This is a genomic window from Acidiluteibacter ferrifornacis (assembly GCF_009909615.1).
Lineage (GTDB): Bacteria > Bacteroidota > Bacteroidia > Flavobacteriales_E > Vicingaceae > Acidiluteibacter > Acidiluteibacter ferrifornacis.
On the sequence record NZ_WWNE01000007.1, the window covers coordinates 1,052 to 58,722 of the forward strand.

The following is a 57,671-nucleotide window of genomic DNA, read 5'->3' on the forward strand; positions in this document are numbered from 1 at the left end:
CATTGGGGCAAACACCGTTACACTTACCGTTACAGATGGCAGTAGCAACACCGCAACTGCAGTGAGTTCTGTCACAGTAGCAGACACTACTGCTCCTTCTGCAATCGCTCAAAACATTACTGTTTATCTTGATGGAAGTGGGAATGCGAGTATAACTGCATCAGACATTGACAATGGAAGTACAGACAATTGTTCTTCTGTATCCTTAAGTGCGAGTAAAACGGCTTTTACTTGTTCAGATATTGGTACTAACTCAGTTTCACTTACCGTTACGGATGGAAGCAGCAATACGGCAACTGCTGTAAGCACAGTAACAGTGGCTGATACGACTACTCCTATAGCATCTGCTCAAAACATCACTGTTTACCTTGATGGAAGTGGGAATGCGAGCATAACTGCATCAGATATTGACAATGGAAGTACAGACAACTGTTCTTCAGTCTCCTTAAGTGCGAGTAAAACAGCTTTCACTTGTTCAGATATTGGTACTAACTCAGTTACACTTACAGTAATTGATGCAGGCAGTAATACTGCGACTGCTGTAAGCACAGTAACGGTATTAGACACAATTACTCCAAGCTGGGCGAATACATCTATTACTAATCCATTAAGTTGTTTTGGCGACTCCAATGGACAACTTAGTGCTTCTGCCACTGGAAGAACTGCACCTCTCTCCTATTCTTGGAGCAATAGTGCAACTTCAGCTTCAATTTCAAGTTTAGGAGCAGGAACCTATACCGTTACCATTACAGATGGCAATGGGTGTACAGATAGTGCAAGTGTCATTTTAAATGAACCATCTCAATTGGTCTCTTCAATTTCAGTAGATTCCAATGCCTCTTGCAATGCGGTGGCTGACGGTGGTGCTTCAATAGTAGCATCAGGTGGAACAACCCCTTATAGCTATGTTTGGTCCAATGCGGCTACCACATTATCAATAACAGGAATATCCTCAGGAACCTATACTGCTACAATTACAGATGCAAATGGATGTTCTACTTCCAGTTTTGCAACAATTACTGAACCTTCCACTTTAACAGCTACCTCAGTCGTTGACAGTAACGTCTCTTGTAGTGGATTCGCTGATGGTGGAGCGACTGCCTCTGCAACAGGAGGAACTACTCCTTATACGTATGTTTGGTCTAATGCAGCTAATACCGCATCCATCACAGGTGTTTCAGCAGGCACTTATACCATTACTATTACTGACTTAAATGGATGTACTGCGACAAGTTCAGCAACTATTACGCAACCTTCAAGCATAACCACTTCAATCGTTGTTGACAGTATTCCGGACTGTGTCACCTCTACTAATGGCCAAGCTACTGCTACAGCTACAGGAGGAGTAGCACCATATACCTATTTATGGAGCAATTCTTCGACTAATAATACAATTTCTGGAGTTGCATCAGGAACTTATACTATTACTGTGACTGACATGAATGGGTGTACATTAAGTTCATCGACAACAATAACCATTTTAGATACAATTAAACCTAATGCAGTTGCAAAGAACCTAACCATTTATTTAGACGCATCGGGTTCAGCAAGTATAACTGCAGCTGACATTGACAATGGTAGTTCAGATAACTGTTCGGCTATTACTTTAGCCATAGATTCATCTACTTTCGATTGTTCTGAAGTAGGAAACAACACCATTAACTTTTACGTGACAGATGGCAACTCGAATATAGACTCAACTACTGCCATCGTCAATGTTTTAGACACTATAAAGCCAATAGCCATTGCTAAAAACATTACCGTTTATTTGGATGCACTTGGTTCTGCGAGTATAACTGCAGCCGACATTGACAATGGAAGCAGCGATAACTGTTCGGCTATTACTTTAGTAGTTGATTCCTCTAATTTCGATTGCACAGATGTTGGCCAAAAAACGGTTAACCTTATAGTTATCGATGCAAACGCTAACTCTTCTTCTGCTACTGCTACAGTAACCGTTTTAGATACGCTTAACCCTACTGTGGTTGCTCAGAACATTACCGTTTATTTAGATGCCAATGGAACAGCTAGCGTTACTACAGCAGATATTGACAATGGAAGTAGTGACAACTGTTCTGCAATCACTCTAAGCCTTGACTCTACTAACTTCGATTGCTCGGAAGTAGGAACTAATCCTGTGAAACTATACGTGACAGATGCTAACGCCAATGTGGATTCAGCAGTTGCAACCGTAACCGTTTTAGATACTATCCACCCTACCGCTATTGCTCAAAACATAACGGTATACTTGGATGGAAGTGGTAGTGCCAGCATTACTGCAGCTGATATAGACAATGGAAGTGCTGATAATTGTTCTTCTATTTCTCTGGCCATCGATTCATCGAACTTCGACTGTACGAAAATTGGAGCCAACCCTGTTCTGTTAACTGTAACAGATGCTAGTGCAAATGTTTCTTCTGCTTCGGCCACAGTGACTGTTTTAGATACCCTAAACCCAACCATTATCACTCAAAATATCACTGTTTATTTAGATGTCAACGGAACCGCTTCCATTTCTACCTCTGATATTGATAATGGTAGCTCAGACAACTGTTCAACGATCACTCTAAGCCTTGACTCTACTAACTTCGATTGTTCTGAAGTAGGTGCTAATACCGTAAAACTGTATGCAGTGGATGCAAATGCAAATATTGACTCTGCTAATGCCACCGTAACAGTTCTTGATACCATCAATCCTACAGTAGTTGCACAAAACTTAACCGTTTATTTAGATGCTTCGGGTAACGCAACCATTACTGCAGCAGATATTGACAATGGAAGTAGTGACAACTGTTCTGCAATCACTCTAAGCCTTGACTCTACTAACTTCGATTGCTCGGAAGTCGGAACTAATCCTGTGAAACTATACGTGACAGATGCCAATGCCAATGTGGATTCAGCAGTTGCAACCGTAACCGTTTTAGATACTATCCACCCTACCGCTATTGCTCAAAACATAACGGTATACTTGGATGGAAGTGGAAGTGCCAGCATTACTGCAGCTGATATAGACAATGGAAGTGCTGATAATTGTTCTTCTATTTCTCTGGCCATCGATTCATCGAACTTCGATTGCTCTAATGTAGGTGCAAATCCAGTAAAACTAACGGTAACAGATGCTAGTTCTAATATAGCTTCCACTTCTGTAGTAGTAACTGTCTTGGATACTTTAAATCCTACAATAATCACTCAGAATATCACAGTATACCTAGATGTAAATGGAACTGCTAGTATTACGCCTGCGGACATCGACAACGGAAGTGCAGACAACTGTGCTGCAATTACATTGACAATCGATTCTGCAAACTTCGATTGTTCTGAAGTAGGTGCTAATACCGTAAAACTGTATGCAGTGGATGCAAATGCAAATATTGACTCTGCTACTGCTACAGTAACCGTTTTAGATACGCTTAACCCTACTGTGGTTGCTCAGAACATCACCGTTTATTTAGATGCCAATGGAACAGCTAGCATTACTGCAGCAGATATTGACAATGGAAGTAGTGACAACTGTTCTACAATCACTCTAAGCCTTGACTCTACTAACTTCGATTGCTCGGAAGTAGGAGCTAATCCTGTGAAACTATACGTGACAGATGCCAATTCCAATGTGGATTCAGCAATTGCAACCGTAACCGTTTTAGATACACTCAATCCAATAGTAATTGCTCAAAACATTACTGTTTATTTGGATGCGTCAGGTAGCGCAACCATTTCCACTACTGACATTGACAATGGTAGTTCCGACAATTGCTCAGCCATCACATTAACGTTGGATTCTACCCAATTTGATTGTGCAGAAACAGGAGCAAATACCATTAAACTATATGCTGTTGATGCATATTCAAACATAGATTCTGCAACCAGTATGGTCACTGTTTTAGATACACTAATACCAACCATAAGTGGATGTCCTGCAAATATTGCAGTAAATACCGATGCGAATAGCTGTGATGCAATGGTCTTCTGGACTGCGCCTACTGCTTCAGACAACTGTATGGTAGATTCATTGGTGAGCAATTTTACCCCAGGTAGCACCTTCCCTATCGGAGTAACCACTGTTACTTACATTTCGTATGATCCTTCCATGAATACCGATACTTGTCAGTTTACCATTACTGTAACTGATAACGAGGATCCTGTAATCGCTAACATCCCAGCTGCTATTTCGGTAAATAATGATGCTGCAAATTGTTCTGCCATCGTAAATTGGACTATACCCACAGCAACTGACAATTGTACCTTAGATTCTTTAGTCGGAAACTATACTCCAGGTGACGTATTCCCTGTTGGTACAACTACCGTAACCTATATTGCTTATGATCCTGAAATGAATACAGACACCATCAACTTTGACATTACAGTATCTGATAATGAAGCGCCAGTTATTTCCTGCCAAGCAGACACTAGCACTTGTGACCCGATAGTGAATTATACTACTCCAACTGCTTCGGACAACTGTCCTTCAGTAACCGTTACACAAATAAGTGGCTTGGCGAGTGGTACTGCATTCCCATTCGGGGTAACTACCAACACCTTCGTTGCAGAAGATGATGCAGGAAATAAAGACACTTGCTCATTTACAGTGACTGTCTTTGAAATCCCTAGTGTTGCAAACGCAGGAGTTGACATCAATATTTGTGAACCCACTTATGCTTTATCGGCAGATACCATTACGATTGGAAATGGAAGTTGGACTTCACCTGATGCAACTATTAACTTTGCAGATAACACTGCCCCATCGACCACTGTATCAAACCTGAAAAGAGGAGATAACCTTTTGATTTGGACGGTAACCAATGGTGTTTGTAATCCGCAAATTGACACCGTTATTGTTACTTTCGATAACGAACCAACTACAGCCGATGCCGGAGAAGACATTACGCTTTGTGAGGTCAATATTACCCCTCTTGATGCCAACACTCCGCTCATTGGAAATGGAGTATGGAGTGTACTTTCAGGAAATGGACAGTTTGCAAACATCAACGACCCAACAACTGAAGTGGAAATACCTGACAATAGTTTCAACTCTTTTATTTGGACGATTTCTAATGGAACCTGTGCTTCTAGCAGTGATACTATCCATGTGAAAGCGGCTTCTAATCCAACTGCGAATGCAGGAGATACCATTTCTATTTATAAAGATGATGGTGTTCAATTGAATGTTGAATCTGATTCTACTGAGCTGACTTATGTTTGGACCCCTTCTTTTAGTATTGAAGGAAGCAATACGATTCAATCACCTTTTGCTCGTCCGGCAGAAACCACAGCGTATACTGTAGTGGTAACCTCTGCAGATGGTTGTTTTGGAACCGATCGAGTAGTTGTAATTGTTTCTGATTTGTTGAAAATTCCTACTGCATTTACTCCTGATGGAGATGGAGTTAACGATACATGGGACATTAAAAACACTGAAGAGTTCGCAGCAGTGGAAGTAATAGTATACAATGGAAATGGAAATGAGGTATTCTCTTCTACCAATTATGAATCTTGGGATGGAAAGTATGAAGGCAAAGACCTCGAAGTCGGCTCCTACTATTTTGTGGTAAAAACCACAGACAAAGCCGGTAAAAATTCTGTAAAAACAGGAATTGTATCCATTTTAAGGTAATAATAAGACTCGATTTAAATCAAAATAAAGATGAAAAATACAATCGCAATTTTCGCCATAGGTTTATTCAGTTTAGTGTCCGTAAAAGCACAAATAACAGAGCAATACACCATGTGGAACTTGAATCACTTCCTTGTCAATCCTGCTGCTGCAGGAAACAGTGATTATTTAGATGTTTCACTAGGTTTTAGAAGACAATGGGCTGGCGTTAGTGACGCTCCAACTACTTTTTACGGAACTGGGCATACCGTTTTAAACGGCCCGAAGGGAGCAGAAAGGTCAGCACTTAGAATTAGTAACTCTTCTACTTCCAAAGCTAGACCTAGACTCAAACATGCGATGGGTGCTAAAATTGGCACCATTGAAAATGGAGCTTTCCGCAAAAGCGAAGGGATGCTGACTTATGCCCTACATTTACCAGTTCTAAATGATATGTATTTAGCATTTGGAGTATCAGCGGGATTAACCAACCTAGGTTTCACAGAGTCCAAAGCAGAAGTGTTAATCGCGGAAGACAGAACCTATGAGGCCTATGCTTCCGGACAAAATCAAAACATGTTCAACGTCAATGCGGGAGCCTACTTCTACTCTGACCAATTCTATGTAGGATATTCAGCGAGTGACCTCATGCAAAACAAGTTGGATTTAATTGAAACTACCGCAAACCTCAATGAGCGGTCTCAGTTAAAAATAAGACACCAGATTATGGGAGGTTATCATTTTGATTTGAACAATGATTTTCGACTTTCTCCCGCTGTTTTGGTTAAGCAGTCCGGGGTTGGCCCAATCAGCTACGACATTAATACTGTCCTAACCTACAAGCAGAGCCTTTCGATAGGCGCAGCTTATAGAAGTGAAGATGCCATCTCTGCTTTACTAGGATTTCAATTGAATCACTTATTAAAGGCTGGGTATGCTTATGACTTTACCCTTTCCGATATTCGTGATCAATCAAGTGGTAGCCACGAAATCTTTGTTGGAATCACCTTATTTTAATCCTATCCTCAACGCAATTATCATTCATTATGATTAGATATTTATTCCTTCTCAGTGCACTGTTTTTCTTAAGTGATTTAAATGCACAGTTCATTCTTCCGCAATTTGAAACACCAATAAAGCTAGAACCACTCAATAGCGCTGCTGAAGAAAGTCTACCTATTCCCTATCAAAATGGAGATAAAATGTATTTTGTTAGAACAGCAGTTTTAGGTAGTCTGAAGGAAAAAAGTAAAGGACAGGAAGTGTGGCAAGCTAAACGCGAAGATGGAGTTTGGCAAAGTCCCACTAACCAATTTGACGCTGTGAACGACAATGGAAATAATGCCATAATCGGAACTTCTAAAGATGGCAATCGCGTCTACGTATTCAACTCGGTTCAGACGAGAAGAAAGTTAGCCAAAGGAATTGCGATGACTGAAAAAAATGAAAATGGTGAGTGGAGCGAATTGGTAAAAATTGAAATCCCCGGGTTTGAAATCGGAGATGGACTCTATTCTTTTTACATTAACCCAGATGAAAACGTCATCCTCATTAGTATGCCAGTTGATACTGACACTTCCGATTATGAAGATTTATTCATCAGCACCAAAGGAGGCGATGGGAATTGGTTACCCATTGTTAGTCTAGGTTCAACTATCAACACTCCAAAAAGCGAATTGAGCCCTTATTTAGCAGATGATAATAAAACCCTTTATTTCTCTAGTACTGGTCATGGTGGACTAGGAGATGCTGATATATTCGTCACTTATCGATTGGATGATAGTTGGGTTAATTGGAGCAATCCGTTGAATATGGGTGCACCAATCAACTCTCCACTTTTTGATGCCTACTTCATCATCGGGAACAATGAAGAGGTTTATTTTACGAGTAACAGGGGGCAAATTTTTAGTGATATCTACTACACTAAACTCACCAAAGAAGTTCGATTTATTGGCGATGGTGAAGTCATCAATGGAAAATTCATTTACAAAGGCCTACCGGTAGAAGGGCTAACCTTAAATGTGTATGACGAAAACAATCAATTAATAGATCAAGTTGTTACTGATGAAAATGGTTTATTTTCTTATGTCAAGCTAAATCCGGAAGAAAGCTACATCATCCGACTTTCAGAAGAAGATGCTCAAAAATATGATGGAGCAAAAATTTACTTACTTGATGAAAGCGAAAACCTTAAAAAGCGACTGCATTACCTCAGTACAGAGAAAAGCTTCCTAGAAGAAGAACCTCTCGTTCAAAAAGACGAAATGATTGTTGGAGTATTTGAATACAACAACCTTCCGAGAGCCAATACAGGCTTAGTTCTTTTCAATGAAAAGGGAGAACCCTTGGATACAATTTACACCAATGAAAAGGGCCAATTCACCTACAATAAAATCAAATTTGATCAAGCTTATTCAATGCGCCCTATCGATATGACTGATGAAGAGATCGCAAGCTCATCCATTTATATAGATGGAAAAAAGAGACAAAAGATGAGCACCTTAAGTGCGGATAAAAATTCACTCTTATTGAAAGATGTTAGCGATGACACTGAAATTTTGAAAGGGGTATTTCAATATAAACAATTGCCACTCGCTAACGCTGGGTTAGTAATCTGGGATGAAAATGGATTTCCAGTTGATACTATTTATACGGATGATAAAGGAAACTTTACCTATGAAAAAATCAAAACAGATATTATATATTCTCTCCGACCGTTGGACATGACTCCTGAGGAAATGGATGATGCAGTGATTTATCTGCTCGACGATGAAGATAAAATTGTTGGAGTCTCGGACAAGGACAATGAAAATCCTTTCTTAATGGTTCCATATACCGAAGGAGATGAGGTAATTTATACTCCTGCAAAAGGAATCGAAAAAATGACGGAAAACCAACCAATTCCCGCCTCCAAAATAGCTCCAGAAAAAACAAACACACTAGCTCCAGCAACTGAAAAGTCAGTTGCTAAAAAAGTAGAACCGAAAGCAGAAAAGATCCTTCCTCCTATTAATCAGGAGAACAAAGGAAATTACACCTTGGATTACCCTTTCAATCAATTCTACTTAGGTAAGGATGACAAACAAATCCTATTAAAGGTAATTGCTCTTATGAAGAAAGACCCTTCGCTTAAAGTGAGATTAATTGGACACACCGACAATGTGGGCCGCGATGAAGTCAACCAAGAGGTTTCTGAACAACGTGCTGAAGTGGCTAAAAAATTCATGACCGATAGAAACATTAGCTCTGACCGAATTACCACAGAAGGTATGGCAGACAGACAGCCAGTGGCTACTAATGAGACTAAAATAGGTAGAGCAGAAAACAGAAGAGTAGAGATTAAGTTTTAAAATATCCCCTACTCTATATAACCATAAAGCAGCCCGATTTATTCGGGCTGCTTTTTTTAGGGTTGACCTATACTCCATACCTACTGCCTCACAGAAACCCAAAAACTCGACAATGATAACCGTACATTCTAACTTAACTCAACGTTCAATTTGACTTAAAAAAGGAATAATCGGATACAAAAGTGATTTTGGTTGTTTGGGCCTAGGGTTTAAATTAATTGATTAATCAATGGTTTCACGGAGGGCTCAAATCTGATGTATTGATTGAGGGGGAGGAGTAAAATCAATTTCAATTTAAAAAGAAAAGTTAGTCAAGATAAAAATTAATAACCTTCTAAAAACATCTGAGCATTCTGAGATTCTATTTTCTCAGCTATACTTTCAGATTCATCCGAGCTAATTAAGTTAAAAATTGACTCTGCATCTTTTAATTGTTTGTAGATTCTAAATTCTTCAGAAGTCTTTGAAGTAGGTTCATCAGAAATTAAAAAGAACTGGTTGTTATTATGATTTACAGCCTTTATCGTTTTTAGATGTGCAATTACACTTATGTAAGTATTAAGCTCTTTGTGTAAAGTAGCTGTGGTTTTAGTAAGTGGCAATGTTTTCGCACCTATAAAGGCTCCATTCTTTCCTATACAATCTATTTTGAAGGCACTCAAGAGCGTAGGGGCAAATCTCGAATCTAACTCAATATTAGTATGTACCTTGTTTGCTACTCGAGTAATTAACTTTGAATTTACCCTTTTGTAAAATTGTACTTCTTTCTCTGAGTTTTTTTCTTTTTGGATGGGTTCTATTTGATCTACCAATAAATGAAAAAGCTGATTAAATTTTGCAGCGTCAATACTATCATAGATTGCTTTAGAAGCAGTAAAACCTAATATACCATTACTATACTTCGACAAGTATTCAAAGTAGTTTTCAGATATAGGATTATTGATATCAAAAAAACTATGCTCTTGTTTTTGGCTTTGGTTATTTACTTTTTGAAGATTAGCAGCTATTTCTTTCACTAATAATTCTATTTGTTTAGAATCAGTTTTCATTAATGATTTTGCAATCCTCTTCTTTAAATCAGAAAATTGAAAATGAAATAACATGCCATCAAAAACGATTAATCCAATGATAATAGAATCTTGAGTATAAGAATTAGGCGATATTTTTACAAGGCTATAGAAAGAATTCATTTTTTTATGTCCTTAATAATGGAATAAAAAAGTTGGAAAACTAGTTTATTTCTGTTTTCGTTGAATAAAAAATGGCCTAAGGCTTCTTCATTGGTCTTGTCTATCTGAATTTCAGGAGGAAAAAATTGAGAAATTTCCGGAGATTTACTTTTGCATTGTGCTACGCAAAGATAACTTTTTCAGTAGTGATTACTAACGAATCAATTACAATTCCATCTTAATAGAACTATTAAGCTTAGCAACTGGCATTTTAAAAACATTCACCATTTTGGGAGCTATTTCTATTAAAAAAACAAGTATTTTAGGCCAATCTTGCCAATCCCTACTCTAATCCAATATGCATATGATTATAAGCGATAAATAAGGGTTTACTAAAATTTAATTAGTCCAAATCAAATACCTGATCTGTCTTTAGTTTTTCGCTAACGTTAATGGTTGGTAAAGGGTAGTGGTTGTATTCTGTTTTTTCTGTTTTAGCATGCAATATTCCACGTGTAGTGCCCACACTTATAATCGCTAAATGCTGCAGAAACCCTTTTGAAACTTTAAACTTTTTACCAGGCTTTATAAAACTAGCCCAAGCTTCTTGTTCAATTTGAAATTCGCACTTCACCTCTATTACCATAGCAACTTGACCATTTTGCAAATAATTAATATTTACAAAACAACCAATCATGTTGGTGTTAGCGTCTATTCCGAAATTGATGTCAATGTTCAAACTTAGTTCTGGAACATTCTCTAACTCTTTAATTAGAATTGCAAACTGCTCAGTATTAATATTGGCTAAATAAAAGCCAACTTTTTTATTAGTAGGCATATTTTTTATTTTTGTCCCAAACTCCTTGCTGATTCAATTGAATAACTTTTGGTTCGTTGTGAGTAATATGGGTGTAGTTCCCTACCGTATGAACCGCTCGAATGGCCTGATGAAAGCTAAATTTGATTTCTACTTTAATTTCTTGCGTCTCTTTTACGCCTACCTGAATTAGTTCAATACCAAGTGCTGCCTCAATTTTTGAAATGGTTTCAAAAGTGAAATTCTCTTTTCCTTTTACCCATTTATTTACTTGCTGAGGAGATACTTGCATCAATGCGGCTAACCCTTTTTGGGTCATCTTTTTTGACTTCAGGGTTTGTAGTATTTTTAGCGCAACAGCCTGAGCGTTTTTTAACCATCCCCGGTTTTCTGCTCTCCAAGTTATAGCGTCTAGCGACCGCTTGTCTTGATCGCTTACTAAAGCTAAAAATTTTTCTTTATTGGTCGGTTTCATATCTTAATACTCGTTATCTTCTAGTAAGAACTCATAGAACGAATCGGAATCAAATACGTCGTGTTCCTTTAAAAAACTGCGACATCTTTCTAATTTATTCAGCTCGTCTTGAGTGTGCGTTCGGTCTTTTATTAAATGAGTAAACTTTATCGTTCCTCCTGTAATAACAAAACACTCCGTATCTATTTTTAAGGCATATAATCGAAAATAGGTTTTTCTTCCCTTCTTCCTAGAAAGTTCACCTTCTTGATATTCTTGATTGTAGAGTGGTTTAAAAAACTCTCCGAGGGTTTCTTTTCCTTTACTGCTTTGGTATAGTATATCGTTGATTTCATCTGCACTTTGAATTAGTTTTTGAGGTAATTCATTGATATTTTCATTGTCAGGTACATCTGATTTATGTAATTCTACAAATTCTATGAGGTAGCTCGGATCTGTCCATTTTCCATCTTCTCCTAGAAGTTTTGCGAATTCGTTTTCTACCTCTTCATCGAAATGAAAGGCAAACAAATTCTCAGCAAATATAGACACTATCTTCATAAAATCAACCTACAGGTTTATTTTTAACTAAAACTTAACAAGATTAAGGACTGTGATGCCTTTACAATGCTTGTTTCACTAAACTCATAATATATTCCAAATTCTTCGTGTCAGAAACTTGAATTTGATAATCTCCATTGCCCCAATGCCCAACATTGGAAACGTCTCTAGCTATTTCTTTTGGGTCATCTAAAGATCCTTTCTTTAAGTTAATCCACATTTTTAATCCTTTGTTTTGAATATGAATATCACAAAATATTTTACCTTCCAATTCAAAACCAACTTCTTGCTTTTTAACCCGAATCTCTGCTTTATTAGACAACTCTAAAATCGCATCCTTAAATTCCTCGTAGAGCTCAATGGTTGATTCAGACTTCCCTGCTAAATGGTCTTCCTCTGTGTAGACCTTTATCTCATCTTGAACTGCTTTAAATTCTTGGTTCTTTTGGGTGAGTGGTTTGATACTTTCAGCCGACTTTGCTTTCTTAATGGAATTGATAGAAACCGTATTGTTTTCATATTGCTTTATTTCCCACAATTCGATTCCGAGGTCTTTAAAGTTGGTAGCCAAGCGTTGATTTTCGGTAAAACTTTGGGAAACAAAAACAACTCTACTTTGCGACCAATCTACATCGTTGCGTTTCAAAGTTTCCTTTTGAGTTTCGTTGTATTCTATGATGAAGTCAGCTTTATTTTCTAGCATTAAACCCAAATAGCTCAAACCTTGGTCTACCACAGAAATGTTCTTACCTCGTTTGTATTCAATAATGATAAAGGCTTTACTTTCTTTATCATAACCCAAGGTATCAATGCGTTTGTTTTTAATGGTAAACTCCGATTTTACCATTTGCAAACCCATAATGTTTTCCAAATTGGACTCAAACAGGTTTTGAATTTCCTTTTCTAATTTAAAAGGCTTTTCTTTAATGCTAGAAAGCGAGGATTTTACATTTTGGTAGATTGGCATAGGTTGTATTTAAGATTATCAAGTAGAACTTTAATTAGCAATAGTGGCTTGATTTTCTTTTAGGCTTATCATTACCTCTTTCACTCTTTCCCCAAACACAAAAAAAGTGTTCAAGCATATATGGTTTTAGTTTTCTCAATTCAGAAGAAAGAATGTAAAGGTCATCAACTTCAATACTTCGCCTACTAGGTGGCTTCATATTTTTATAAAGTTTTCTTATGCCGTCTTTAACTCCACTCTGTACATATACTTTTCTTGGATAATACTTTTCTCCTTTGCTAAAGGCAATGCGTAAAGTAGTATCATAAGTCCATAATGGGCCTAACTTTTTAATGCCCTGTTTGGCTTTTATTGTAGTATCATATAACTCTTTAAAATTTGAACATTGCTGAAACTCTTTTTCCCATTTAGATAAGGCAAGCGCACCTTCTTCACACTTTTTCAAGCCTACTCTCCGTTGATGGCTATTCATGAGTTGCTTGCCACCTTTTTCAGGATTTAAGCCTCTTGCTCCCTGATCAATTGCTTGTGAAAGGCTTAACTTCTTGTAATAATCCTTCATCCATTTTAAGTGTGGATAATGTTTTATTTTGTATAACTCTATTGCTTCTATTAGAGGTAGGGTTTCGATAGATGAATCAATCATAAATTCAGCAGTTAAATATTATTGTTTTTATCGGTTAGTAATGTCAGGTAATACTGGAACAAAGAAAACAGAGCGTCGGCACTTAAATCGTTTAACACGTTTTTGTCTGTAATAGCTTGTTCAGAATGCCGATACCGATGGTTGCCCGTTTTAATCAGTTGATAACCTTCATGGTTGGCTACCGCATTTACCCACTCCATCGGCTTTCCTTTGGTGCGGCTTGAGCAAATAATAATGTCACATTCTACTTTTACGAATTCTTTCAGGCTCTTTTCTAAATTACTTCCCGGGTCTCCGGTAGACTCTATGCCGATTTTTATGGTTCCGATGATAATGATGGTTTTAATATCATCTTTCTTTTCGGTGTTTGTGGTTCCTACCGATTTTTCAGTTACTGCCTCAGGGTATGCTTGTCTTATTCGCGATACTAAGAGCTTTACAACAGAAGATTTTCCTTGCTTTCCAGGACCATTCAACGAAATGATTACTTTTTCCATAGGTAGTAGTTATTTGTGTTTATTATAAAATTTATCATTAGACCATTTCTCAATGGTTTCTGTCATTTGTTGATATTCAAAAATTCCTTCATCTCTTAACTTCTTCCAATTTCCAAAACCTAACTCTTCTCCAAGCTTAAAAAAACCATCACCTTCATATCCATCTCCTTTTCTTACAACCAATGAGCTTAACATTGGCCTTTTATTTTCACATTCATATGCAGATATTTCACCTAAAATATTTCCTATTATTTTTCTATCATATGGCTGAGACATATCTAAGCCTAACTTACAATCATCACACAAAACTTGATAGGTAACTTTCTGATCGGTTCGCTTTCTAGCTAATTCAATTAAGTAACTTCTAACGGTTGTGTTCATCCTATTTTATTATTAATTGGAATTATATCTGACATTCTTTCTATCAATCCTTTTGATACTAAATCTGCTCCAATTTTTTCCCACAAATTATTGAATCTAGCATTATGTACAATTGAATTCTTTTCAGAGTAATATTTTCTAAACTCTCTTAGGTTGAAATTATTGAAACCTAAATCTATTTCATTTTTAGATAATTCTAACTGTTTTTTATTTTGTAAGTCGTAACAATAATTCTTAAATTCATTTATATCACCATTATAATTATCATTTAGAATAACTATGGTTCTAGTAAAATTGAAATATTCAATCATGCAATAGATAAGGTGTTTTTTTCCATCAACTCTTAAATGAATTAAATGCGAAATTTCATTTCCTTTAGGTACATAAACATCATGTTCAGGATGATATTCGAATACTCTAGGATTTTTACCATCCGTAACGATTTCTTTCTCTAAATTTCTGATACTACCTTCAATGTTATGAATTGGATATCCACAATATAAATAGAACTCAATGGCTACTTTTAGAAAATGTAATAAATAGTCTTTGTTAATTTGAAAAGTTAAGTATTCACCTTCAGAATATTTATTTGAAAATTGTCTAAGAAACTTGCTTTCTATTACAGGTCGTTCTTCTTTATATTTTCCTGAATTAATTAATTCTTTTCTTTTTTTATCAAATTCTTCATCATTTTTAAAAGATAAAGTTATTATTCCATTATCTTTAACAAGATCAATGGTATGCATTGGCTTATAGCTCCCAGCTTTAATTGGTCTCAATCTCCCCTCTAGGTCAACTAAATCAATAGATTTGATTTTAGTTCTAGTATTTATACCCATTATATCTTTAATCAACTTTAACTGATCAGAGACTTCTAGGTCATATTTTTTTCCAAACTCTTTATTTGATTTATCACAAAGTAACCGTTTGGATTTAAGCTTTCCTCCTAATGATTGAAGCAGAATATGTTCTTCAGAGCCTTTTCCATCTTCAAAAGAATGTTCACATTCCTCTGATTGATTTCTTAAAGGGCAGACAAAACATTTGTTTTTCATAATCTATCCTTTTATTTATACTCCCCTTCCCCCTCAGCAGCAACGCCCAACTCTACTTCCTCCATCTTTTCATAAGCCCCTTTTACCAAAACCTGCCCATTCATCAACATCGGCAACAACCAATCTCGAAGAGAGGAAAGCTGTTGGTTTTCTAGACCAATTTTATTTTGTTTCTCAAACATTGGATGAACGATTGAATTAAATTTCTTTAGCACATTGTCATGTGGTTTGATTACTGATAATGAGAACAAATCACCTTTTGTAATTGAACCAAAAGTTGTTCCGTCACTGTTTCTCCTATCAAATACCTGTTTTAAATATCGTAATACACCATCTAAAGATGAAATTGAACCAATTTTACTGTTTAAGGCGGCTAAACCTCGACCAATGCAACAATCTTCATTTGCAATGTTCATTGTTCCAACAGGAGCTCGCACACTTAACAAGATATCTCCCTCTAGAGCATGTCTAGAAGGTTGAGTAGTAAATTTTCTATTTGTTGGAAATCGAGAACCAAAGTCTGTGCAGCCTTGATAAAATACTTTTCCTATTCCCTCTTCATTGTAAGAATCTCCAGGAGGAGATTGACCCATCGTAATATTTGCAATGTCTTGTAATTCGACTACCTCCCAACCCTCAGGAATATCTCTTTTCAGCTCATCATTAAAAACCATTTTTCCGCCAGAAGATTTATAAGGTTTGCCATTTTTATCTGGATAATTGAATTGCACAAACCAATAATCATAAATCAATTTGGCCATGCCTTCCAACTCCGCATTAATTTTGTTGTTCAACTCTATTTTAGCATCTAAATCTGAAAGTACTTTGGCGATTTTTGACCATTCAGACTTATCAGGATATGGAACTTCAAAATCTTGAATAGACTTCAATGATAGATTCTTAATTGTTGAACCTGTTGCAACATTATAAAAATATTGTTGAACATCTTTCAGTTGAAAATAATAAAAGTAAAAACGATTAATCGGAGATTTAAAGTTTAAGTAAGCAGCACTTTTACCTAACATAACTTTTTCATTGTTGTAAAAAGCCATACTTCCAATTGAACCATTTATTCCCAATAATAAAGTATTTTGGTTAAGTTCAATATAATTCCTTTCAAAATCTTCGGTGGTTACAGTTTTCGTATTCTCATTTAATTCAATTTTTCCATGCTTTAAATTATTTCCATTAATAAAAAATATATTTGAATCTTCCTCATAGGTTGGTGTTCCATGTAAACCATCTCCAATTCTTGAACAGAGAGCTTTTAACGGTGTTTTTTGCCAAGATTTAATCCCCATAACTCAACCCCTCCAAATTCTTTTCAATCTCTTTTTCCAACTTTTTCCCTTCAGCAAACAATTCGCTCAGATTGCTTTTAAAGACGTTTAGCTTTTCTTCAAATTCTTCTGGCGTTATGTCAACGTATTCTATTTTTACTTCAAAATATTGGCCTGCACTTAGACTGTAGTTTTTGGCTTTTATATCTTCGTAGCTCACCACCACAGAAAAATCGTCTTCTGCGGTTTTGCTATTAAACACCTCTATAATTCGGTCTTCTTCAGCCTCAGAAAGTACCGTTTTTTGGTTCTTGCCTTCTTTTACTTTGGTTCCTAAATTAGAGGCATCTATCAATACCACATCGCATTTATTGCTTTTGTCTAAAAACAAAATGGAAACATTGGTGCCTGTAGTCGCAAAAATATTAGAGGGCATGCTTACCACACCTGCCAACATTTTACTTTCCACCATTTTCTCCCTTATCTTCTTGTCTATTCCGCTTTGGGCGGTTATAAAACCGGTGGGTACTACTATGGCGGCCTTTCCTTTTTCACTTAATGAGTACATGATGTGCTGCAAAAACAACAAATAAATGGCCATGCTCTCTTTCTTACTCTTAGGCACATTGGGTATGCCTGCAAAAAAACGTTCTTGGTTGGCTTTGCTATCTAACTCATCTCTATAATCAGAAAAATCCAACTTAAAAGGTGGGTTAGAAACAATGTAATCAAATTTTTGAAGCTTACCGTCTTCCGATCTGTGGTATGGGTCTTTTATGGTATTGCCTTTTACCACATTGGGTAAAGAATGCACCAAGTCGTTCAATATTAAATTCAACCGCAGTAAAGAAGAAGATTTTTGAGAAATATCTTGGGTGTAAATGGTGCTTTTGTTTTCGCCAATTTGATGGGCCAAATTCATCAACAAAGTTCCCGAGCCAGCACTTGGATCGTAACAAGTTACATTGCTTACCTCATTATTTACTAAACAACGCGCCATAATTTTAGAAACAGCATGCGGTGTAAAGTATTCGGCATATTTACCGCCACTATCCGAATTGTAATCCTTAATCAGGTATTCAAAAATAGCTGCAAAAAAGTCAAATTTTTCTTCAAATATTCCTTCAAAACTAAAGGTTATTAACTTATTAATAAGCGCCTTGCAAAAGGCATCTCTTTCGTCAGTTACGTATTTACTCACTTCTTCAAACAACACAATCTTTGTTTTTCCAGAAGTCAATACAGAGAATATTTCGCTGTTTTCTTTGGCAATGTCCAACAAGGTATTGTCGAACAATTTAGCAAAATTGGCTTCGTTTTGCAGGTCAAATAAGTTTTGTATAAAATGGTTCTTTCCTATTTTGGCCGTCTTTTCGCCCAATTCCATTTCTAACACTTCGTATTCATCATCACTGAATTTATTCAGTTCCAATTCCCAATCTTTCCCTGCCTTTTCTAATCGAGGGTCGAGTTTTTTTATTTGGTAAACAAACTTGTCGTTCAATAATTTGTATAGAAAAACCTGTGTAATAACCTTAAACTCGTTTCCATCATTCCCTAATCCATATTGAGCACAAACGCTTTTTAGGTCGTCAATTAAATCTTTAATCTGCTGCTCAAATTCCTTTGTTTTACTCATTTGTTATTTATGTGTGTTCTATTTTTAAAATGTAATTGTTCAATTGTCACACTGAGCGATAGTCGAAGTGGACAATTGAGAGTTAAGCAATATTCCCTCTATATTCATTTAAATATTCATTCACCAATAATTGGTTTACTCTTTTGTAATCAGCAGCTGCTAATGGCAACTTATTTTTAAACTGCTTTACTACGATGCGTTGCAGCATTTTTTCAACATAATTTTCATTGTCCATTTGTCGGTTGTTTTGATCAATTTCTTGGTCAACTTCTGCTTTTAATTCCATTAAAACTTCAGCCAATTTTCGGTCTTTATCTGTTATCGGATCTTTCTCCATCAATCGTTTATGCAAGCGAGCGTATTTTTTATCGTCTTCATATTTCTGAGCCAACAATTGGTTTTGTCTTTCCAACTCTACCGCTTTGTTGTAGATCACTTCTAGTTCTTGAATGTTGGAGTTCATTTCTTCTTTGCTTACTTCGTTTAAGTTCTTTTTCTTAAACAAGCGCTCCAATTCTTCTCGTAACGAGATAAACTCAGGGTCTCTAGGGTCAAAATTGCCACCCAAACTTTCTCGGGTTTTCTGCAATATATTTTTTAACTGATCAGCCAAAACCAATTCTTCTTCTTTCACTTTCGTGAAGGAGAAAATAATGTCTTCCAAGGCAATGTTGAGTAAATTGGTATTGTCCAAATCATTCTCCAATGCTTTTTTGGTATTGATTAAAGCCAATCGGTTGTTCGCTTCTCTAGAGAGTATCGCGAGTTTTCTAAAATCGAGTTCATTTAAAAAGTCATAATTGCCCGACAAACGAATCAGGTTGTACAAGCTTTTGGCATCACCTAACACCTTGGCAATCTTTAGCATTTCGCCATGGTCATTGATTTGTCTAATCTGCTGAGAAAACACTTCTGCATCTTGGGTATTAAATTGAAATAAAGTGTCTTTTATCATTTCAATTTCTTGGGCAATCTCTTCAGGTTTTTTAAACAAATCAGAATAGTGCTGCATTTCATCACCTAATTCACCTTGCAGCTCTTTAAAGTAATCTCGGTTTGTTTTATCAAACTCTTTTTCAATGTCAGCAAAATCTACAATGTAACCGTATTTGTGGTCTTTATAGGTTCTATTTACGCGGGTTAAGGCTTGAAGTAAATTGTGTGCCTTAATCACTCTAGTGAGGTAAAGTTTTTTTAATCGTTTGGCATCAAAACCAGTTAGCAGCATGTTGTAGACAAAAAGGATATCAATTTTTCCTTCTTTAAATTCCTCAACTAAATCCTTTCTAAAATCCTTATCACCAACATCATGAAGTATCACTTCAGAACGAGTTACCATCCTATTGGCTTTCTCTTGCTCTCCATAGCTTAATTTAGGTTCAGCAGCCATGTTGTGCTGCGGCTCTGAATGGCCATAATTGGTTTCAAATATTTCTTGAAGCGCTTTTGCTTGCTTCGAAGAATCACAGATAACCATTCCACCAACAGAAGCATCGCCAACCGTCATTCTAAATTGTTCTAAATCTTTTACAATATACTCCAACAGCGCTTCCACAAACTTTGGGTGTGCATAGGCATCTTCCTTTTTAAAAGAACCTCTCATGGTTTTAAACTGCTCCAAGAGTTCTTTCAGTTTTAGTTTGTAATTGGTTTCTATTTCTTCTCGAATTAGGCGCAGTGTATACCCATCTTTAATAGAGGCATTGTAATAATACTTGTGAATGTAATCGCCAAAAATCGATTTTGAATTGTAATCACTACCAAGTAGCGGAGTTCCTGTTAATCCAATTCGAATGGCGTATGGATCAGACTCATTTAAATTCGATAAAAAGCTACCCGTTGGGTTATAACTTCGATGAACTTCATCTAAAAAGTAAATCCGTTGAATGTTTACTTGGTAATCGGTGTTACGAACAACATCAGGGTCATCTTTAAATTTATGAATGTTTACAACGTAATTTCTGACTTCCCAGTATCGTTATGTATGACACTAGTCGATTTTATTTCTTTGGTAAAATCCTCTTTAGAATTAACATTGTGAACCACCAAACCACGGCTTCTGAACTCAAGGCTTGCTTGGGTTAATAAATCTAATCGGTCTACAATAAAGTAAAACTTAGGCACAATGCCTTTGTTGCGAAAATAGTTCGTGAGGTATTTTACATTATAAAACGCCAATGCTGTTTTACCACTGCCTTGAGTGTGCCATATAATGCCATTTTTTATTCCTTCATCTAGTTTTTGTTCAATAGCTTTGGTTGCAAACAGTTGCGGATATCGCATGATGTGCTTTTGCAAATCCTCAGATTCTATTGGTTTTACATAGGTTATGGCATATTCCAATAGAAAAGCCAAACGGTCTTTTTTAAATAGAGAGGTACAAATTCGATTGGTTGGTGTGTTTGATTTTTTATTTGTTTGATATTCAGCAGAACTTTTAATCCCCAACAAGTTATTGTCTTTTAAAACCCAATTTTCATCTGCATCACTTAATCCAGAAAAAATAGAATGATTAAAAGTATGTTCCTCTCTGAAGTAATTAAAATGAGGTTTTCCATAAGATGGCGTAGCGTAGAAGGCCCCTTGTAATGGTTGAATTGCGCCATTATCATACTCCATATTATTGGAGAATACCATCAGTTGCGTTATGTTCACAAAGTTTCTAAACTTCTTGTTTTGAAAACGAGAGATAATCCGTTTCCGTTCTGCTTGTACTCCATCTAAATTGTTAGGCTTTTTTACTTCTATGAATGCTAAAGGCATTCCATTTATAAGCAGAACAATATCAGGTCTAAAATTGTCATCATCCTTTTGGTAAGGCAATTCCGTTACGACATGAAAATCGTTGTTTTCAAAGTTCTCAAAATCAATCAAACGGTTACCTGATCGTTCTACTAACTTTTCATAAAAGGCTTTTCCTAAATCTTCATTCTCTAAACTTAGTGCTACTTCATCATAAAAACGTTTAATATCGTTGGCATCAAATTCAGGGTTTATTCGAGCAATGCTTTCGTTAAAAATAGAGGTAAAGATATTGGTGCTTTTGTCCCACGTAGTATTTTTCAACGAAAGGTATTTGTACCCCAATTGAATTAGATGAAGTATCGTAGGGATTTTTACTCTCGTGTCTTCGTTGAATTCCATTAATAATCTAGTTTAGTTCTTTTCAGTAGTTGAGTGCTAAGATAGTGAATTCTATCTATTTGTTATTGATTTCACCTCTAGCAAAAAAAGGTTAATTACAATAAGGAATAACACTCTATTTCCCACGAAATAATTCACATTACGCGAAGTACTCGATTTAACCACACAGAGTGCTTTCATTTAGTACCGAAATACACTATTTCCCTTTCACATTTTGTACAATTTAAGTGCGTTCACAAATTGCTTAACAAAAAACCTTCAATCTCTCGATAAAAGGTTTTTCTTAGTCGGGGTGGTCAAGCTCAAAGCTAGACGAGATGACCGGACTACCGCTTCATCCACCTTTCAATTCCTATATGTTTGATTTTTGATTCTAATTTTCTCGCCTCACTTCGATTTTCAATTTCTAATAATTGGACTAACTCCCAAGGACTTCCTGATTGGGTTGATTTTGAACGACCTGAATTATGCCTTTTTAAACGATCATCAATATCTTGTGTTTCCCCAAAATAATACCTACCCGTGGTTTGACTTTTTAAAATATATACGAAATGAGCCATCTAATTGAAATTGAAGGAACAATTTAGTAAAATCATCAACTAAGTTCCTAACAAATAAACTCAAACTTTGGACAAAAGAAAAGCCTTGTACAAATTGTACAAGGCTTTCCTTGGTCGGGGTGGTCAAGCTCAAAGCTAGACGACCTTCCAGTCCATGACTGGACGCGATGACCGGACTACCGCTTCATCCACCTTTTAATTCCTATACGTTTGATTTTTGATTCTAATTTTCTCGCCTCACTTCGATTTTCTATTTCTAATAATTGAACTAACTCCCAAGGACTTCCTGATTTGGTTGATTTTGAACGACCTGAATTATGCCGTTGTATACGATCTTCAACATCTTGCGTTTCACCACAATAATACCTACCCGTAGTTTGACTTTTTAAAATATATACGAAATGAGCCATCTAATTGAAATTGGGTCATGACCAAATGTTGTGTGTGAATTAAATTAATATTCCGATTTTCGTTTAAAAAAATTGGAACTTTCAAAAGATACTTTAAGTTTAATACTTCCTGAATTACTCATTTCTCATTTTGATTTAATTTCTTCTCGAACTGAGGGAGAAGTAGTTCATTTGAATTTTGAAGAAAAGAAGGCTGTTCCCGAAGAAGAAAAAGAGCGGATTTTAATTGGTCATGGATTTCATAAAGTCATTACAATTCAAGACTTTCCTTTGCGAGGAAAGACGGTATTATTGCACATTAAGCGGCGTAGGTCGTTAGATAAATCAACAAATCAAATTGTTCAGAGAGATTGGAATTTAGTAGCAAAAGGCAGTAGAATGACGAATGATTTCGCCGCTTTTTTAAAAGAAATTAATCAATACTAAAGATTTAGACTGTAATTCTTTAGGCGATATTTATGGTGTCAACGGAAAGAAATTACAGCGCCAGTATCGGGATTATTTAAGTGACTTTAAAAAATGGGATCAATTAACTCATGCCAGAGATTGGTTAATTTTTCCGCAGAATATTGGCAAACGACTATCAATAGACGAAGTAGCACTTTCACAAGGAGAACTTTATACCATTATTACAAATAAAAAAGCAAAAGGTAGAGCCGGCTCTATTGTAGCTATAGTTAAAGGAACAACTTCTTCAGAGGTGATCCAAAGGGTTAATAAAATAGCCACATCTAAGCGAAGAAAAGTAGAGGAAATTACCTTGGATATGGCAGGTTCTATGAAACAAATTGTAAAGGTCTGTTTTCCTTTAGCTAAACAAGTTACAGATAGATTTCATGTTCAAAAATTAGCATCAGAAGCGGTACAAGAGGTAAGAATAAAATACAGGTGGAAATCAATTGATAAAGAGAATAGAGCTATTGCAGAGGCTAAAACATTAGGCAAAACCTACAAAGAAGAAATGTTATCCAATTCTGACACTGTTAGACAGCTCTTAGCACGAAGTAGGTATTTACTTTTCAAAAGCCCTGATAAATGGACAGTAAAACAGAAAGAAAGGTCAAAAATATTATTTGATTTATATCCAAAAATCAAAACTGCTTATCAACTAAGTAACCAACTTAGAATAATTTATAACTCTTCAATAGAAAAAGGGGTGGCAATGACAAAATTGGCACAATGGTACAATGAGGTCGAAAACTCAAATTTTAAAAGTTTTAAGTCAATAATGAACACCATATCATTGAACTACAAAACCATTCTAAATTATTTTGATGATAGAAGCACAAATGCAGCAGCAGAATCTTTCAATGCAAAGATTAAAGCATTTAGATCTAGGTTTAGAGGAGTGAAAAACGTAGAATTTTTTCTTTTTAGACTGACTAATATTTATGCTTAAACACAACATTTAGTCATGATCCTAATTTTCTCGCCTCACTTCGATTTTCAATTTCTAATAATTGGACTAACTCCCAAGGACTTCCTGATTTGGTTGATTTTGAACGACCTGAATTATGCCTTTCTAAACGATCTTCAATATCTTGTGTTTCCCCACAATAATACCTACCCGTGGTTTGACTTTTTAAAATATATACGAAATGAGCCATCTAATTGAAATTGAAGGAACAATTTAGTAAAATCATCAACTAAGATCCTAACAAATAAACTCAAACTTTGGACAAAAGAAATGCTTCAATTCCAATTCTTGGAAACAAAAAAGCCTTCTATCTTTCAATAGAAGGCTTTTCTTGGTCGGGGTGGCAGGATTCGAACCTGCGACCTCCTGCTCCCAAAGCAGGCGCGATGACCGGACTACGCTACACCCCGATTTAATTTTAAAACAGTTTTCTCTGTTATTTTTTTTTCAAGCTTAGACCGAACCTACAATCTTCCAGTCTAAAACTGGACGCGATGACCGGACTACGCTACACCCCGATTTAATTTTAAAACAGTTTTCTCTGTTTCTTCAGTCTTTTCAATTCCTTGCGGAGGGAGGGGGATTCGAACCCCCGGATCCCTTACGAGATCGGCAGTTTAGCAAACTGCTGGTTTCAGCCACTCACCCATCCCTCCTAGCTTTCCGTCTCTTTTCTACTTCACTAAACACAACCGAAATTGTGTCCATCCCTCAAACGGGAGAGCAAAAGTAATAATCTATTTTAAATCTAAAAGCATAAATGAATATTTTTTTACTTTTTTTATTTTCTCTCCAATAGAACCAGAAAAAATTCGCTTTTATCCGTTGTAAATAAACCTATCAATTATCTTTGTCTTGCATCAAATGCCAAACAAATGTTCCATCTCATCCGTATTCCCTTCTTCGCTGTTGTTGTCTGCTTACTGCTTTTTGCTTGCAACACACCACCCGCTAATCAACCCAAAGAGGTAACACTACATATTCGTGAAACTGCAGGTGCTAGCTCCATCCACCCTGTTTTGTATAGTGATGAGTTATCCGGAAATCTCAGCACTTATATTTTTCAAACGTTAACGGTAATCGATTTCAATACACTAGAACTCTCTCCACTATTGGCCGACTCTCTTCCTCGAGTATATAAAGGAGAAAATGGTCAGATGACTTATTTCTACACAATTAGAAAAGAAGCAAAATGGGATAATGGGCAACCCATCACAGCGAAGGATGCAGAATTTGCGGTAAAATTGAATATCATTCCCAATCCTGAAGGATACCTATTGAATTCATTCAATAAAACCATTGTTGATTTTGAGTACCACCCGACGGATTCCACTGCCTTTTATATTCATACTTCAGGAGAATATAATTCTGGTGAATTTCTTTGTGGCGACATTAGTTTTGTTCCTCAATACCTTTATGACAGCACCAATTACCTGAACCAATTTACGGTTCAACAAATTGCAGCACACCACGACTCTTTAGCTAAAGACAGCGGAATGATTGCCTTTTTAAATCAAGTTAATGATTTCGAATATAAAATCAATCCAAAATACATCAGTGGATCAGGTCCATATAAGTTGACTAAATTCAACAGTGAAAGTAGAATTGAGCTAACTAAGAAAAAAGATTGGTGGGGCAATCAAGTTAAAAATGCTGGAGTTGAATTTGAAGCGAATGTTGATAAAATCGTGATTCACATCATTCCTGATGAAACTACTGCACTTGCCGCCTTAAAGAATGGTGACATCGATCTCATCAGAGGAGTGACTCCTAAGGAATTTTCTGAAATTCAAAAGAATGAAACTTTCAAAGACCAATTTAATTTCGTGACTAGTGAGATATTGGCCTACTATGCTATTGGCATGAATCTCAATCACCCCATTTTAAAAATCAAGAATAATAGAAAGGCATTGGCTCACTTGTTAGATGTAGATAAAATTATAGACATCGTTGCCTACGGTTATGGAGAACGCATAATAGGTCCATTGCCGCTAAAATATGAAAAACAATACAATAAAAACATCACCCCCTATCCTTTTGACCCAGAAAAAGCAAAACACTACCTGTCTATAGAAGGGTGGAAAGACCTCGATGGAGATGGGGTATTAAACAATACTTTGAATGGAGTAAAATCAAAGTTTGAATTGGATTATTTATTCAATTCAGGGAATGAAAGCCGCAAAATGATAGGCTTAATCCTTAAAGAGGAAGCCGCTAAGGTTGGGGTTCAAATAAATCTCAAAGAAGTGGAATGGTCCATCTTTTTGGAAAATACCCGAAATAGCAACTTCGACTTATGTTTTACAGGAAAAATGTTTGCTCCTTTACCCAGAAATCATGAAAGCATTTTCCATTCCCGTGCCATTGACAATGGCTCCAATTACATAGGTTTTCGTTCGGAGGAGGCGGATCAACTGATTGATTCCCTCAACAAAACTACAGATCCTAGTGTGCGTTTAGCCTTAAATTATCGTTTTCAGGAAATACTCCATGAGGAATTGCCTTATCTCTTTTTATATGCTCCCTTAGAGCGAATGATTATTTCTAAAAGGTTCACCAATTATTCTTTGTCCTCAATGCGTCCAGGATTCTGGGCACCAGGATTTAAACTCAGCGAATAAATGCTTCATTATACCCTTAAACGTATTCTGTTAGCCATTCCCACCTTTGTAGGAATTTCTTTGGTGGTATTTTTCATTAGTATCAATACGCCTGGAGACCCTATTCAAATGATTATTGGCGAGCGAACTTTTGACCTTGAAAATGATGTATCTAGAGCAAATATTGAAACCAAAATCAGTGAGGTGAGAACCTATTTCCACTTAGATCTTCCCCCCTTTTATTTTACCATTACCGATCAAACACAATCCGACACCCTCCATCGTATCCCTGACCATCAAATGAAAAAACACCTTTCAAAACTCGCTTTTGAAAATGGTAATTGGAAGAATGTCAACGAGTATCACAAATCTATAAACCGATTAACCAGTGAAGCTTATGCGGATCAAACTTCTTCAAAAAACAAAGTTCTTCACCTTATTGAAGAACTAAAAAAACAACAGACTACGGAGGAGTTGATGCACCTTTTGGCGAGTTTCAAGCTTGTTTCTTCTAATGAAAACTTAATCTTTGCCTATAAAATATTGGAATATAGTATTCTTCAATTAAATGCCCACACAGATATTTCTGCTAGATACGTTCCACAATTCATCTGGAATGGGGCAGAAAATCAATATCGTTATTGGATGGCTGATTTTTTTTCAGGCGATTTTGGAACCTCATACAAGGACCGAAAACCTGTCGGCCATAAAATTGGCACCGCCCTAAAATGGACCGTATTGATTAGTATTCTATCCATAATTCTTAGTTATTCGATTGGAATACCGCTAGGAGTATATAGCGCCAAACATCAAAACTCGCCTATGGAACGCCTACTTTCAACATTCTTGTTTAGCATCCATTCTATTCCTTCGTTCTGGTTGGCTAGTTTGCTCATTATTTTCTTTGCCAGCTATGAATATTTTCCCATTTTTCCCAGTTATGGATTGGGAGATTGGAATGAGAATAGTTCCGGACTGGTTTCCTTTCTGGATTTAATTTATCACCTATTCTTACCCATTGTTTGTTGGTCTTATTCTAGCATTGCCTACATCAGTGAGCAAACTAAAAGAAGCATGTTAAATGAATTGTCTGCGGACTATATTCGAACAGGAAGAGCTAAAGGGCTAACAGAAAATCAATTGTATTGGAAACACGCTTTAAAAAACGCCTCATTTCCACTGATTACTCAAATTGGAAATTTGTTCCCCGCACTAATATCAGGCTCTTTTATCATTGAATACATTTTCGCAATCCCTGGAGTCGGAAAATTATTGTTGGATTCCATCGCTTTGAGAGATTATCCTGTAGTGTTTAGTATCCTAATGATTAGCGCGGTTTTAATTTTAATTGGAACACTAATTTCAGATTTACTGTACCTTAAGATGGATCAAAGAGTTTCTTATTCAAAACAATGGGCTTCATGAAATTAATCCTCTATATCCAACAGAAGTCACCAGTAGTTTTTTGGTCTTTAATTGTAATTATCTTTATCGGAGTTTTTGCAGAGCTCATTGCCAATGATCGCCCTTTAGTGGCTTCTCAAAATGGTAAAATTGTATTCCCTTTTTATAATTCATCCAATCTAAAATCTACCGATATAGACTACGAGTGGCAACTCATGCCATTGATTCCTTATTCTCCCAATTCATTGGATTATAAAAATGTGAAGTCAGCTAGTCCCTTTAAAAGTCAACAAGTAGATAGTTGGAGGTATCGTCATTGGCTAGGAACTGATGAGATCGGTAGAGATATTTTTTCCGGGATCATTCACGGTACTCAACTTGCTTTGATTATCGGGCTAGGCTCTATGTTGATTGCTTCGATTATTGGAATTTTCTGGGGAGCCATCGCTGGCTTTTATGGCGACAACACCCTAAAAATTAGTTGGCTTAACTTAATCCTACTTCCCCTATTTATTTTTATAGGTTATTTTTATGGCTTTCACCAAACTGTTTGGACGACAGAAACTCCAACCATATCCCTTATACAGATTGTTGTCCTTAATTTAGCCTATATTCTTGCTTCCGTGATTGTTTGCTTTTCATTCAGCCAGTTTCTCAACAAATTATTGAAGATAAAAAAGCTAATCACTTTCCCCGTCGATATTATCATCAGTCGAATGATAGAAATAGTCAAATCCGTCCCCATATTATTCTTAGTGATTAGCTTAGCAGCGATTGTTAACCCTTCAGCATGGAATATCATATGGATTATCGGTCTGTTAGCTTGGACGAATATTGCGAGGTATACCCGTGCCGAAGTTTTAAAAGTAAAGAATAAACCATTCATTGAATCGGCTGAGGCTTTGGGATTTTCAAATGCACGGATTCTATTCCAACACATACTCCCTCTTTCGCTTCAATCGGCAAGTGTATTTATTGTGTTTGGTATAGCTGGTGCAATTCTTATGGAATCTACCCTATCTTTTATCGGAGTGGGTATCTCAGCGGAAGAAGTTAGCTGGGGTAGTATTCTTTCCGAAGCCAGAAAAAATCCTACCTCTTGGTGGTTAGCGGTTTTTCCAGGGTTCGCCATATTCTTTACCTTATTTCTATTCAACAAATTGGCAACCATTATTGAGGATAGGAATCGATACTAATCGTGATCAGGGTAAGCGATCCTTACATGGTAAATGTTCATCAACTTCTTCTTAAACATCTTTTTAATGGTGCTGATGTCTTTAAAAGTGATGTCTGCATTGGCGTATTGCCCCTCATCAATCTGATTTTGAATAATTCCATCGACTAACTTTTCTATACTTTCTGTGTCATAAGTTTTCAAACTTCTAGAGGCTGCCTCCACTGAATCCGCCATCATTAACACGGATGTTTCTTTCGAATAAGGAATGGGTCCAGGATACCTGAATTCATCTTCATCAATTTCAATATCAGGATTCTGTTCCTTATAGTTTAATAGAAAAAAGCGCACTTTACTGGTTCCATGATGCGTCCGAATGAAATCGATGATTATATCCGGTAATTTATGCTTCTTGGCTATTTTAATCCCATCTTTCACATGTTTAATGATAATCTGAACCGACTCTTCAGGACTCAGCTCATCATGTGGATTGATATGAGTGGCTTGATTTTCGATGAAATACATGGGAGCATTCATTTTTCCAATGTCATGATACAAGGCGCCTACCCTAACTAAGAGAGAATTCCCGCCAATAGCTCTAATGGCCTCTTCCGCCAAATTCGCTACTTGCAAAGAATGCTGGAAGGTTCCTGGAGCTTTTAAATTAAGCTGCCTCAATAACTTATTATTAGTATCAGCAATTTCTAATAAAGTAACTTCAGAGACAAAACCAAATAGTTTCTCAAAGGCATAAATAAGCGGATAGGCAAATAGTGTTAGCATTGCACTTCCAAAAAACCAAGCGATGGCATTGTAATTAATTGTCGATATATCTCCTTCCTGCACTATACTAATTCCAAAAAAACAAACGCTATAAACCCCAAAAATGATTGCGGAAGAAATAAAAAGTTGACTTCTGTTCCTTAAGCTCAACACACTAAAAATGGTCACGATTCCTGTTAACATTTCAATGAGAATGAACTCATATGGGTTAGGAGCAATAAAACCCACGATTAAGATCGTTACTAAATGAGTGAATAAAGCCGTTCGAGTATCAAAAAAAGTTCGAACAATAATCGGTAACATGCAAAAAGGAACCAAATAAATACTAAAAACATCAATACTTAAGGAAACCTCTGCAGCCAACACGAACAAAACGATTAACAATAGCAAGAAACTCAATTGCAGATCGCTAGAAATAATTTGCTTCCTAAACAATAGCAGAAAAAGCGCTAAAAGCAACAAAACTAAAGCCACCAACAAAACTTGGCCCACTAGAATATAATAAAACTGATGACCTCCCCCTACTTGATTCTCAAATTCCTTTTTCAAAGATTGAATCATCAACAATTTCTTACCATCTACTATTTCTCCTTTGGATATGATGCTTTCACCTCTAACGACCAATCCTTCAGTTAAAGATATTTTCTGAATACTCTCTTTGTAAATCTGATTAGTGGTTTCTTCATCGAAAAATATATTCTGCTCCAATAATTCTTCAAAATAGAGCAGCGCTGTAGATTTAAAGCTTTTTTCCGTGGAATTTAATCGTTGTTCGAATGCAGCAAAGGCGCTCCTAGCAGTGTACAACTGTCCCAATTCTTTCGATGTAACCACCTTGCCATAAATCAATTCTATAGAATATTCCTCCGATTTGTTTTCTATAGAAGGGATTAACTGAACAATACCCTTTTCATAAATTGCTCTAATTTGATTCTGAACAGATTGAAGTTGTTCCTGAAACATTTCCTTGGAAGAGAATGCAAACTCTCCTTTTTCAAATTCTTGAGAAAGATACGCTGATAATTTTTGAGTCACTTGATCTACTACATTCGTATCTACCTTGAAATACAACTTTTTATTTTGTTCTAGCTCTTCTTTTTCTTTGGCGAGTTTTTCAGCAGGTTTATAAATTGGAAAATCGAAAGTTGCAATTAGATCGTTGTGCCCCCAAGGTTTCCCCTTTTGAAACTCATACTTAAACTTGGCTTCCTTGGGAAATATAAATACAATAACAACAATTGCAGCAATGAAGATGAATAACTTAAAAAATCCATCGTATTGATCTCTAAAAAAATTGAACAATCGTTTCATGCACCTCTATTTTTGATACTACGAAAGTAATACAATTCAATTAAACCAACTGCAATCATTCAATTAGAAAAGGTTTCTCTAATAGAACTTAAATAATTAATTTCGCATTGAATTTATTGAATAGAATCTTAAAACAATAAGGATGATTAAAGACGTATATATTGTATCGGCAGTAAGAACTCCAATGGGAAGTTATGGTGGTGTATTGGCTTCAGTACCCGCAACAAAATTGGGAGCTGCCGCTATAAAAGGAGCAATAGAAAAAGCTGGAATTTCTGCATCTGAAGTTCAAGAAGTTTTTATGGGAAATGTGTTGCAAGCTAATTTAGGTCAAGCTCCTGCTAGACAAGCGGCTATTTTCGCAGGTTTGGATCAAAATGTACCTTGTACAACGGTTAATAAAGTATGTGCTTCTGGTATGAAATCGGTAATGTTAGCTGCTCAAAGCATTATGTGTGGTGACAACGATGTGGTTATCGCAGGTGGAATGGAGAATATGTCTTCAGTTCCTTATTACATGGAAGATACCAGATGGGGTGCTCGATTGGGAAACAAAACGGTAGTAGATGGTTTGGTTAAAGATGGTTTAACTGATGTTTACAACAATTACCACATGGGGAATGCAGCAGAACTTTGTGCTGCGGAATGCAATATCTCAAGAGAGGAACAGGATGACTTTGCCATTTCTTCTTATGAGCGATCTGCAAAAGCTTGGTCTGAAGGTAAATTTAAAGATGAAATTGTTCCTGTTGAAGTTCCACAACGAAGAGGAGATGCTGTCATTGTTTCTGAAGATGAAGAGTACAAGAATGTAAAAATGGACAAAATCAGAGGTTTACGTCCAGTATTTCAAAAAGAAGGATCTGTAACTGCAGCGAATGCTTCCACCTTAAACGATGGTGCTTCTGCGCTTTTATTAATGAGCAAAGAAAAAATGGAGGCTTTAGGGTTAACTCCTATCGCAAAAATTAGAGGCTATGCCGATGCTGCTCAAGCTCCTGAATGGTTTACAACTGCACCATCTTTAGCATTACCAAAAGCAATTAAAAAAGCAGGTTTAACAACTGCAGATGTTGACTTTTTTGAATTAAACGAAGCATTCGCCGTTGTAGGAATAGCGAACAATCAAAAAATGGGATTAAACCCTGAAAAAGTTAACGTAAATGGAGGTGCTGTTGCATTAGGTCATCCACTAGGTAGCTCAGGTTCTAGAATTATCGTGACTTTGATCAACGTATTGAAACAAAATAACGGAAAACTAGGTGCTGCCGGAATTTGCAACGGTGGTGGCGGTGCTTCTGCTATTGTGATTGAAAATATTTAATTTTTTCTACAGTCGGATGGAGGTTTCTCTTTCCGACTGTATTTTTCTCTAGCCTTTAATTGATGAAATACGGTATTTGTAATTTAAGTGTTGTCCCCGGACGTGCAGAGGCATCTGACAAAAGTGAAATCGTGACCCAAGTTTTATTTGGCGAACTTTTAAAAGTATATGAGTCCAAACAATCTTGGTTTCGTTGCAAAACAGTACCTGACAATTACGAATGTTACATAGACTCCAAGCAATTCGATTGGATAGAAGAAGAAGAGTTCAATCAACTCAAAAAAATTCAACCGGCTTTGTCCGCTGACTTGGTGCAAGTCTCACAACGAAGTAGCGACGATCAAATTATTCCAATTGTTATGGGGAGCAATCTTTATAACTATCAAGACAATAAATTCATCAATGGAAATGCGGAGTACAATTTCGAAGGAAATGTATACCCTCTAGAAAGTAAACCCTCCAAATCCAGATTGAAGGAAAATGCATTCATGTATTTGAATGCGCCATACCTATGGGGTGGCCGATCTCCTTTCGGGATTGATTGCTCAGGTTTTGTTCAATTGGTCTATAAATTAAATGGTGTTCAGCTTCCTAGAGATGCATCCGAGCAAGCCAAAATTGGACAAACATTGTCATTCATTGAGGAAGCCGAAGAAGGGGATTTAGCATTTTTTGATAATGATGAAGGAAACATCATTCACGTAGGATTGATGCTTGAAAATAATCGAATCATACATGCCTCAGGAAAAGTCAGAATTGATAGAATCGACCATCAGGGCATCTATAATGTAGATACAAAACGTTATTCACATCGACTTCGTTTAATTAAATCAATTGTGTAGACCAATGAATAAGAAAGCATGTAGTATTTTAATTTGTTGCCTTCTTGTTTTTATCACTTCGTGTCAAATCAACAAGAAGACATCATCAACTTCTTCTAACTCTAGCCAACAACTGACGGAGCAAAAACACTCTGTAAAAACGACTAGAAAAAAAGAGTCCTCGAATGATAATTCGAAGAAATCGAATAAAAAAATAATCCAGCAAAAAGCCGAAGTAAAACAAGTTGACACTTTAGCCTACCTCAGAAAAAAATATGCCCCTTTACTGAGTACTGTGCAAGACAGTATTCAAAATCTTCAATTATACAAGTTAATTGATGAATGGATGGGGACGCCTTATCGTTTTGGTGGTCAAAGTAAAAATGGAACAGATTGCTCAGGTTTCGCAGGAATTTTATATGCTCATACTTTTTCAATAGCCTTGGCAAGAAGAGTTTCAGACATTCATCAGGCTACGCCTTTACTTTTAAAACAAGAGGAATTAAAAGAAGGAGATTTAGTTTTTTTTGACATTGGAAAAAGAAAGCTATCTCATGTAGGTGTATATTTAACCAATGGGAAATTTGTGCACGCATCTACTTCTCAAGGAGTAGTTATTAGCGATCTGAATATGGCCTATTATAAAAAATACTTTCGTTGTGGAGGTAGAATCATTAAATCTTAAAAACAACATTTATTATGAAGACAAAAAACATTTCATTTTCTATTTTAACTGCTTTAATCATAATAGCTACAGTTGCATGTGGAGCTAAATCATCGGAAGAAAAAACCAACAATAATGACCAAGTAGGTATGGAGGTTATTACTCCTGCTCCAGAAAAAGAAGAAGCTAAAAAAGAGGAAGGTATTTTTGCTGAAATCAATACTACAAAGGGAACCATAATCGTTCGACTAGAGTATGCAAAAACACCACTTACAGTAGCCAATTTTGTAGGTTTAGCAGAAGGTACAATAGAAAATACCTTTAAAGCAAAAGGAACTCCTTTCTTTGATGGTATTGTATTTCATAGAGTAATTCCTAACTTCATGATTCAAGGTGGTGACCCTACAGGATCAGGAATGGGTGGACCTGGATATAAGTTCAGAGATGAATTTGATGCTACTTTAAGACACGACAGAGCAGGCGTTTTATCAATGGCTAACTCCGGACCGGGGACTAACGGCAGCCAATTCTTTATTACGCATAACGAAACTCCATGGTTAGACGGAAAGCATTCTGTATTTGGCTATGTGGTAGAAGGCCAAAGCGTCGTGAATGCTATTGAACAAGGAGATGCAATTGAAACTATTAAAATAGTTAGAGTTGGAAAAGAAGCAAAGAATTTTGATGCAGCAAAAGTTTTTGCTGAAATGAGATAACCTATTTATAATTAGAAAACTTAAAAGTCCATTTAGCTCGAGAATCGACCTAAATGGACTTTTTTATTTGACCTGAATTTTAGATTCCATCAATTTAGCCGCCTCAAGGCATTCGCCTTCCGCATTCTTTAGCTCTACAATGAGTTTAATGGCATTTTTTTCAAATGCTTTATAGGAATGCCTCATTTGTTCTGTGAAGGCAGGAAGTACATTTAAACCAGTCTGCACCCCTATAACTTTATTTTTAAATTTTCGCATTAAAGCTTCCAAAAATAATACTGTCTTTCGTGCCTTTATCAAAGCAGATAACTCTGATTTTTCTTGTTTATAATATTGTAATGAAGTCGTATAAAAATTTAATGACTCTGAAATGCATTTCTTAAAAAGTTCGAGATTCTCGTTAATGCTACTATTGAAAGTATCTAATTCCTCCAAAATAGATTGCGCGACTTGTTGAATACTATTCTCCTCCAAATTAGAATCTAACCCCTCTTCTATCTCCGAAATATTATTCATTTGTTTGCGCACTCGGGTGTTCAAATTATTAATTTGAATAACCATTTGGCCATAAGTGCTCGCTAAATTCTTATAAGCATTCTTGCCATTTTCAAGTTGTTCCAAAAAGAGTTTACTATTATAATCTTCCATATCCCGTAAGTTTAGTAAATTAAATAATACTTAATCAACCAATTAAAATACTATTAAACACTAAGCTAATAAAAAGCAACGGAAAATAAAACCTCTCAATTCTTAGAAAAGGTTAAAAAGAGCCATGGCATAAATGTAATATCGAGCAAATCGAGTCAGTCCAAATAGAGCCAACAATGGAAATGGATATCGTACCATCCCCGCAGTCATGCAGACAGGAGAGAATGGCAATGGAAATAATGCTGCAAATACGACCACAAATCCACCCCACTTCCTGATTAAATCAAAATGAGAGAGAAACTTATGTTGAATGTATTTTTGAACCCTATGAATTTTTCCAATATATCTACCGATAAAATAGGCAATCATACCTCCACTATAGGACAAAAATGCCAATAAAAGCAACATCGTATAAGGCGATTCTTTACCTCCAGCCCAAACTATAAACAAATCAGGTGGAATAAGACCCAAAATTATTTCAGACAAAGTAAAAAAGGTTAAAATAGCAGTATCACTGAAGCTCGAAAACATATAGTCCATTGCGCTATCAACATCAATTACATATTTATTCAATGCAATTAAGCCAACAACCAATAACCCGATTCCTACTAGGAATCGAAGAGTATGTTTCAATAGAAATGGATAAAGCCCTGTTCGTCTGTAATATATATGATACAGATGCATCTTATATTTAAAACTTCTATGATTTACTGTAGACTCCTTTTTCATGTTTATTTCTGGGAAGTGTTGATTATGAATTTGCAAAAATAGGGTTAATCTTCTATTTATGGGAAGTTTATTTATACTTAACTGACTGCAAATTGATTAGTTGACTAAAACTGATTGGTAGACATCATCACCAACGTGCAGGCTTCAAAGGCGTCTATTCCTTTCGCAATGGCTTTATCTTTCAACTCCTTATTCTCTGTTCCAGGGTTAAAAATAAGACGCTTCGGCTTTAATACATTCAAAATGTAATCGTAGTACTCCGGTTGATTAGAGGGTCCAACATACAAAGTAACGGTATCAACATCTTCGATGGGTTTCAACTCTTTTATAATTTCAACACCATTTACTTCTCCATTTTTAATACCTATAGGAATTACCTCATGACCGTTAGCCATTAATTGATGGATACACCGAAAAGAATATCTAGCTGGATTAGTTGATGCTCCTATAACTACTGTTTTTTTACTTTCACTCATCACGATGTACTTTTCAATTGAATTAACATTCTAAATTAGAAAATCAACCTCATAAAACACCTATTTTTATTCAGATTTGAGCTAACTTTAACAAAATTTAAATTTCATGGAGAAGATACTATTGTTGGGTTCTGGAGAACTTGGAAAAGAATTTACAATTGCTGCAAAGCGCTATGGACAAACTGTAATTGCAGTAGATAGTTATGCCAATGCGCCTGCTATGCAAGTAGCAGATGACTTTGAAATAATTAATATGCTAGATGGTGAAGCACTAAACAGAATCGTTGAGCAGCATAAACCTAGTATCATTGTCCCAGAAATTGAGGCCATAAGAACTTCATTATTTTACGACTTTGAAGCGAAAGGAATTCAGGTGGTGCCATCCGCAAAAGCAGCCAATTTCACAATGGACCGCAAGAAAATTAGAGACCTAGCTGCTAAAGACCTAGGGCTAAAAACAGCAAATTATAGATACGCTACAAATCTAGAGGAACTGAAGAAAGCAGTAGCAGAAGTTGGAATTCCATGCGTGGTCAAACCATTAATGTCCTCTTCAGGGAAAGGACAATCAACGATTAAATCCGAGTCTGAAATAGAAATTGCATGGGAAAACGCTAACACCAAAGGTAGGGGCGATCAATTAGAAGTTATCGTAGAAGCTTTTATTCAATTTGATTCAGAAATAACGTTGCTCACTGTGACCCAAAAAAGTGGACCCACCCTATTTTGTCCTCCTATAGGTCATCGTCAGGAACGCGGAGATTATCAAGAAAGTTGGCAACCCGCTCACATTTCTGAAGAACAGTTAAAAATAGCTCAAGATATGGCCGCTAAGGTAACCGCCGAATTGAAAGGGGCTGGAATATGGGGCGTAGAGTTCTTTTTAGGGGAAGAAGTATATTTCAGTGAATTGTCTCCTCGCCCTCATGATACAGGGATGGTCACATTAGGTGGATCTCAAAATTTTAATGAATTTGAATTACACGCTAGAGCTGTATTAGGATTGCCAATACCAGAAATTACTTTAGAACGGCATGCTGCAAATGCTGTAGTTCTTTTCCAGAAAAATGAAGTAAAAACACCAACCTACTCAGGCACTGAAAAAGCTGCAAACTACCCCAAATCTGATTTTAGAATTTTTGGGAAACCAACCACGCGTCAGTATAGAAGAATGGGAATAGGAATAGCTTATGATGCAGTAGGAACCGATGTGGATACCTTAAGAAAGAAAGCCAAAGAAGTTGCCGATCAAATCACTGTGGATTAAAAATATTCGATGCTAGCAATTTGTATCCCGATATATAATCAAGACGTTACTCTATTGATTGCTGAGTTAGAAAAGCAAATAAAAGGAGTCAATCATCCCATTGAAATCGTATTGATCGATGATGCTTCTCAAGCGAATTATAAATCGCTCAATGAACCTCTTTCCAATCGACATACATACATAGAATTGAAGGAAAATATTGGCCGTTCAAGAATTAGGAATCTTTTTCTAAAATATACCTCGGCCACTTATTTGTTGTTTTTAGATTGTGATGCATTGATTCATCAACCCAATTTTTTAAAAGAATACTTTCAATCCATTGAAAACAAAAAACTGGTAGTTTGTGGTGGTAGAGTAAACCAAAAAGAGCCTCCAAATCGATCACATTATTTGAATTGGAAGTACAGTACGCTCAGAGAAAGCGTATCAGTTGAAAAACGACTTCAAAAGCCTAATCTTTCCTTTATGACCAACAACTTTCTAATAGAACGTAAGACTTTCGAGACTGTCTTGTTTGATGAACGTTTGATTAATTATGGACACGAGGATACTTTATTTGGATTTGAACTCATGAAACGTGGTATATCCATAGCTCATATTGATAACCCCATTTTCAACGGAGACATTGAAGACAACACGACTTACCTTTTCAAAACTGAACTAGGACTAAAAAACCTTTCGACTATTTGCAAGAGCATTGATAACGATCCTCAATTTATATCCTCGGTAAGGTTATTAGAGTATTACTTTACGATACAAAATAGTTTTACATTATTGGTCATTAGGAACATCTACCGTATTGGTAAACCAATCATTAGAAAAAGATTGGAATCAGGATATGGGAGCCTAAAGCTATTTGATTTTTATAAATTAGGGTATTTTGATGAACTATTTAGAAAGAAAAATGAAGATTAACTCCTGTTGTCAATGCTTCGTATGTTATATTAGAGCTTGACTTGAATACAATCGTTTCTCCAGGAAATCTAAAATTCCCTTGTTCATAACGCCCAAACAACCCAATACCAAAGTGATCGGAAAGTAAAAAATGAGCTCCTAATTTTAATCCATATATAGTAGATATCTCACTCCTACTTGTAACCTTATTACTAACTGTAGTATATGTACTATTAAATATTTCGAAGGTCTGATAAGTTATTTCAGGTGTCGTCAACTTTCCTAAGCCGAAATAGGGATTGACATAGAAATAGTGCTTTCCGCTTGTTCGAGCCTCTGCTCCAATTATGAATGAGGTCATCTTGTATTTTCCACTCGAACCGTCGACCCCAAAAGAATTGTTAATTCCCCCTTCTTTGACTGTATTAATGGCTTCTTCATCCAATTGAATCATTCCCCTATTAAAGCCAAATACAATTGCCATATTATTAGATGCAGCAATTGCATAATCTATATTAAAACTAATCCCACCTCCAGCAAAACCGTTACTATCAGACACCAAATCCCCAAGTGGACTCACTGACCCTACTCCAACTGAAACTCTACTTCTATCAAAGTTTTTATCTTCCTGAGAAGCTGCGTTTAGAGTTATAAAAGCTAAACTTAAGCTAAGTATTAGGTATTTCATCTTTTTAAAGGTTTAGTCAATCACTTTAATACAAAGCCACTCACATTAAAGTGAGTTCAAAAATAAACCTCGACATCCCATTTAACATTATCTAAATGTTACTTTTACATCACTTGGTTTAAAAAGAACTTCCAAGACGATATGGTTATAAACAGAAAAACAATACAAATTGATTGGATAAGTAATGGGTTAATAATAAAAAGAAACCCTCCCAGCTGGCTATTCAACTAAGAGGGCTCATAAATATTCTATATTGCAGCTTATCTTTCACTAAATAAACTGCCTACAAACTCTTTTCGATTAAACACTTGCAAATGTTCGATACCCTCTCCTACACCAATATACTTCACTGGAATTTTAAATTGATCGGAAATTCCAATAACTACACCACCTTTAGCAGTACCATCTAATTTTGTTAGAGCTAGGGCATTTACTTCCGTCGCTAGTGTAAATTGTTTGGCTTGCTCAAAGGCATTCTGTCCTGTAGAAGCATCTAATACCAATAGTATTTCATGAGGCGCATCCGGAATCAACTTTTGCATCACGCGCTTAATCTTACTCAGCTCGTTCATTAAGTTGATTTTATTGTGCAAACGACCTGCGGTATCAATAATGACAACATCGGCATCTTGTCCAATAGCTGATTGTAAAGCATCAAATGCAACTGAGGCAGGGTCAGCACCCATTCCTTGAGTCACAACTGGTACATCTACTCGTTCTCCCCAAATCTTAAGCTGATCTACTGCAGCAGCTCTAAAAGTATCTGCTGCTCCTAAAATAACTTTATGTCCTGATTGTTTTAATTGATAAGCAAGTTTTCCAATTGTCGTTGTTTTTCCAACACCATTGACTCCTACTACCATAATTACATATGGCTTTTTGTCTTTAGGAATAGAAAATTGAGTGTAATCTTCAGTATTGTTTTCCGCCAGTAATGCAACAATTTCCTCGTTCAAGATGGCATTCAGTTCTGAAGTATTGACAAACTTGTCCCGCGCAACACGCTCTTCAATTCTGCCAATAATTTTCAAAGTGGTGTCTACTCCGACATCTGAGGTTACCAAAATCTCTTCTAGATTATCTAAAACCTCATCGTCTACTTTGGATTTTCCAACTATAGCACGACTAAGCTTTCCAAAGAAACTTTCTTTTGTTTTGGATAAGCCCTCATCAAGGTGCTCTTTTTTCTTTTTGGAGAAAATATCAAATAATCCCATAGGTATATATAAAAAAAGCTTCCCCCAGTACGAAAGAAGCTATTAATTTTTTATGTAAAGAACGATTACTTCTTAAAGAAGTCGTTCACATTATCATTAGGTATAATCTCTTGCTTAAAAGCATAAGATCCAGTCTTATCAGACTTCACCATTTTAATAACTTTTGTGAAACTTTTTGCTCCTTGTTTCTGTAACGATGCTACTACTTTCTTAGCCATAACGAATAACTTTTACTTAATTTCTTTGTGAACCGTCACCTTCTTCATGATCGGATTGTATTTCTTAAGCTCCATTCTCTCAGGAGTATTTTTTCTATTCTTAGTAGAAATATAACGAGATGTTCCCGCTAATCCACTCTCTTTATGCTCCGTGCACTCCATTATTATCTGGACTCTGTTTCCTTTACCTTTTTTTGCCATTGTTCTATTTATTTTATAGAGGGGGCAAATTTAAGTAATTATCTCTTAAACTACCAACCTTTATGTAAAATTATTTTCACCTAAAATTGAGCTTCCATTTTCATCATTTCTTCGATTTCTTCTATGGTACGGGGTGCTCCCTCAGACAAATTTATTGGCTCACTATCAGTAATTAATATATCATCCTCAATTCTGACACCTATGTTCCACCACTTCGGATCACAATCCGAACCCTCAGCAATGTATATTCCAGGTTCTACTGTAATCACATTTCCACTTTCTAGATTGCCATAAGTCCCCCAGTCATGCACATCCAATCCCAAATAATGAGAAGTCCCATGCATAAAATATTTACGGACTTGTCGTTTGTCTTTTAAAATTCCTAACTGATACAATCCTTCTGCAATAATCTCTGTACTAGCTTCATGAGTACTTCTAAAGGAATTTCCAGGTTTACAGGCTCTTATGCCCGCATTTTGTGCCTTCAAAACCAAATTATAAATGGCTTTCTCTTCAACCGAAAAAACTCCATCTACAGGTAGGGTTCTAGTTACGTCAGCTGTATAACCCCGATATTCTGCCCCCACATCACTTACTAACAAATGATTATTAGCCAATTTTTTACGATTGCTTGTATAATGTAGCACACAACTATTCTCTCCTCCACCCTGAATGGAAGGGAATCCAGGGTACTCTGCTCCTTCTCTTTTAAAAACATACTCTATAATCGCTTCCGTTTGATATTCAGTCATCTCTTCCTTTAAAGATTTCATCAGCTCTATTTGAGCAAGCAAGGTAATATCAATCGCTTTTTGCATTAAAACCAATTCTTCAGGCTGTTTGATTTGTCGAAGCTCAGCCATCCATATCTTAAGTTGCTTTTCATTCTTTTTTACACGTTTGGGTTGGATGGCTTGCTGAAAACCCAACTTCATTTCAGCAAGCAATTGATTCGAAAGATTAATATCACTTTTATACAAATTTTCTGCAATGAAGTTCACTGAAGAATATTGTTTCCAGTTAAAAATAGTTGCATCAAATTTAGTATTGGGCTTCACTGTTGAAAATCCTAAAAACTCAGGAGCTAATTCAGGCCCTAACCTTCTTCCATCCCATACTTCTTTTGTCGGATTTCGCTCAGGTATCCATAAGACTTCTGAAGTCCACTTGGAGTCAATAAAAATAGAATCTTTCAGTATAACCAAAGCCGCATTTGGTTCAGTAAATCCTGTTAAATAATAAAAATTAGGATCCTGATGATACTCATAATCCACATCATTTGAACGATTCTTTATGGGATTCGCAAAAAATACGGATATAGAGTTTGGCTCCATTTTTTCTCTCAAAGCAGCTCTTCTTTCTTGATGAAAAGAAACAGTTAAGCCATCGGAATCATAACGATATCGAGTGAGATGCTTCTCCGAATCTTGCTGTGCAACTAACATTGCGATTTGAAAAAGTAAATAAAAGAATAGGGTGTACTTCATAATTTTTGGAGCAAAAAAAAACGTTGCTACTAAGGTAACAACGTTTTTATAATTATTATTCTTTAGACTACATGTAGCCTTTCAATTTCGCTTCTTTGATGCAAGCATCTAATCCATTTTTGTTAATGTTTCTGATTGCTGATGCAGAAACTTTCAAAGTAACCCATTCACCAGTTACTTCATTATAAAATTTACGTGTAAATAAGTTTGGATAAAACTTTCTCTTTGTTCTAGTTTTAGAGTGAGAAACATTATTCCCTACCATCACTTTTTTTCCTGTTAATTGACAAACTCTTGACATCGTATATATCTTTAATAAATTCTATTATTTTCGGACGGCAAAGATATGTAATAATTCTTTATGAAATCAATCCTTCAAGCAAAAAAAAATTGTATTTTAATCTACCTTTTTACAAGCTCTTATCATTAATAAGTATTTTTGCATAAAAATAAACGGAGTCACCAAATGAAAAAAATACTAACCCTTTCAGCAATTCTATTTCTAACCATTACGAGTTTTGCTCAATGCAAATATAACGAAGGTGTTTCTAATGACGATATCCAACTTTTCTATCAATGGAAAAGAGCAAAGTTATTTGACAAAAACAGCGATATTGAATTAAGGATAAAAATAAAAAATTTAAAAAAAACAGCTATATTAGTTGACTTTAATGCAGACTACTATTTAGATGGAGTGCTGCAAGAGACTTCTGTAATTGAAGATTTTTGCATTAAATCAAAGCGAACAGCTCGTGGAAAAGTTAATGGTATAATCATAAAACCAACCCCCGAGATTGTAGAAATTAGAGAAAAGGAAAACTTTAAACTCGAATTTAGTGGCCTTAAGTCAGAACAAACAGAAGCCTGTGCTGAAAAATAAAAATCAAATATTAACTGTTGCAAAAATTATTGGGGCGGTTGTCTTTATTTGCGTTTGTGCGCAGATTAGTTTTGGATTGCCCGGTGGAGTGCCGTTTTCAGGGCAGTCCCTAGCCGTTTTAGCAGTGGCCATTGCTATGGGGTTTTACCAAAGTATAATTGTAGTCGCCGCATATTTACTTTTGGGAGCTTTGGGTCTACCTGTTTTTGCAGGCGGCTCCTACGGGATAGAGCATTTTAGTAATCCTTTTGCAGGATATTTATTTGGGTTCTTGGTAGCAGCTGCGGTGGTAGGTTGGCTAAAAGAAAAAGGGTTTGACACCACTTACTGGAAAAATTTTGTGGCTTTTCTAATTGGGCATGCCATTATCTTGGCTCTTGGAACAATTGTAATTTATTTTCAACGGGACTGGCCCACAGCGTGGGTTTATGGTTTAAAACCTTTTTTAATTGCAGCAGTCATCAAATCCTTATTGGGGGCCTTAATAATGCCTATTTATTATCAAACAAAAGAAGACTGGTAGTTCTATTCAAACAATACAACAACTTTTTTTAAGTTATACGGACTTTAAGCGGATAAGAACCTGAATATAGCAAAATGCTAAAAAAAACTCTTGGAACTTTCGGAGCAAAATTAATTGGAGCTATACTCAACTTCTTTATAATTATACTTTTGTCTCAATTTCTAGGCCCAGAAGGCAAAGGTGAAGCTAGCCTTATTCTTACCTCAATTGCCATGGTCTTAATAGTTGGGAATTTGGTTGGTGGTGCCCCTTTAGTATACCTTACCCCAAGAAAATCAATATTCCAGCTAATTCAAATAGCATACTCCTGGATTGTTATCATTGCTATACTTTGCTACTTTTTAGTATTCAATTTTAATTTAGGAATTGAACCATCATGGGCCAAGCACATTGCATTACTATCTCTTATTGAAGGGTTAACGGCTGTCAATTTAGCAATACTAATCGGTAAAGAAAAAATAAGCTGGAATAATTTCACTAGTATTCTTAAATCTCTTTTCTTATTCGGGTTTCTAATTTATGGTTTCTGGATTGCCCAAATCAACGATCTTTCTACCTATTTAAATGGACTATATGTTTCATTCAGTTTCGGCCTGCTATTAAGTAGTTATTTTGCTTTCCAATTTATAGAATTTAAAACTCCTGATAAATTGGGTGAACTGTTTAAGACTCTTTTCAAAAATGGTTTGCTAAACCAAACCTCCTATATTCTTCAATTTTTGAGCTTTAGAATTAGTTACTATATAATTAGCACCAAACTTGGTGATTCAGAACTTGGCATCTACTCGAATGCCATATCTATTGCAGAATCGATTTGGTTAATCAGCAGAAGCATCGCCTTGGTTCAGTTTTCAAGAATAGTCAACTCAGACAACCTTGAAAGTAACCAAAAGTTAACTATACAATTATTTAAATTCACTTTTATTCTTACTTTATTCGCGCTTATCCCACTTAATTTATTGCCAGCTTCATTCTATGCACTTTTATTTGGTGAAGAATTCTCTTCTATAAAACCGATTATACTTTTTGTTTCTCCAGGTATCTTGGCTTTTAATTTGTTTCTAATTTTCGGTCACTACTTCTCTGGAATCGAAAAATTTAAGGCGCTAACTTTTGTTTCACTAATTGGTTTCATTATTACTTTACTCACAACATTGTATTTAGTAGAATTAAGTGGAACCAAAGGAGTGGCATTAGCGACTTCCATTTCACTTATTGCTACCACTATTATCATAGGCTATAAATTCAAAGTATCCACCCATACACCATGGCGTAATTTTTTAATTGATCAAAAAGATTTTAAATCTATTAAATTAATGATCAAACAATTGACCATTAAGTAATACTATTTATAATCCACATTGGTTTAGCTCTAACCTTTCAAACAATGAAAAAATAATGTGCTGTTCAATTCTGTGATAACAACTCATAAACTAGTTTTACCGAATAAAACCAACTATTTTTGGCATTTGACTAAATTTGTAAGTGATGATTATTTATAAATTCTTCAATTGTCTATTTGGCATCATTTAAAACGCAAGTATTTGAGAGTTTTATTTATTTCATCTTGGTATCCCAACAAAACTGAACCTACAAATGGAAACTTTGTAGAACAGCACGCCATTTCTATTCAACCATACTGTGATCTTACAATTCTTCACGTAAGAGCAGCTGAAGTTTCCAAAGTAGAAATAGAGCCTATTTCAAATCACGGATTGAAAGGTTTTATCATATACTTCCCCCAAAAAAAGCTCAATTTTTTCTCCTATCTAAAGTATTATCGAAGGGGATTCAAACTCATAGAAGAATCAGTTGGTAACATTGATTTAATTCATCTCAATGTTATACTCCCTGTGGGTATAATCGCCTATTTAGCAAAGGTTTTTAAGGACATTCCCTACCTTATAACGGAGCATGCCACTATCTATAAAAAAGAAAGAAGAAATGAATTAAGCGCTCTCCGAAAGGTGGCTAGTCAAATAATCGCTAGAAAAGCAGCCTATATCTGTCCAGTCTCTCACAATTTGGCTGCAGAAATGCAGTCACTTGGTATTAAAGGAAATTATAAAGTAATCCCCAATGCAGTAAACACTTCGCTTTTCAAGGCCGTTGAAAAAAACAACTCTAAATTTAATCTCTTACACATTAGCACACTGGTGGAAGAACATAAAAATGGGAAAGGAATAATAAGGACGATAAAGAAATTAAGTCAAAAACGAAACGACTTTAAATTTAAAGTAATTAGCGATTTAAATATCAATCAGTTTGAAAAGAATGCCATTAATCTAGGTGTTAATATGAATCTTTTTGAATTAGAAGGCGCTAAAAATGCCTTTGAGATTTCGGAAGCCTTCAATACTGCAGATGTTTTTATTTTATTTAGCAATTACGAAAATTTACCCTGTGTTATCATAGAAGCGCATGCATCGGGAGTACCTGTAATTTCAACAGATGTAGGTGGAATCAATGAAATGATCACAACAGACAATGGGATTCTTATTCCTCCAAAAGATGAAGATGCTTTGCTTACAGCAATTGAAGCAGTAATGGATAAAAAAATTACCTTTGACCATAAAGCAATCGAAAGAAAAGCAAAAGCAATATATAGTTATCAATCAGTTGGTCAGCAATACTTTGAACTCTATCAACAAATACTTGGATTAAAATGATTTCTAAAGTCTGTAACAATTACCGTTTAAAAGTGATTCACTAATAATGACCCTGCTAAAATTGAGCAACTTTCCTAAATTGTAATGATGAATAAAATCTCGAAACTATTTAAAGCACTATCCCTTCTTTTATCTAATCCCTCGCTTCTTAACGAGGTTTTAGACTCTCCTTTGAATAGAAAAAAGGAGTTTTTGAAACAATACGCATTAAGCTGTGGGCTTGATTATGTTCATTTGACAGATTTAATTAACGAAAACTCTTTACACCTGAACAACTATTCCTACCAAGGGGGAAATAGTTTCCCTACAGATTTAATATTATTAAAGAAATTGTGTGAACAAAAAAGCGATTGTAATTACTTTGAAATTGGAACATGGAGAGGAGAAAGTGCGATTGCTGTTGCTGATAGCTGTAGACATTGCTATACGCTTAACTTGTCCAACCAGGAAATGGAAGCTATTGGTTTAGAAAAAGACTATATCAATCAACATGAGATTTTTTCAAGAAGCAACCCAAAAATCACCCATCTGAAAGGAGATTCTACAAAGTTTGACTTCTCTCCGTATTACGGAAAAATGGATGTAGTTTTTGTAGATGGTAACCATCATTATGATTTTGTGCTAAACGACACAAAGGCTGCTTTCAAACTTTTGAAAGATGAAAATTCTGTTATTGTATGGCACGATTACACGAAGAATGGAGAGGATATTCGATGGGACATTCTAAAAGCGATTTTAGATGGAAGTGATGAAAGAAACAGGAAATATATTTATCAAGTCAAGGACACAATGAGCGCAATTTACACCAAAAAAAACATCCCTACACATCCCAATTCATTTTGGAAGGCCCCAAAATACTCCTTTGATATTCAACTAAATATTAGACCTCTGCAATAGCCTTAGCGGCAATATATGCTGTTGTCCACGCAGCCTGAAAGTTAAACCCGCCAGTCACCGCATCAATATTCAAGACTTCTCCAGCAAAATATAAGTTCGGATATTTTCTACACTCCATTCGTTTGAAGTTTATCTCCTTATTGTCCACCCCTCCACAACTTACAAATTCTTCTTTAAAGGTTGTTTTTCCATTCGCTATAAAAGATTGTTCAGTCAAGTTAGTAGCTAATTGTTCTAAATCTTTTTTACTGCAGTCTCCCCAATTGCAATCAGGATTACTAATAGAAACTTTCACTAAATACTCCCACAATCTACTAGGAATATTTATCGTTTTATGCTTCATTATACTTCGCTTAGGATAATCATTTTTATATTGATTTAAAATAATTTCCATAGAGTCATGATCTTCTACCCCACTCCAATTCACTTGATAGGAAAACTGATAATTCCGTTTATTTAATTCAATAGCAGCATAAGAGGACAACTTTAGGACAGCAGGACCACTCATTCCCCAGTGGGTGATTAATAAAGGACCTTCACTTTCATAATTGGAATGACTTAATGAAACTACTGCATGGTCTACAGATAGTCCCATCAATTGAGTAATGGGATGTTTTGGTAAATTAAATGTAAATAGAGAAGGACGAGGGGTTATAATTTGTAAATCCATTTCATTGATCCAATGATAAGCGCTTAACTTGGCATTTCCCCCCGATGCAATTAGAACCACATCAAAAAATAATTCTTGTCCATTGGTAAAGCTCAATCGATATCCCTTTTCTTGAGGCATGATTTGGTTCAACTCCGATTTCAATTTAATAGCAATATTGTTTTCCTCACAGGATTTCAAAAAGCAATCAATAATATCTCGAGATTGGTTATTGACAGGAAACATACGGCCATCCTCTTCTGTCTTTAATTCTACCCCTCTTTTACCAAACCATTCAATGGTATCATAGGTCATAAATTGATGAAAAGGTCCTCTAAGCTCTTTCTCTCCTCTAGGATAATACTGTGTAAGCTCCTGTGGATCAAAGCAAGCGTGCGTCACATTGCACCTTCCCCCTCCACTCACTTTAACTTTGGTCAACACTTGATTGGTTTTTTCAAAAATAGTCACCTCTGAATCAGGCATCAATTCTTTAGTATTTATTGCTCCAAAAAAGCCTGAAGCTCCACCACCAATTACAGCAATTCTCTTTCCTTTTTTCACATTACAAAACTAGGAGATTTTATCTCTAAATGAATTTGGTTTTTAGATGTGTCAATGCTTTTTATATATTTACGTTTCATTCTACGTTTTTATGAAATATACTTTCTCACACTTTTTATTATTCATTTTCCTAACCATACTCTCCTTTAATACCTCTGCCAAGACTGAATTAACTCCTGAGGTCATTTTTCCTCATTATACGGTTAAAGGCGTGGAGAGTAAAGTGGAAATCAATTTAAATATAGATAGTAGTGGAGTCTATCACCTCTTTTTTAATGGTTCTCCCTACGATTTAACAATCGAAGAAGGTGTGGGGAACATCCCATTAAATCTAAAGAAATCAACCATATTAACCGTAGAAATCAATAACCTAATATTTGAAAAAAACTTAAACCCTATACCACTTTGGTGGTCCATATTCCCTCCTTTAATGGCTATCTTAATTGCGCTAATTTTCAAAGAAGTTATTAGTGCATTGGTATTAGGAATTCTATTTGGTGCAGTGATTTTAAATGTATACAGTGACGGGTTGTGGGGAATACTTTTTGGGTTTATGCGCACTATCGACACTTATTTATTAGGAGCAATCAATGATAGCGGTCATGTTTCTATAATTCTGTTTTCAATGATTATTGGCGCCATTGTAGCAATTATCTCTAAAAATGGAGGAATGCAAGGTGTAGTAGATAAGATATCTCCTTTTGCCAAGTCATCTCGTACAGCACAATTAAGCACTTGGGTACTAGGTGTAGCTATCTTTTTTGACGATTATGCCAATACACTGGTGGTTGGAAATACGATGCGCCCGGTTACTGATAGAATGCGAGTTTCCAGAGAAAAATTAGCTTACATTGTTGATTCTACTGCAGCACCAATTGCTGCGATTGCATTTGTCACAACTTGGATAGGTGCAGAATTAAGTTATATCGAAAGTGGAATTGCCAAAATACAAGGTTTGGATGAGGGAGTTTATGCTACATTTATCAGCTCTTTACAATATTCGTTCTATCCTATTTTGACCCTTATATTCATTTTCATGCTCATTTTAATGAACAAAGATTTTGGACCGATGCTCAAGGCTGAAAATCGTGCGAGAGCAACAGGAGACGTTTCATCTGTTTCTACACAACAAAAAAATATGGGCTCAGAAGACACCGAAGAGTTTTCAATGGCTAAAAATGCCAAAAGCAGATGGTACAATGCTGCAATACCAATCTTTATTATTATTGTTGGCACAATAGCGGGATTGTTGTATACCGGATGGGACTCTTCCATTTGGCATGATGGCAGCATTTCTTTAAGCCGAAAATTATCCACTATTATAGGCAACGCAGATTCCTATAAAGCCCTTCTTTGGTCATCATTACTATCATTAGTTGTTTCGATAATTATGACAGTTTCTCAACGATTAATGGATTTAGAAGAAACCATGCAAGCGACCTTAAATGGTTTTAAAACAATGCTTTCTGCTATTGTTATACTCGTTTTAGCGTGGGGTTTAGCAGAAATTACAGATGATATGCACACAGCTGATTTTTTAACCCAATTGTTATCCAATAACGTCGCTCCATGGATTTTACCTGCAATTACATTTATTGTAGCTGCTTTAGTTGCTTTCTCTACTGGCTCTTCATGGGGTACAATGGCTATCCTTTATCCATTGATGATGCCAGCAGCTTGGAGTATCTGTCAAGAAGCAGGATTGGATTATGAATCATCATTAAATATTTTTCATAATGTAGTTGCAAGTGTTTTAGCAGGTTCGGTACTTGGTGACCACTGCTCTCCTATTTCAGACACTACTATACTGAGCTCACTGGCAAGTTCTTGCCATCATATAGATCATGTTAAAACACAAATGCCCTATGCTTTAACCGTGGGAGGTGTCGCTATATTTATTGGAATAATTCCATCTGCTTTGGGCGTCTCTTCTTGGATTTGTCTACCCTTTGCTATCATGGCTTTATGGCTCATTCTCAAATTATTTGGAAAAGATGTAAAAAATTTAACTGTAGAGGATAAATTTTAATTTTTGTATCTCTTTTACTATTACTTTTGCGCAAAATTTAAATTAAAAATGAGAAAAATTTTAACACTAGTAGCAATTCTTGCAGTTGCTTTTCAATTTGTAGCATGTAACAATGTTGCTGAAGAACAAAACAAAGAAATCGAAGCGATTAAAGCAGAAGTGATGAAAGTTCATGACGATGCAATGGCATTGATGGGAGATTTAGGTTCTGAAGAAGTACGTATTTCAGAGAAAGTAACAGCTTTAAAAGCTGATACAACTCTTGCTTCAGACTCATTAACCGCAGTTTCTATTGCTTCTTATGAAGTGGCAATCGCAAACATTGGTTCTGCTAAAGCTGAAATGATGAATTGGATGAACAATTATGCTGAGCCAGCAGAAGATGCAACATTCGAAGAGAAAAAAGCTTTTTATTTAGCGGAGCAAGAAAAAGTGAATGCAGTAATGAATGACATTAATGCAACTATTGCTGCTTCTAAAGAAGTAAAATAGTTTTAAAACACACTAAGTAAGCCGTTGTGATTCTCACAACGGCTTTTTTTGTGCTTGTTTTTACCGAAAATTGATTACAAATAAGCAGATACTTAATCATTTGAGAATCAACCATTAAAAACCAATTTTCTACTTATTCATCAATCTAAAAATATTCCTATTTTAGTATTCTTAAAACCACTACAATGAAAAAACAGCTACATACTCTTTTAACCCTACTCTCTTTAATGACCAACTCCCTCTTTGCACAAACCCAAATTGGGTTGGATCTCAAAGGAGATGGCAATTACGATAAATTTGGTTATTCGGTTAACATGCCTGACCCATACACATTAGCAGCAGGGTCTCACCATAACGGTAAAGGATATGTCAAAGTATACCGTTGGAGTGGGAATAGCTGGGCTCAAAAAGGGAATGATGTTATTCGCACATTATCAACAGACAAAACAGGCTATTCAATAAGTATGCCTGATTCTAATACAATAGCAGTAGGATCTCCTGAGAAAGATGGTATTAGCCAAAATTCTGGACTTGTGCGTATCTTCAGGTGGAATGGAACTGCCTGGGTTCAAAAAGGATTAGGGATTGACGGGGAATACACCAATAACTATTCAGGGCGCTCAATTAGTATGCCTGATTCCAATACTGTAGCGATTGGTGCCAGTCGAAATTCACCCGACCCTACAACCCTTTTAACAGCAGGACATGTACGGATCTATAAATGGAATGGAACAGCATGGATTCAAAAAGGGTTAGACATTGATGGAAAAAGACGACAAGATTATTCAGGATCTTCTGTTAGTATGCCTGATTCCAATACTGTGGCAATTGGTGCCCCGAGAGGTGGGATAAGTAACGACAGTGCAGGCACTACAAGTATATATCGATGGGATGGTGCAGCATGGATACAAAAAGGAATAGATATTAAGGGTGAAAACTTAGCAGACCAATCAGGCACATCGGTAAGCATGCCTGACTCCAATACAGTGGCTATTGGTGCTCCTCAAAACAATGGAAATGGGAATAGAGCTGGAAATGCTCGGATCTACACTTGGAATGGATCAGCTTGGATTCAAAAAGGTGCAGATATCGATGGAGAAGCTGCTGGAGACCGATCGGGAACTTCTGTGTCTATGCCTGACTCCAATACTATAGCTATTGGTGCATATGGCAATGATGGCACTGCTACAAATGCCGGTCATGTAAGGGTCTATAGATGGAATGGGACTACTTGGGCTCAAGATGGAGTTGATATTGATGGTGGTGCTGCCGATGATTGGTTTGGTTATGCCGTGAGTATGGGAGGTGCAAATACTTTAGCCGTTGGATCGCATCTTTATAGTGCTCAAGACTCTGGAAAAGTTCAGGTGTATCAATTTTGTAATTTCATTCCTGATACGCTTTCTCCTATAGTTTGCGATACTTTTATTTCTCCAAGTGGAAAATACATTTGGAGAACTAGTGGTAAATTCAGAGATACCATCTACAACCCTATTGGTTGCAACACATACTATTTGGTTGATTTGAGAGTGAACAGAAATTCAAAAGTTCTTGTATCAACGGTTTGTGATAGTTTACTTTCTCCGAGTGGGAAATACATTTGGAGAACTTCGGGAACTTATAATGATACCATCCAAAACTCTTTGGGCTGTGACAGTGCGATTACTTTTATCTTGACTGTAAACGCTGTTGATGCTAGTGTTTCTAACTTTACGACTTCCATTGCTTCTAATGCATTTAATGCCACCCACCAATGGGTTTATTGTGATAGCAACTATGCATTTGTTCCTGGAGCTACTAACCAAATATTTACGCCAACCACCAATGGAAACTATGCCGTAATCGTTACTGAAAATGGTTGTACAGATACTTCTGCCTGTGAAACCGTATTGCCTGTGGGAATATCAGAAAATGTATTAGGCAATTTGGTATTCTTTCCCAACCCAACAAATGGAATTACTACCATTAGCTTTGGAAATACCTCATTAAATACAACGATAAGAATTAACAGCCTAGATGGTAGATTGATTCATGAACAGCAGAACATTAATTCCAACCAAGTACAAGTGGATTTAACTAATCAACTTCAAGGAATTTACTTTGTTACCATTCAGCATAATGATGCTGTTCGGGTGATTAAGTTGGTGAGAAATTAAGGTTTCTATAAATGTATATATGAATGCTATTTAAAGATTAACTACTTCATTTTATCTTTGTTCCAATACATCAAGACCAAAGGCAAAAGCATCATATCGGTAACTACTGCAAACAGCAAGGTTAAACTAACAAATACACCGATATAGAAAGTACTCATAAAGTTAGAAAAGATAAGGCTACTAAATCCACCCAGAAGAATTATCGAAGTAATTACGATTGCCTTCCCAGTAGATAGGTATGTTCGTTTTATGGCATAAAGGTTACTTTTCCCTTTTTTGATTTCTTGTGCATACCGACTTAAAAAATGGATGGTATCATCCACCGCTATACCAAATGCGACAGTAAATACAATGGAGGTAGTAATATTTAGATCTATTCCAAAATAACCAATAATTCCGGCTACTAGTAATATAGGATATAAATTAGGAATCAATGAAATAAGCCCCATTTTTATAGATTTGAATAGAATGGACATAATTACAGCTATGATTACAAATGCGATGCCTAAACCAGATAAAACATTCAAAGCCAAATAGCGGCTACTCTTATCAATGATTACTGGTGTACCTGTTAGTTTATAATCAATTAAAGTAGTATCTATTTGAGATTGATAAAACTGCTGCAAGGTATCATTCCTAAATAACACTTCTCTACTCCCCGGGTCAACCATTCGTCCACTTAAACGAGCCATCTTTCCATCTTCTGAAATAATTTCCGTCAGCTGCTTTTGCATCCCAAGATCTTGAAGTTGATCTGCAATATAGTCGTAACGCTTCTCTTTATCTGGAAAAATATAAAATTCAGGCTTCCCACTTCGCATTGCCCGATTGATGTATTTAAAAGGAGTAGTTGGACTAATCATTTGGCCAACTTGATAACGATCGGTCAAATAGTTTTCCATTTTATTGATTTCATGCATCACTTCGAAATCATAAATACTACTGCTCTTTTTCTTTACCACAATTGCCATTTCAAAAGGCCGTATTCCATGAAAGTTATCCTCGAAAAATCTCATTTCTTCAGCCATAGGGTCATTCTCACCCAATTCTTGCATCAAAAAATAGTCAAACTTTATCATCGTCATTCCGACAATTGCAACAACTCCAACAGAGATATAAGTTATTAGAACCGGCTTTCGATATTGGATAAGCAACAAAAAAAGTTTTCTAAGCAGTTGATCCCAATCCGAATTAGATTTTCTAGAATCACCCATTTTAGGAATCTTCACCAAATAGAAAATAGCGGGAATAAAAACAATGGCAATCATAAAGGCGCACATCACCCCAACTGCTGTAAAAACTCCGAAGTCCTGAACGGGTTCCATATTGACAAATATGAGCGTTACAAAACCCAATGCTGTTGTAATAGAAGTCAGCAATGTTGCAAGTCCAACATTCTTTAGCATGTTTTTTATGGCTTCAACCTTAGATCTTCCCAATCTAATCTCCTCGAGATATTTAGCTACCAAATGTACCACATCACTCATTCCCACAACTAACATAATTACAGGTAATAAAGTAGTCATCATGTTTAACGGTCGACCAAAGAGCTGCATCACACCCAAGCTTAAAACTACTGATAGCAAAACAGTTGTCATTGGAATTAAAATCCCCCAAAAGGACCGATAGGCAAGAATTAAAAAGATGATTAAAATAAAAATTGATATCCCCATGAAGGTAGCAAACTCCACTTTCATTATGTCGATGTAAAGCTGTTGGCCCAATATTTTACCAATTACATAAATTTGCTTAAAATCAGTTTGCTCCACTAAATTGTTTATGGCTGTTCCTAATTCATCAGAATCTGCCTTGTTAATGAGTTCCTTGTTTTTTAATACAATTACAATAACACCTTTATTCAATTCAACAACGTTGGCAATTGGATCGTTAGATATAGCAATAAATAAAGAATCTGATTCATATTTCTCTGGCTGATCAACGTGAAAATAGGGTTCCTGAAATTCGCCTATTGAAGAAAAGTCTAATCGAGGATATTTGGCCTCAATCGGAGAAATTACCTCACGAGTATGGGGGAGCTTTTTCAAAGAATCGGTGAATGCTTCTACCTTCTTCAAAAAATCTTGATTGAAAATTCCGTTATCACTTTTCAATGCAAAAAGTACAAAATCGTTATCATTTTCAAAGGTCGATCGATACTCCTTGAAGAAATCTAAATCATCATCTTCTTGAGGAAAGAATTTTTCGAAATCATAATCAAATCGAAGCTTAATAGCTTGATTAGCACTAAAAATAGTAATCAATAGCACAAACGTTAAGGCGATTATGCTATACTTTTTGTATTTATCGCTCATTCTGAAAATTAGATGGTCACAAAGTTAGTTGTTATTAACTACTCAATCTAATAATTGTTCACGCAACTAAACGAATTTCTATTCGTCTCAAAATACAGTATTCATCATCAATTATCCTTAAATTTACGGATAGACTTTACCTTTATTTTGAATAGAATAACTTTACATATTTGTTTGTTTATATTACTGGCACTATCCAGCATTATTGGAAGAACGCAAGGAACTCCCTTTATCGAAAATAAAGGACAATGGCCTAAACAGGTCTATTTCAAAGCAAATATCTCCTCAGGTGGACTTTTTCTAGAGAAGACTGGATTTACTTATTATTTCTATTCAAACGGAGAACACGAACACGGAAGCATTGAAGAAGACCACAATCATCTTCACGAATTCAAAGAATCAGTTATTAAAACTACTTTTCTGAATATTAACCCATGTCCTAAAATTATCAAATCAGGAGAACAATCTACTTTATATAATTATTTCCTAGGCAATGATCCTAAAAAGTGGGGCGCTGGTGCAAAAGCTTTTGAAACCGTAATTTACAAGAATATATATGAAGGTATAGATTTAAAAATATACCAATCTCAAGAAAATGGATATAAATATGATTATATCCTTGCACCTTATGCTCATCCTAAGGCAATTCAAACAAAATATTCAGGCTATAATCGGTTGGAAATACTTAATGGCGATTTAATTATTTCTCACGAGGTTGGGCAATTAATTGAGGTAAAGCCCTATGCTTATCAGTTCATCAATGGACAAAAAATAGAGGTACCATGTCAGTTTCAAGTAAACGATAGTATCGTTTCTTTTCGATTCCCAAATGGGTATGATAATAGTCAAGAATTAATTGTTGACCCTGATTTGATTTTCTCTACTTTTTCTGGTTCTACCTCTGACAATTTTGGAATGACTGCAACATACGACAGTCAGGGCAATGGTTATACAGGAGGAGTTGTTTTTGGGAATGGTTACCCAACTACTCCGAATATGGCACAAGATACTTTTGGCAAAGGGATGGTAGATGTAGCCATATCAAAGTTTTCTAGTGATGGAAGTCAACTCTTATACACCACTTATTTTGGTGGTTCTGGAACTGAAATGATACACAGCATGGTAGTCAATTCAGCCGATGAATTATTGTTTTATGGTACAACCAGCTCTAGAAATTTACCAACAACTCCATTGTCTTTATTCGATACTTTGAAAGGAGGAACCACGGTAGCGGCTCTTCAATATTTTTCTGGAGGTTCTGATATCTTCTTAGCTAAAATATCTGCAAATGGAGACCAGTTTTTATCTAGTACCTATTTGGGAGGGTCTGAGAATGATGGATTAAACCTATTGAACAATACAAATGGAGGTGATTATTCCAATAGATTACTTTATGGATATGGAGATCAAGCCAGAGGAGAAATAAACATTGATCAATTTGACAATGTATACTTAATGAGTTCCACCTATTCAACTGACTTTCCTGTAACCTCCGGAAGTTATTCCACTACATTGAATGGAAAGCAAGACGCTATAATTGCAAAATTTTCACCTGATCTCAATAATTTGCTTTGGTGTACCTATTTGGGGGGAAGTGAAAATGAAGTAGGATACGCCGTTAGAATAAATAATAGCGGAGATGTATATGTTGCAGGAGGAACGATTAGCACAGACTTCCCAACTTCAATCAACAGTTACAATCCTACTTATAATGGTGGAGTTACAGATGGATTCGTAAGTCGGTTATCCCAAGATGGCACTACTTTAAAAAGTTCTACTTTTTTAGGAACAAACAACTATGACCAAACCCACTTCTTAGACATTGATAAATATGGTGAAATATACGCTTTTGGACACAGTTATGGAGGTAATTTTCCTGTTAATAATGTGAATTATGTCGATTCAGGAGCAGGTCAATATGTCATCAAATTAGACTCTAAT

50 protein-coding genes, 2 tRNA genes and 2 pseudogenes (1 of these 54 cut by a window edge) are annotated in these 57,671 nt (G+C 35.9%); 23 read left to right on the forward strand and 31 right to left on the reverse strand.

What is annotated here, in order from left to right; translation table 11 throughout:
• The 3 genes from GQN54_RS08700 to GQN54_RS08710 all read left to right on the forward strand — a co-directional run.
• Window positions 1-5,611 (forward strand): HYR domain-containing protein (locus GQN54_RS08700; RefSeq protein ID WP_160633159.1); only part of this gene is annotated, 5,611 nt, incomplete at its 5' end.
• A 30-nt stretch (window positions 5,612-5,641) separates the two neighbouring features.
• The gene (locus GQN54_RS08705; protein WP_160633160.1) at window positions 5,642-6,607 is read left to right on the forward strand and encodes a PorP/SprF family type IX secretion system membrane protein; all 966 of its coding nucleotides are present in this window, start codon (window positions 5,642-5,644) and stop codon (window positions 6,605-6,607) included.
• Window positions 6,608-6,636: 29 nt separating this feature from the next.
• Window positions 6,637-8,940 (forward strand): OmpA family protein, encoded by a 2,304-nt coding sequence (locus GQN54_RS08710; RefSeq protein WP_160633161.1) that lies wholly within the window; start codon window positions 6,637-6,639, stop codon window positions 8,938-8,940.
• Between the two features lie 323 nt (window positions 8,941-9,263).
• Here GQN54_RS08710 and GQN54_RS08715 read toward each other — a convergent pair whose 3' ends face one another.
• From GQN54_RS08715 to GQN54_RS08780, 16 genes and pseudogenes are all read right to left on the reverse strand, one after another.
• A complete protein-coding gene (locus GQN54_RS08715) occupies window positions 9,264-10,130 on the reverse strand; it encodes a DUF3037 domain-containing protein (RefSeq protein WP_160633162.1) in 867 nt (288 codons plus the stop codon).
• A gap of 382 nt (window positions 10,131-10,512) precedes the next feature.
• The gene (locus tag GQN54_RS08720) at window positions 10,513-10,947 is read right to left on the reverse strand and encodes a hypothetical protein (protein ID WP_160633163.1); all 435 of its coding nucleotides are present in this window, start codon (window positions 10,945-10,947) and stop codon (window positions 10,513-10,515) included.
• The gene (locus GQN54_RS08725; RefSeq protein ID WP_160633164.1) at window positions 10,937-11,401 is read right to left on the reverse strand and encodes a helix-turn-helix domain-containing protein; all 465 of its coding nucleotides are present in this window, start codon (window positions 11,399-11,401) and stop codon (window positions 10,937-10,939) included. Before GQN54_RS08725 ends, GQN54_RS08720 begins: the two co-directional genes overlap by 11 nt.
• 3 nt (window positions 11,402-11,404) lie before the next feature.
• On the reverse strand, window positions 11,405-11,941 hold the full coding sequence (locus GQN54_RS08730) for a hypothetical protein (protein WP_160633165.1): 537 nt from the start codon (window positions 11,939-11,941) through the stop codon (window positions 11,405-11,407).
• Between the two features lie 61 nt (window positions 11,942-12,002).
• Window positions 12,003-12,908, reverse strand: coding sequence for a DUF5655 domain-containing protein (locus GQN54_RS08735; RefSeq protein WP_160633166.1), 906 nt, complete (start codon window positions 12,906-12,908; stop codon window positions 12,003-12,005).
• Between the two features lie 34 nt (window positions 12,909-12,942).
• Window positions 12,943-13,554, reverse strand: coding sequence for a hypothetical protein (locus GQN54_RS08740; protein ID WP_160633167.1), 612 nt, complete (start codon window positions 13,552-13,554; stop codon window positions 12,943-12,945).
• Window positions 13,555-13,565: 11 nt separating this feature from the next.
• Window positions 13,566-14,051, reverse strand: a complete 486-nt coding sequence (locus GQN54_RS08745; RefSeq protein ID WP_160633168.1) for a hypothetical protein — start codon at window positions 14,049-14,051, stop codon at window positions 13,566-13,568.
• Window positions 14,052-14,060: 9 nt separating this feature from the next.
• On the reverse strand, window positions 14,061-14,432 hold the full coding sequence (locus GQN54_RS08750; RefSeq protein ID WP_207554864.1) for a hypothetical protein: 372 nt from the start codon (window positions 14,430-14,432) through the stop codon (window positions 14,061-14,063).
• A complete protein-coding gene (locus tag GQN54_RS08755) occupies window positions 14,429-15,487 on the reverse strand; it encodes an HNH endonuclease (protein ID WP_160633169.1) in 1,059 nt (352 codons plus the stop codon). The genes GQN54_RS08750 and GQN54_RS08755 overlap by 4 nt, the downstream gene beginning before the upstream one ends.
• A gap of 11 nt (window positions 15,488-15,498) precedes the next feature.
• Entirely contained in the window at window positions 15,499-16,788 is a 1,290-nt protein-coding gene (locus tag GQN54_RS08760) for a restriction endonuclease subunit S (protein ID WP_160633170.1), read from the reverse strand.
• Complete coding sequence (locus tag GQN54_RS08765) at window positions 16,778-18,406, reverse strand: HsdM family class I SAM-dependent methyltransferase (RefSeq protein ID WP_160633171.1); 1,629 nt, start codon at window positions 18,404-18,406, stop codon at window positions 16,778-16,780. The genes GQN54_RS08760 and GQN54_RS08765 overlap by 11 nt, the downstream gene beginning before the upstream one ends.
• A gap of 82 nt (window positions 18,407-18,488) precedes the next feature.
• Window positions 18,489-20,027: a type I restriction enzyme subunit R domain-containing protein gene (locus GQN54_RS15420; RefSeq protein WP_235933020.1), complete on the reverse strand. Its 1,539-nt coding sequence runs from the start codon at window positions 20,025-20,027 to the stop codon at window positions 18,489-18,491.
• An 18-nt stretch (window positions 20,028-20,045) separates the two neighbouring features.
• A pseudogene (locus GQN54_RS15515) lies at window positions 20,046-20,351 on the reverse strand (type I restriction endonuclease subunit R); the annotation flags it as partial.
• A gap of 2 nt (window positions 20,352-20,353) precedes the next feature.
• Window positions 20,354-21,550, reverse strand: coding sequence for a type I restriction endonuclease (locus GQN54_RS15425; protein WP_235933022.1), 1,197 nt, complete (start codon window positions 21,548-21,550; stop codon window positions 20,354-20,356).
• Window positions 21,551-21,876: 326 nt separating this feature from the next.
• On the reverse strand, window positions 21,877-22,110 hold the full coding sequence (locus GQN54_RS08775) for a GIY-YIG nuclease family protein (RefSeq protein WP_160633172.1): 234 nt from the start codon (window positions 22,108-22,110) through the stop codon (window positions 21,877-21,879).
• Window positions 22,111-22,286: 176 nt separating this feature from the next.
• A complete protein-coding gene (locus tag GQN54_RS08780; RefSeq protein ID WP_160633173.1) occupies window positions 22,287-22,520 on the reverse strand; it encodes a GIY-YIG nuclease family protein in 234 nt (77 codons plus the stop codon).
• A gap of 72 nt (window positions 22,521-22,592) precedes the next feature.
• Between GQN54_RS08780 and GQN54_RS08785 the strand changes: the two genes are divergently transcribed.
• Both GQN54_RS08785 and GQN54_RS08790 read left to right on the forward strand, forming a co-directional pair.
• A complete protein-coding gene (locus tag GQN54_RS08785; protein ID WP_160633174.1) occupies window positions 22,593-22,946 on the forward strand; it encodes an ISAon1 family transposase N-terminal region protein in 354 nt (117 codons plus the stop codon).
• A 28-nt stretch (window positions 22,947-22,974) separates the two neighbouring features.
• Window positions 22,975-23,919 carry an ISAon1 family transposase gene (locus tag GQN54_RS08790; protein WP_317163972.1) on the forward strand — a complete coding sequence of 315 codons (945 nt, stop codon included), beginning with the start codon at window positions 22,975-22,977 and terminating at the stop codon, window positions 23,917-23,919.
• 13 nt (window positions 23,920-23,932) lie between these two features.
• On the opposite strand, the gene GQN54_RS08795 is transcribed toward GQN54_RS08790, so the two are convergent.
• The 3 genes from GQN54_RS08795 to GQN54_RS08805 all read right to left on the reverse strand — a co-directional run bounded on the left by GQN54_RS08795 (window position 23,933) and on the right by GQN54_RS08805 (window position 24,593).
• The gene (locus GQN54_RS08795; RefSeq protein ID WP_160633175.1) at window positions 23,933-24,127 is read right to left on the reverse strand and encodes a GIY-YIG nuclease family protein; all 195 of its coding nucleotides are present in this window, start codon (window positions 24,125-24,127) and stop codon (window positions 23,933-23,935) included.
• Window positions 24,128-24,269: 142 nt separating this feature from the next.
• A tRNA-Pro gene (locus GQN54_RS08800) sits at window positions 24,270-24,347 on the reverse strand.
• A 159-nt stretch (window positions 24,348-24,506) separates the two neighbouring features.
• Window positions 24,507-24,593: transfer RNA gene (locus tag GQN54_RS08805), tRNA-Ser, on the reverse strand.
• Between the two features lie 219 nt (window positions 24,594-24,812).
• On the opposite strand from GQN54_RS08805, the gene GQN54_RS08810 reads away from it, so the two are divergent.
• Genes GQN54_RS08810 through GQN54_RS08820 form a run of 3 tightly spaced genes read left to right on the forward strand, consistent with a single transcriptional unit; the run spans window position 24,813 to window position 29,137 of the window.
• Complete coding sequence (locus GQN54_RS08810) at window positions 24,813-26,558, forward strand: ABC transporter substrate-binding protein (RefSeq protein ID WP_160633176.1); 1,746 nt, start codon at window positions 24,813-24,815, stop codon at window positions 26,556-26,558.
• Window positions 26,559-27,962 carry an ABC transporter permease gene (locus GQN54_RS08815; protein WP_160633177.1) on the forward strand — a complete coding sequence of 468 codons (1,404 nt, stop codon included), beginning with the start codon at window positions 26,559-26,561 and terminating at the stop codon, window positions 27,960-27,962.
• A complete protein-coding gene (locus tag GQN54_RS08820; protein WP_160633178.1) occupies window positions 27,959-29,137 on the forward strand; it encodes an ABC transporter permease in 1,179 nt (392 codons plus the stop codon). The genes GQN54_RS08815 and GQN54_RS08820 overlap by 4 nt, the downstream gene beginning before the upstream one ends.
• Here the strand turns inward: GQN54_RS08820 and GQN54_RS08825 are convergent.
• Window positions 29,134-31,209 carry an HD family phosphohydrolase gene (locus GQN54_RS08825; protein ID WP_160633179.1) on the reverse strand — a complete coding sequence of 692 codons (2,076 nt, stop codon included), beginning with the start codon at window positions 31,207-31,209 and terminating at the stop codon, window positions 29,134-29,136. The two genes, GQN54_RS08820 and GQN54_RS08825, sit on opposite strands and share 4 nt — an antisense overlap.
• Window positions 31,210-31,354: 145 nt before the next feature.
• Here GQN54_RS08825 and GQN54_RS08830 point away from each other — a divergent pair, with 145 nt between their 5' ends.
• From GQN54_RS08830 to GQN54_RS08845, 4 genes and pseudogenes are all read left to right on the forward strand, one after another.
• Window positions 31,355-32,533: an acetyl-CoA C-acyltransferase gene (locus GQN54_RS08830; protein ID WP_160633482.1), complete on the forward strand. Its 1,179-nt coding sequence runs from the start codon at window positions 31,355-31,357 to the stop codon at window positions 32,531-32,533.
• Between the two features lie 62 nt (window positions 32,534-32,595).
• Window positions 32,596-33,375 (forward strand): C40 family peptidase, encoded by a 780-nt coding sequence (locus GQN54_RS08835; RefSeq protein WP_160633180.1) that lies wholly within the window; start codon window positions 32,596-32,598, stop codon window positions 33,373-33,375.
• Between the two features lie 4 nt (window positions 33,376-33,379).
• A complete protein-coding gene (locus GQN54_RS08840) occupies window positions 33,380-34,039 on the forward strand; it encodes a C40 family peptidase (RefSeq protein WP_160633181.1) in 660 nt (219 codons plus the stop codon).
• A 128-nt stretch (window positions 34,040-34,167) separates the two neighbouring features.
• Window positions 34,168-34,719, forward strand: a pseudogene (locus tag GQN54_RS08845) (peptidylprolyl isomerase); the annotation flags it as partial.
• Between the two features lie 78 nt (window positions 34,720-34,797).
• Here the strand turns inward: GQN54_RS08845 and GQN54_RS08850 are convergent.
• The 3 genes from GQN54_RS08850 to GQN54_RS08860 all read right to left on the reverse strand — a co-directional run bounded on the left by GQN54_RS08850 (window position 34,798) and on the right by GQN54_RS08860 (window position 36,587).
• Window positions 34,798-35,382, reverse strand: coding sequence for a hypothetical protein (locus GQN54_RS08850; RefSeq protein WP_160633183.1), 585 nt, complete (start codon window positions 35,380-35,382; stop codon window positions 34,798-34,800).
• 102 nt (window positions 35,383-35,484) lie between these two features.
• Complete coding sequence (locus tag GQN54_RS08855; RefSeq protein WP_160633184.1) at window positions 35,485-36,111, reverse strand: YqaA family protein; 627 nt, start codon at window positions 36,109-36,111, stop codon at window positions 35,485-35,487.
• Window positions 36,112-36,215: 104 nt separating this feature from the next.
• Window positions 36,216-36,587 carry a CoA-binding protein gene (locus GQN54_RS08860; protein WP_160633185.1) on the reverse strand — a complete coding sequence of 124 codons (372 nt, stop codon included), beginning with the start codon at window positions 36,585-36,587 and terminating at the stop codon, window positions 36,216-36,218.
• A gap of 106 nt (window positions 36,588-36,693) precedes the next feature.
• Between GQN54_RS08860 and purT the strand changes: the two genes are divergently transcribed.
• Together purT and GQN54_RS08870 are read left to right on the forward strand one after the other, a co-directional pair.
• Window positions 36,694-37,854: a formate-dependent phosphoribosylglycinamide formyltransferase gene (gene purT, locus GQN54_RS08865; RefSeq protein ID WP_160633186.1), complete on the forward strand. Its 1,161-nt coding sequence runs from the start codon at window positions 36,694-36,696 to the stop codon at window positions 37,852-37,854.
• 9 nt (window positions 37,855-37,863) lie between these two features.
• Entirely contained in the window at window positions 37,864-38,769 is a 906-nt protein-coding gene (locus tag GQN54_RS08870; RefSeq protein WP_160633187.1) for a glycosyltransferase family 2 protein, read from the forward strand.
• Here the strand turns inward: GQN54_RS08870 and GQN54_RS08875 are convergent.
• The 6 genes from GQN54_RS08875 to rpmB all read right to left on the reverse strand — a co-directional run bounded on the left by GQN54_RS08875 (window position 38,747) and on the right by rpmB (window position 42,860).
• On the reverse strand, window positions 38,747-39,436 hold the full coding sequence (locus tag GQN54_RS08875; RefSeq protein ID WP_160633188.1) for an outer membrane beta-barrel protein: 690 nt from the start codon (window positions 39,434-39,436) through the stop codon (window positions 38,747-38,749). The genes GQN54_RS08870 and GQN54_RS08875 overlap by 23 nt on opposite strands.
• Before the next feature lie 260 nt (window positions 39,437-39,696).
• A complete protein-coding gene (ftsY, locus tag GQN54_RS08880; protein ID WP_160633189.1) occupies window positions 39,697-40,653 on the reverse strand; it encodes a signal recognition particle-docking protein FtsY in 957 nt (318 codons plus the stop codon).
• Window positions 40,654-40,718: 65 nt separating this feature from the next.
• On the reverse strand, window positions 40,719-40,871 hold the full coding sequence (locus GQN54_RS08885) for a DUF4295 domain-containing protein (protein ID WP_160633190.1): 153 nt from the start codon (window positions 40,869-40,871) through the stop codon (window positions 40,719-40,721).
• A 12-nt stretch (window positions 40,872-40,883) separates the two neighbouring features.
• Window positions 40,884-41,072: a 50S ribosomal protein L33 gene (gene rpmG / locus GQN54_RS08890; protein ID WP_160633191.1), complete on the reverse strand. Its 189-nt coding sequence runs from the start codon at window positions 41,070-41,072 to the stop codon at window positions 40,884-40,886.
• A gap of 80 nt (window positions 41,073-41,152) precedes the next feature.
• Window positions 41,153-42,559 (reverse strand): aminopeptidase P N-terminal domain-containing protein, encoded by a 1,407-nt coding sequence (locus GQN54_RS08895; RefSeq protein WP_160633192.1) that lies wholly within the window; start codon window positions 42,557-42,559, stop codon window positions 41,153-41,155.
• Between the two features lie 67 nt (window positions 42,560-42,626).
• Window positions 42,627-42,860: a 50S ribosomal protein L28 gene (gene rpmB, locus GQN54_RS08900; protein WP_160633193.1), complete on the reverse strand. Its 234-nt coding sequence runs from the start codon at window positions 42,858-42,860 to the stop codon at window positions 42,627-42,629.
• 165 nt (window positions 42,861-43,025) lie between these two features.
• Between rpmB and GQN54_RS08905 the strand changes: the two genes are divergently transcribed.
• The 5 genes from GQN54_RS08905 to GQN54_RS08925 all read left to right on the forward strand — a co-directional run bounded on the left by GQN54_RS08905 (window position 43,026) and on the right by GQN54_RS08925 (window position 47,528).
• Window positions 43,026-43,439, forward strand: a complete 414-nt coding sequence (locus tag GQN54_RS08905; protein WP_160633194.1) for a hypothetical protein — start codon at window positions 43,026-43,028, stop codon at window positions 43,437-43,439.
• Entirely contained in the window at window positions 43,426-43,962 is a 537-nt protein-coding gene (locus GQN54_RS08910; protein WP_160633195.1) for a biotin transporter BioY, read from the forward strand. The genes GQN54_RS08905 and GQN54_RS08910 overlap by 14 nt, the downstream gene beginning before the upstream one ends.
• A 74-nt stretch (window positions 43,963-44,036) precedes the next feature.
• Entirely contained in the window at window positions 44,037-45,305 is a 1,269-nt protein-coding gene (locus tag GQN54_RS08915) for a lipopolysaccharide biosynthesis protein (protein WP_160633196.1), read from the forward strand.
• Window positions 45,306-45,506: 201 nt separating this feature from the next.
• Window positions 45,507-46,631 (forward strand): glycosyltransferase, encoded by a 1,125-nt coding sequence (locus GQN54_RS15590; RefSeq protein WP_160633197.1) that lies wholly within the window; start codon window positions 45,507-45,509, stop codon window positions 46,629-46,631.
• A gap of 87 nt (window positions 46,632-46,718) precedes the next feature.
• Window positions 46,719-47,528, forward strand: coding sequence for a class I SAM-dependent methyltransferase (locus tag GQN54_RS08925; protein WP_160633198.1), 810 nt, complete (start codon window positions 46,719-46,721; stop codon window positions 47,526-47,528).
• On the opposite strand, the gene GQN54_RS08930 is transcribed toward GQN54_RS08925, so the two are convergent.
• A complete protein-coding gene (locus GQN54_RS08930) occupies window positions 47,512-48,741 on the reverse strand; it encodes a BaiN/RdsA family NAD(P)/FAD-dependent oxidoreductase (protein WP_160633199.1) in 1,230 nt (409 codons plus the stop codon). The genes GQN54_RS08925 and GQN54_RS08930 overlap by 17 nt on opposite strands.
• Before the next feature lie 91 nt (window positions 48,742-48,832).
• Here GQN54_RS08930 and GQN54_RS08935 point away from each other — a divergent pair, with 91 nt between their 5' ends.
• The 3 genes from GQN54_RS08935 to GQN54_RS08945 all read left to right on the forward strand — a co-directional run bounded on the left by GQN54_RS08935 (window position 48,833) and on the right by GQN54_RS08945 (window position 53,418).
• The gene (locus tag GQN54_RS08935; RefSeq protein ID WP_160633200.1) at window positions 48,833-50,770 is read left to right on the forward strand and encodes a Na+/H+ antiporter NhaC family protein; all 1,938 of its coding nucleotides are present in this window, start codon (window positions 48,833-48,835) and stop codon (window positions 50,768-50,770) included.
• Between the two features lie 48 nt (window positions 50,771-50,818).
• Window positions 50,819-51,262: a hypothetical protein gene (locus GQN54_RS08940; RefSeq protein ID WP_160633201.1), complete on the forward strand. Its 444-nt coding sequence runs from the start codon at window positions 50,819-50,821 to the stop codon at window positions 51,260-51,262.
• A gap of 185 nt (window positions 51,263-51,447) precedes the next feature.
• Complete coding sequence (locus GQN54_RS08945) at window positions 51,448-53,418, forward strand: T9SS type A sorting domain-containing protein (protein ID WP_160633202.1); 1,971 nt, start codon at window positions 51,448-51,450, stop codon at window positions 53,416-53,418.
• Between the two features lie 41 nt (window positions 53,419-53,459).
• Here the strand turns inward: GQN54_RS08945 and GQN54_RS08950 are convergent, their stop codons facing one another.
• Window positions 53,460-55,730, reverse strand: coding sequence for an efflux RND transporter permease subunit (locus GQN54_RS08950; RefSeq protein ID WP_160633203.1), 2,271 nt, complete (start codon window positions 55,728-55,730; stop codon window positions 53,460-53,462).
• A 174-nt stretch (window positions 55,731-55,904) separates the two neighbouring features.
• Between GQN54_RS08950 and GQN54_RS08955 the strand changes: the two genes are divergently transcribed.
• Window positions 55,905-57,671, forward strand: the start of a protein-coding gene (locus GQN54_RS08955) for a DUF7948 domain-containing protein (protein WP_160633204.1). Its footprint extends 2,226 nt past the window's final position; only the first 1,767 of its 3,993 coding nucleotides appear in the window; its start codon is at window positions 55,905-55,907; the stop codon falls past the right edge of the window.

Excerpts from the sequence above, each read along its gene's own strand:
- GQN54_RS08705 (WP_160633160.1), top strand. The coding sequence starts at position 5,642 with ATGAAAAATACAATCGCAATTTTCGCCATAGGTTTATTCAGTTTAGTG.
- GQN54_RS08710 (WP_160633161.1), top strand. The coding sequence starts at position 6,637 with ATGATTAGATATTTATTCCTTCTCAGTGCACTGTTTTTCTTAAGTGAT.
- GQN54_RS08715 (WP_160633162.1), bottom strand. The coding sequence starts at position 10,130 with ATGAATTCTTTCTATAGCCTTGTAAAAATATCGCCTAATTCTTATACT.
- GQN54_RS08720 (WP_160633163.1), bottom strand. The coding sequence starts at position 10,947 with ATGCCTACTAATAAAAAAGTTGGCTTTTATTTAGCCAATATTAATACT.
- GQN54_RS08725 (WP_160633164.1), bottom strand. The coding sequence starts at position 11,401 with ATGAAACCGACCAATAAAGAAAAATTTTTAGCTTTAGTAAGCGATCAA.
- GQN54_RS08730 (WP_160633165.1), bottom strand. The coding sequence starts at position 11,941 with ATGAAGATAGTGTCTATATTTGCTGAGAATTTGTTTGCCTTTCATTTC.
- GQN54_RS08735 (WP_160633166.1), bottom strand. The coding sequence starts at position 12,908 with ATGCCAATCTACCAAAATGTAAAATCCTCGCTTTCTAGCATTAAAGAA.
- GQN54_RS08740 (WP_160633167.1), bottom strand. The coding sequence starts at position 13,554 with ATGATTGATTCATCTATCGAAACCCTACCTCTAATAGAAGCAATAGAG.
- GQN54_RS08745 (WP_160633168.1), bottom strand. The coding sequence starts at position 14,051 with ATGGAAAAAGTAATCATTTCGTTGAATGGTCCTGGAAAGCAAGGAAAA.
- GQN54_RS08750 (WP_207554864.1), bottom strand. The coding sequence starts at position 14,432 with ATGAACACAACCGTTAGAAGTTACTTAATTGAATTAGCTAGAAAGCGA.
- GQN54_RS08755 (WP_160633169.1), bottom strand. The coding sequence starts at position 15,487 with ATGAAAAACAAATGTTTTGTCTGCCCTTTAAGAAATCAATCAGAGGAA.
- GQN54_RS08760 (WP_160633170.1), bottom strand. The coding sequence starts at position 16,788 with ATGGGGATTAAATCTTGGCAAAAAACACCGTTAAAAGCTCTCTGTTCA.
- GQN54_RS08765 (WP_160633171.1), bottom strand. The coding sequence starts at position 18,406 with ATGAGTAAAACAAAGGAATTTGAGCAGCAGATTAAAGATTTAATTGAC.
- GQN54_RS15425 (WP_235933022.1), bottom strand. The coding sequence starts at position 21,550 with ATGGAATTCAACGAAGACACGAGAGTAAAAATCCCTACGATACTTCAT.
- GQN54_RS08775 (WP_160633172.1), bottom strand. The coding sequence starts at position 22,110 with ATGGCTCATTTCGTATATATTTTAAAAAGTCAAACCACGGGTAGGTAT.
- GQN54_RS08780 (WP_160633173.1), bottom strand. The coding sequence starts at position 22,520 with ATGGCTCATTTCGTATATATTTTAAAAAGTCAAACTACGGGTAGGTAT.
- GQN54_RS08795 (WP_160633175.1), bottom strand. The coding sequence starts at position 24,127 with ATGGCTCATTTCGTATATATTTTAAAAAGTCAAACCACGGGTAGGTAT.
- GQN54_RS08810 (WP_160633176.1), top strand. The coding sequence starts at position 24,813 with ATGTTCCATCTCATCCGTATTCCCTTCTTCGCTGTTGTTGTCTGCTTA.
- GQN54_RS08815 (WP_160633177.1), top strand. The coding sequence starts at position 26,559 with ATGCTTCATTATACCCTTAAACGTATTCTGTTAGCCATTCCCACCTTT.
- GQN54_RS08820 (WP_160633178.1), top strand. The coding sequence starts at position 27,959 with ATGAAATTAATCCTCTATATCCAACAGAAGTCACCAGTAGTTTTTTGG.
- GQN54_RS08825 (WP_160633179.1), bottom strand. The coding sequence starts at position 31,209 with ATGAAACGATTGTTCAATTTTTTTAGAGATCAATACGATGGATTTTTT.
- GQN54_RS08835 (WP_160633180.1), top strand. The coding sequence starts at position 32,596 with ATGAAATACGGTATTTGTAATTTAAGTGTTGTCCCCGGACGTGCAGAG.
- GQN54_RS08840 (WP_160633181.1), top strand. The coding sequence starts at position 33,380 with ATGAATAAGAAAGCATGTAGTATTTTAATTTGTTGCCTTCTTGTTTTT.
- GQN54_RS08850 (WP_160633183.1), bottom strand. The coding sequence starts at position 35,382 with ATGGAAGATTATAATAGTAAACTCTTTTTGGAACAACTTGAAAATGGC.
- GQN54_RS08855 (WP_160633184.1), bottom strand. The coding sequence starts at position 36,111 with ATGAAAAAGGAGTCTACAGTAAATCATAGAAGTTTTAAATATAAGATG.
- GQN54_RS08860 (WP_160633185.1), bottom strand. The coding sequence starts at position 36,587 with ATGAGTGAAAGTAAAAAAACAGTAGTTATAGGAGCATCAACTAATCCA.
- purT (WP_160633186.1), top strand. The coding sequence starts at position 36,694 with ATGGAGAAGATACTATTGTTGGGTTCTGGAGAACTTGGAAAAGAATTT.
- GQN54_RS08870 (WP_160633187.1), top strand. The coding sequence starts at position 37,864 with ATGCTAGCAATTTGTATCCCGATATATAATCAAGACGTTACTCTATTG.
- GQN54_RS08875 (WP_160633188.1), bottom strand. The coding sequence starts at position 39,436 with ATGAAATACCTAATACTTAGCTTAAGTTTAGCTTTTATAACTCTAAAC.
- ftsY (WP_160633189.1), bottom strand. The coding sequence starts at position 40,653 with ATGGGATTATTTGATATTTTCTCCAAAAAGAAAAAAGAGCACCTTGAT.
- GQN54_RS08885 (WP_160633190.1), bottom strand. The coding sequence starts at position 40,871 with ATGGCTAAGAAAGTAGTAGCATCGTTACAGAAACAAGGAGCAAAAAGT.
- rpmG (WP_160633191.1), bottom strand. The coding sequence starts at position 41,072 with ATGGCAAAAAAAGGTAAAGGAAACAGAGTCCAGATAATAATGGAGTGC.
- GQN54_RS08895 (WP_160633192.1), bottom strand. The coding sequence starts at position 42,559 with ATGAAGTACACCCTATTCTTTTATTTACTTTTTCAAATCGCAATGTTA.
- rpmB (WP_160633193.1), bottom strand. The coding sequence starts at position 42,860 with ATGTCAAGAGTTTGTCAATTAACAGGAAAAAAAGTGATGGTAGGGAAT.
- GQN54_RS08905 (WP_160633194.1), top strand. The coding sequence starts at position 43,026 with ATGAAAAAAATACTAACCCTTTCAGCAATTCTATTTCTAACCATTACG.
- GQN54_RS08915 (WP_160633196.1), top strand. The coding sequence starts at position 44,037 with ATGCTAAAAAAAACTCTTGGAACTTTCGGAGCAAAATTAATTGGAGCT.
- GQN54_RS08925 (WP_160633198.1), top strand. The coding sequence starts at position 46,719 with ATGAATAAAATCTCGAAACTATTTAAAGCACTATCCCTTCTTTTATCT.
- GQN54_RS08935 (WP_160633200.1), top strand. The coding sequence starts at position 48,833 with ATGAAATATACTTTCTCACACTTTTTATTATTCATTTTCCTAACCATA.
- GQN54_RS08940 (WP_160633201.1), top strand. The coding sequence starts at position 50,819 with ATGAGAAAAATTTTAACACTAGTAGCAATTCTTGCAGTTGCTTTTCAA.
- GQN54_RS08945 (WP_160633202.1), top strand. The coding sequence starts at position 51,448 with ATGAAAAAACAGCTACATACTCTTTTAACCCTACTCTCTTTAATGACC.
- GQN54_RS08950 (WP_160633203.1), bottom strand. The coding sequence starts at position 55,730 with ATGAGCGATAAATACAAAAAGTATAGCATAATCGCCTTAACGTTTGTG.